Here is a 57,088-nt window from a genome sequence, read left to right as displayed (position 1 = left end):
CTCGGACCCGTCGGGCTGGTAGACGTCGTCTCCCCATCCGTCGGCGCTGTTCACGGATACCTCCAGGTGGTGGGGCCGGGCCCGTGGCCACCGCGGCCGTCCGCGGTGCGGGCACAGGCTGCGTCCGGCGCGAAACGCGTGGTTTCCGGACGTTCCCCGAACCGGTGCCGCTCTCCAGCCTTCCACCCCTTTTCACCCCGGCGCAACGGCACGGAGCGCGGACGGGCCGCGATGCACGGGGACCGGGTCACATCGCGCCTGGTCGGTGACGGGCCCGGGGCGCCGGGACGGGCCACGCCTGACCAGGTCGGCAAAGGGTCCGAAGCCCGGGGACGCAGCGCTGCCCCGCACCGGAGCGGCGCACGGACTCCGGACCGAGAGGACGGCAACTCGGTCACCGGATCGGCCGCGCACCTCGCACCGCCCGGGCCGCGCCCCACCCCGTCGGCGGACGGCGACGAGAGGGCGTACCCGCGCACCGAACGGCCAGGGAGCCGCCGCACCGGAGTGCGACGGCTCCCGGGACCGGCCGGGCGGCGGTGTCAGCCGTGCCACGACCTCCACAGCGACGCGTACGCCCCGTCCGCCGCCACCAGCTCGTCATGGCTGCCCAGCTCGCTGATGCGGCCGTTCTCCACGACCGCGATGACATCCGCGTCGTGGGCGGTGTGCAGACGGTGGGCGATGGCGACGACCGTGCGGCCGTCGAGGACCCGGGCCAGGGACCGTTCCAGGTGCCGGGCCGCGCGCGGGTCCAGCAGGGACGTCGCCTCGTCGAGGACCAGCGTGTGCGGGTCGGCCAGCACCAGACGGGCCAGCGCGATCTGCTGCGCCTGGGCCGGGGTGAGGGCCAGGCCGCCCGAGCCGACCTCCGTGTCCAGCCCCTCGTCCAGGGCCCGCGCCCAGCCGTCCGCGTCGACCGCGCCCAGCGCCGCCCACAGTTCGGCCTCGACGGCGGAGGTGCGGGCCAGGAGCAGGTTGTCGCGGAGCGAGCCCACGAAGACGTGGTGTTCCTGGTTCACCAGGGCCACGTGCGAGCGGACCCGCTCGGCCGGCATCCGGGACAGTTCCGCACCGCCCAGGGTGATCCGGCCGTCCCGGGGCGCGTAGATCCCCGCGAGCAGCCTGCCCAGGGTGGACTTGCCCGCCCCGGACGGGCCGACCAGCGCGAGACGGGTGCCGGGGGCGACCTCCAGGGACACCTTGCGCAGCACGTCCACGCCCTCGAGGTAGCCGAAGTGCACCCGGTCCGCGTGCACCTCGCGCCCGTCGGGACTCACCGAGTCGTCGCCGGCGTCCGGCTCGACGTCCCGGACGCCGACCAGCCGGGCCAGCGACACCTGGGCCACCTGGAGCTCGTCGTACCAGCGCAGGATCAGCCCGACCGGGTCTACGAGCATCTGCGCGATCAGCGCACCGGTCGTGAGCTGACCGACGTCGATCCAGCCCTGCAGGACGAACACACCGCCGACCATCAGAACCGAGGAGAGGATCAACACGTGGGTGACGTTGATGAACGGGAAGAGCACCGACCGCAGATAGAGCGTGTAGCGCTCCCAGGCCGTCCACTCCTTGATCCGCTGCTCCGACAGTTCGACGCGGCGCGCGCCGAGGCGATGTGCCTCGACGGTGTGCCCGGCGTCCACGGTCTCGGCGAGCGCGGCGGCGACGGCCGCGTACCCGGCGGCCTCCGAGCGGTAGGCGGACGGCGCCCGCTTGAAGTACCAGCGGCACCCGACCACCAGCACCGGCAGGGCGAGCAGCACGGCGGCGGCCAGCGGCGGCGCGGTGACGACGAGCCCGCCGAGCAGCAGGAAGACCCACACCACACCGATCGACAGCTGGGGCACGGCCTCGCGCATCGCATTGGCCAGCCGGTCGATGTCGGTCGTGATCCGGGACAGCAGATCACCCGTGCCGGCCCGTTCCAGGACACCAGGCGGCAGCCCGACCGACCGTACGAGGAAGTCCTCGCGCAGGTCGGCCAGCATCCGCTCGCCGAGCATCGCGCCGCGCAGCCGTACCTGCCGTACGAACACGGCCTGGACGACGAGCGCGAGCACGAACAGCCCGGCGGTCAGCTCCAGATGAAGTTCCCTAGCCTCTTCCGAGACCCGCTCCACGAGCCCGCCGAGGAGCCACGGCCCCACCATCGACGCCAGCACGGACACCGTGTTGACGGCGATCAGGACCAGGAAGGCACGTCGGTGCCGGCGGAACAGTTCGGTCACGTACGCGCGCACGGTCGCGGCGCCCCCGACGGGCAGGGTGTTCGCCGTCGTCGGGGCCGCCGGGTCGTACGCCGGTGGCGCCACGCCGATCATGCCGTCTCCTCGATCTCTTCCAGAACGCCCGTCCGGGCGTCGTCGTCGGTGGATTCGGTCTCGCGGGTCACGACCGCGCGGTACCGGGGTTCCTTGTGCACCAGTTCGCGGTGCACGCCCACGGCCACGACCTCGCCCTCGTGCACCAGCACGACCCGGTCCGCACGGTCCAGGAGCAGCGGCGACGAGGTGAAGACCACGGTCGTACGGCCGGAGCGCAGGTTCCGGACGCCCTCGGCGATCCGGGCCTCGGTGTGCGAGTCGACGGCGGAGGTCGGCTCGTCCAGGACCAGCACCTCCGGGTCGGTGATCAGCGACCGGGCCAGGGCGAGCCGCTGGCGCTGGCCGCCCGACAGGGAGCGCCCGCGTTCGGTGATCCGGGCGTCCATCGGGTCCTCGGCGCCGAGCGAGCCCTGGACGAGCGCGGCCAGGACGTCGTCGCACTGCGCCGCCGTCAGCGCCTGCCTCGGGTCGATGTCACCCGAGGCGGGTACGTCGAGCAGCTCGCGCAGGGTGCCGGACAGCAGGACCGGGTCCTTGTCCTGGACGAGGACGGCGGTCCGCGCGACCGAGAGCGGCAGCTCGTCCAGCGGCACCCCGCCCAGCAGCACGGACGTCGCCTCTTCGGCGGGGTGGCCGCCAAGACGCTCCGCCAGCTGTCCCGCCGCGTCCGGGTCGCCGCACACCACGGCGGTGAGCCGGCCGGCCGGCGCGAGCACACCGGTCGCCGGGTCGTACAGATCACCGGAGGGCGTGTCACCGGCCAGCGAACCCTCCTCGGACGTGGCGCGCTCCAGCGACAGCACCCGTGCGGCCCGGCGGGCCGACGGACGCGAGAAGGAGTACGCCATGGCGATCTCCTCGAAGTGCCGCAGCGGATAGGTGAGGATCATGACCGAGCTGTAGGTGGCGACGAGTTCGCCGATGGTGATCCGGCCCTCGCGGGCCAGCCCGACGCCGTGCCAGACGACCGCGATCAGCAGCAGCCCCGGCAGCAGCACCTGGATCGCGGAGATCAGGGACCACATGCGGGCGCTGCGCACGGCGGCATGGCGCACCTCCTGCGAGGCGCTGCGGTAGCGGTCGAGGAAGAGCTCCTCGCCGCCGATGCCACGCAGCACCCGCAGTCCGGCGACCGTGTCCGAGGCCAGCTCGGTGGCACGGCCCGCCTTCTCCCGCTGGAAGTCGGCACGCCGGGTGGCGCGGGGCAGCAGCGGCAGTACGGCGACCGCCAGCACCGGCAGACCCACGGCGACCACGACGCCGAGCGCCGGCTGGTAGACCACCAGGCCCACGCAGACGATCACGATGGTGAGCGCCGCGGCGGTGAACCGGGAGACGGCCTCCACGAACCAGCCGATCTTCTCGATGTCACCCGTGGAGACGGCCACGACCTCACCGGCCGAGACCCGTCGGGTGAGCCCCGAGCCCAGCGAGGAGGCCTTGCGGGCCAGCAGCTGCTGGACGCGGGCGGCGGCGGTGATCCAGTTGGTGATGGCGGCGCGGTGCAGGAAGGTGTCGCCGATCGCGCTGCCGGCGCAGGCCAGTGCCAGCAGCCCGCCCGCGAGGGCGAGCCGGCTGCCGGATCGGTCGACGACGGCCTGTACGGCGAGGCCCACACAGAACGGCAGGGCGGAGACGGACACGAAGTGCACCAGTCCCCAGGCCAGGGATCTGAGTTGTCCGCCCAGCTGATTCCGGAAGAGCCACCACAGGAATCGGGGGCCCGAGCGCGCGTCCGGCACACCCGGGTCGGGATACGGAAGGTCGTGAATCTGCATGACGGATGACGTCCCAGTGGCTCGTGTCAGGGGGGTGGAAGGGCCGCGGACGGCGGTAGCAAACCGTGAAAGGTTCGCGTCATCGCAGGGTCGGAGGCAAACGGTTTTCCGGTCGACGGATGCGACCATGGCGGGGTGGCGAGCGATGTACGACGTGCGGTGGCCTGCGGGATCCTCCTGGCGGCCCTGGCCGCCTGCGCGAGCCCCCGGACCGAACCGGCGAAACCCGCGGCGAGGCCCACGACCACCGCTCCCGCCGCCGCCCCCATCGGCGTCCCGGACATCGGCGACCGCCTCCGGCGCCGCATCCCCGACGACTCCCGCCAGGTCGTCGCGGTCTACGGCGACGGCAGGAACTCGCCCGATTCCACGGTCGTTCTCTACACGAGGCACGGCTCCGCCTGGGAGCGCACCCGCAGTTGGCCCGCGCACAACGGCAAGAAGGGCTGGACCACCGACCATCGCGAGGGCGACAAGCGCAGCCCTGTCGGCGTGTTCACCCTCACCGACGCGGGCGGGGTCCTCGCCGACCCCGGCTCCAGGCTCCCGTACACCCGGTCCGCCGCCTTCGCGGCACCGCGCTGGTGGGCCGAGTCCCACTGGCACGACTTCGACTTCGTCATCGCCATCGACTACAACCGGGTCAGGGGCACCCCGCCGAACGACCCCACCCGGCCCGGCGGCGAGGCCAAGGGCGGCGGTATCTGGCTGCACATGGACCACGGCAGCGGTACGTCCGCCTGCGTCAGCCTGTCCAGATCGGCCATGCGGTACCTGCTGCGCACGCTCGACCCGGACCGGCATCCTGTGGTGGTGATGGGGGACGGGGACGGCCTGGCGAGCTAGCACTCGCGGGGGAGGCCTCATTGCGGAGGGCGCCCAACTCGCCGTAGAACACCGGCCATGAAGAGACGGATCATCATGTCCATGTTCGCCGGAGCGACCCTCCTGGCGAGCACCCTCCTCGGGGCGACCCCAGCCCGATCGACCGACGCGCTCGTCCAGTCAAGCGGCGCGCCCGCTCAATCCGCCGCCGTCCCCGCCGAGTTCGGCTCCGACTGGCACGATCCCATCACCGCCGCCCCGCCCGTCACCAAACCCTCCGGCAGGTCCTGCGAAGTCACGCTCGCCGAGGCGCAGTTCCGTGACTTCACGCCGTACAAGGGCACTTACACCCCGCCCGACGGCTGCGGCGACCGCTGGAGCAAGGTCGTGCTGCGGATGGACGGCAAGGTGAAGGGGCGTCAGTACGACCGGCTCGGCTATCTGCACGTCGGCGGGATCGAGATCTTCCGTACGTCGACCCCGCAGCCCTCGCCCGACGGCATCGAGTGGTCGGTCGAGAAGGACGTCACGCGCTACAGCGACGCCTTCCGCGCCGGCCACGACGTCGAGATGCTCATCGGGAACGTCGTCGACGACACGTACACCGGCATCATCGACGTCAAGGTCACCCTGACGTTCTACGCCGGCCGCCCCGCCACGACCCCCGACCGGATCCTGACCCCGACCGACGGCACCGTCACCACCCCGCGCAACAGCGAACGCATCGTCGCCGAGGTGTACGCCACCGGATCCGGCGGCGGCTGCGAGGAGTACTGGTATCTGACGGTGCCCGACGAGGCGCCGTACTCCTGCAAGGCGACGGGCGGCCCCTACCGCGAGGTGCAGATCAAGGTCGACGGCCGGCTCGCCGGGATCGCCGCGCCGTTCCCGCACGTGTGGACCGGCGGCTGGTCCAACCCCTTCCTCTGGTACGTCGTTCCGGGACCGCGCGCCTTCGACGTCAAGCCGATCGAATACGACCTGACGCCGTTCGCCGGGATTCTCAACGACGGCCGTCCCCACCGCGTAGAGGTCGACGTCGTCGGCGTCCCCGAGGGACAGAGCGGCTGGAGCGCCCCCGTGAACGTCCTCGTCTGGCAGGACGCGAAGAGCGAGCGGGTCACCGGCAAGCTCACCACGCACACGGTCGGAGACCTCGCCAACTCCTCGACGTACACCCCCGGTTCGGAGCACCGCCTGGACACCGAGGGCGCGCACCGGCTCGCCGTCGCCGGATACGTCGACACCTCCCACGGCCGTGTGACCACCACCGTCCGGCGCGCGCTCACCAACACCTCCGCACACCGCTGGACCGACGGCGAGAACTTCGACGCGCTCCAGGCCACCTGGGGGGACGACGAGTCGGTCACCGTCGACGGACGGGGCCCCGCCCGCACGACGCGCACGCATCGGACGTACACCATGGACGGCACCACCACGCTCGGTACGGACGACCGGCTGCGGACCGTGCTGACGCTCGGCGACCGGGCCGCAGCCACCGTCACGCGCGATGACCGCCGAACAGCGTGGTCGCGGCTCGACGACACCTACACCGGCGATGCCACCTGGACCGTCAACGTCCCGCGCGATCAACGGCACGCGGTCGGCACGACGAGCGAGCGCTACCGGCTGTACGGATCGGACGGCTGCCACGATCGCTCCCTGACCATTGTTCAGGGGGTGCTCACCGAGGATCGCCGAGGCTGCTGAGAGGAGTTGTGTGCGATGCGTCACTCGGGGCGTGATTTACGTGGCTGAAACGCGGCGGTCTTGCGGGAGATCAACGGCGCCTTCAAAGTGATCGCCACGGAAGCCGCTTTCCGTATCGCAGAAGTCCCCGACGTCCCCTCGGGGCCTCTGCGTTCCGACGTCCCTCACAAGGAGTGCCCGTGCCGCCGTCCGTCCCGTCCCTGCCGCGACGCGTCGCACGCATACTGCGTACCTCACTCTTCGCCCAGGTCGCCGTCGCGCTGGTCCTCGGCATCGTTGTCGGAAAGCTCTGGCCCGACTTCGCCTCCGACCTCCAGCCGCTCGGCGACGGCTTCACCCGGCTCATCAAGACGATCATCTCGCCGCTCGTGTTCTGCGTGGTCGTCGTCGGTATCGCCAAGGCCGGTGACCTCAAGGCCTTCGGCCGGATCGGGCTCAAGGCCCTGATCTGGTTCGAGGTCGCGAGCACGCTGGCCCTGATCATCGGTCTCCTCGCGGCCAACCTCGTCCAGCCGGGCTCGGGGATGAATGTCGACCCGTCCACGCTGAACAGCGCGGCGGTCGACGCGAAGACCGGCGGCGGCTCGCTGCCCTCGACGACCGAGTTCATCGTCAACGCGATCCCCACCAGCTTCATCGGCGCCTTCGCCGAGAACCAACTCCTCCAGGTGCTCATCCTGGCCTGTCTGGTGGGTGCCGCGCTGCTCCACCTCGGCCACACCAAGGTGCCGAAGGTGCTGCCCGCCATCGAGCAGGCCCAGGAGATCATCTTCGCGGTCGTCGGCTTCATCATGCGCCTCGCCCCGATCGCGGTGTTCGGCGCGATGGCCGTCCTGATCGGCCAGTACGGCCTCGGTGTCATCGAGACCTACGCCAAGCTGATCATCCTGTGCTACGCGGCCGCCGCGCTCTTCATCGCACTGCTCGCCGTCGCCCTCAAGACGGTCACCGGGCTCAGCCTCTGGAAGTTCCTGCGCTACATCCGCGAGGAGATGCTGCTCGCCCTCGGCACCGCGTCCACCGAGTCCGTCATGCCGCGCGTGATGCAGAAGCTGCGCAAGGCCGGCGCCCGCGACGACGCCGTGGGCCTGGTGCTGCCGACCGGCTACTCCTTCAACCTCGACGGCGCCTCGCTCTACCTCTCCATCGGCACGCTGTTCATCGCCCAGGCCGTGGGCGTCGACCTCAGCCTCGGCCAGCAGATCACCGTGGTGCTGGTGCTGATGCTGACCAGCAAGGGCATGGCGGGCATCCCGGGCTCGGCCTTCCTCGCCCTGTCCGCGACCGCCTCCTCGCTGGGCGCGATCCCGGCCGGTGCCGTCGCCCTGCTGCTCGGCGTGGACCGCATCATGGACTCGATGCGCGTCGTGACGAACCTGCTCGGCAACTGTGTCGCCGTCTTCGCGGTGTCCCGCTGGGAGGGCGCGCTGGACCTGGACAAGGCGAAGAGGGTGCTGGACCAGGGGAAGGCCGACCCCGACCCCGAGCCGGTAGAGGTCGAGGAGCCGACCGCCGCCATACCCGCCCAGAAGGCCAAGGAGACGGCCTCCGAGGCCAGTTGACGGCAACTGCACGAAAAAAGAGGGCCGCGGCGACCAGCCGCGGCCCTTCTTTCATGCCCTCAACAACGCTTCCCCGGCTCGGGCACGGCGCCGTCCACCAACGTGTCCAGCAACCCGCCCAGCACCTCGCGCTGTTCCTCCGTCAGCGGCGCCAGGATCTCGGCTGCCGCCGACCTCCGAGCCCCCCGCAGCTCGCGCAGCGCCTTGCGCCCGTCGTCCGTGAGCTCGATCCGGATGACCCGCCGGTTCGTCGGATCCGGCACCCGCCGCACCTTGCCGCTCGTCTCGAGACCGTCGACCAACGACGTCACCGCGCGCGGCACGACCTCCAGGCGCTCGGCCAGATCGGCCATGCGCGGCGGCGAGCCGTAGTGCGCGAGAGTGCGCAGCAACCGCGACTGGGCAGGAGTGACGCCCAGGCCGCTCTGCTCGATGTGCCGCTTCTGGATGCGGTGCACACGCCGCGTGAACCGCAGCAGCTGCTCGGCGAGCGGGCCGTCGGAATCGGGGGTGGTCATACGGGAACAATAACAGGACCATGTTCATTGTGAGTATAGGTAACAATGAGCTAAGGTCCGTAAGTCCCTCATGACGAGTCTCCCGAAGGAGCCCATGCACCCCGACAACGAACCCGCCCGGCCATCGCCCGGCGACTTCGAGGAGCAGCCCCGGCAGGTGCGCCGCATCCTGAAGCTGTTCCGCCCCTACCGCAGCCGGCTCGCCGTGGTCGGCCTCCTGGTCGGCGCCGCGTCGCTGGTCTCGGTCGCCACTCCTTTCATGCTGAAGGAGACGCTGGACGTCGCGATCCCCGAGGGCCGCACCGGCCTGCTCAGCCTGCTCGCGCTCGGCATGATCCTCAGTGCCGTGCTGACCAGCGTCTTCGGCGTCCTGCAGACCCTGATCTCCACGACGGTCGGCCAGCGCGTCATGCACGACCTGCGCACCGCCGTCTACGACCGCCTCCAGCGCATGTCGCTCGCGTTCTTCACGCGCACCCGCACCGGCGAGGTCCAGTCCCGCATCGCCAACGACATCGGCGGCATGCAGGCGACCGTCACCTCCACCGCCACCTCGCTGGTCTCCAACGTCACGAGCGTGGTCGCCACGATCGTCGCGATGATCGCCCTCGACTGGCGCCTGACCGTCGTCTCCCTGCTTCTGCTGCCGATCTTCGTGTGGATCAGCCGCCGCGTCGGCAACGAACGCAAGAAGATCACCACCCAGCGCCAGAAGCAGATGGCCGCGATGGCCGCCACGGTCACCGAGTCCCTCTCGGTCAGCGGCATCCTCCTCGGCCGCACCATGGGCCGCTCCGACTCGCTCACGCAGTCCTTCTCGGACGAGTCCGAGCGCCTGGTCGACCTCGAAGTCCGCGCGAACATGGCCGGCCGCTGGCGCATGGCCGTCATCACGATCGTCATGGCCGCGATGCCCGCCGTCATCTACTGGACCGCGGGCCTCGCCCTCCAGATGGGCGGCCCTGACGTCTCGATCGGCACGATCGTCGCCTTCGTCTCGCTCCAGCAGGGCCTGTTCCGCCCGGCGGTCAGCCTGCTCGGCACCGGCGTCCAGATCCAGGCCTCGCTCGCGCTCTTCCAGCGCATCTTCGAGTACCTCGACCTGCCGATGGACATCACCGAGCGGGAGCGCCCGGTGCACCTCGACACCATCAAGGGCGAGGTCCGCTTCGAGGACGTCGAGTTCGGATACGACAGCAACGACGGCAAGAGGAGCCCCATCCTCGACGGCATCGACATCACCGTCCCCGCGGGCGGCAGCCTCGCGGTCGTCGGCCCGACCGGCGCCGGAAAGTCGACGCTCGGTCACCTGGTCCCGAGGCTGTACGACGTGACGGGCGGCCGCGTCACCCTCGACGGGATCGACGTGCGCGACCTCGACTTCGACACCCTCGCCCGCGCGGTCGGCGTCGTCTCCCAGGAGACGTACCTCTTCCACGCCACCGTCGCCGACAACCTGCGCTTCGCCAAGCCCGACGCCACCGACGAGGAGCTGCACGCGGCGGCGAAGGCGGCCCAGATCCACGAGCACATCGCCGGTCTGCCCGACGGCTACGACACGGTCGTCGGCGAGCGCGGCCACCGCTTCTCCGGTGGCGAGAAACAGCGCCTGGCCATCGCCCGTACGATCCTGCGCGACCCACCGGTCCTGATCCTGGACGAGGCGACCAGCGCCCTGGACACCCGCACCGAAGCGGCCGTCCAGGACGCCATCGACGCCCTGTCCGCCAACCGCACCACGCTCACCATCGCGCACCGGCTGTCCACCGTCCGCGGCGCCGACCAGATCGTGGTCCTGGACTCCGGGAGCGTGGCCGAGCGCGGCACGCACGAGGAACTGCTGGAGAAGGACGGACGGTACGCGGCCCTCGTACGCCGGGATGCTCAACTGGAACCGACAAGCTGAAGATATGCCGGGTTTGTAACGATATGAGGGTTACCGTGCCCGCATGTACCAGAACACTCCGTCACGCTCGATTCGACTGACCCGCCGGGGCCGCCTCGCCCTCATCGCGACCGGGGCCGTCGTGGCCGGCACCGCCGTGGCGGTGCCGCTGCTGGGCCTGGACAGCGACAAGGACGCCAAGCCCACTTCGCTGGTGATCCCGGAGGGCTGGCGCGCGAGCCAGATCTACGACGCCGTCGACAAGGTCCTCGCCCGCCCGGCCGGCACCACCAAGAAGGCCCTCGCCAAGGCGAACCTGAAGTTGCCGACCGACGCCGAGGGCAATCCGGAGGGCTACCTCTTCCCGGCGACTTATCCGCTGGACGACAAGACCACGCCCGAGGCGCTGCTGACGTTCATGGCCGACACGGCCCACCAGAAGTTCAACGGCGCCCCGATCGCCGCCGGCGCCCAGCGCAACGCCATGAACGTCTACCAGGCCGTCACCATCGCGAGCATCGTCCAGGCCGAGGCCGCCACCAAGGCCGACATGGGCAAGGTGGCCCGGGTCATCTTCAACCGCCTCGAGCGCGGGATGCCCCTGCAGATGGACTCCACCATCAACTACGCGCTGGGCCGTTCCACGCTCAGGACGAGCGACGCGGACACTCGCATCGACAGCCCTTACAACTCGTACCAGCGCATGGGCCTGCCCCCGACCCCGATCGACAACCCGGGCGAGGAGGCCGTGCGTGCGGCGATCACCCCGACGCCGGGTGACTGGCTGTACTTCGTCACGGTCAAGCCGGGCGACACCCGCTTCACGGCCAACTACGAGGAGCACCTGCGTAACGTGGCCGAGTTCAACGCCCGGCAGAAAAGCGGCAGTTCATCCGCTTCGCAGCAGCCGCCGAAGTGACCCGGCGGGGCGTCAGGCGGCGACCGGTTCCCCTTCCAGCAGCCGCCTGATGTCCTGTACGGCCGCACGGCCCGCGCGGTTGGCGCCGATGGTGCTGGCCGACGGGCCGTAACCGACGAGGTGGATACGGGGGTCGGCGACCGCACGGGTCCCCTCGACGCGGATCCCGCCACCCGGCTCGCGCAGCTTCAGCGGTGCCAGATGATCGACGGCGGCCCGGAAACCGGTCGCCCACAGGATGACGTCGACGTCCACACGCCGCCCGTCGTCCCACTCCACACCGTCCGGAGTGATCCGGTCGAACATGGGCTGCCGGTCCAGGACCCCGTCCTTCAGGCCCTGCCGGATCGCGTCGTTGAGCGGCAGCCCGGTCACCGACACCACACTCTTCGGCGGCAGGCCCTGGCGCACCCGCTCCTCGACGAGCGCCACGGCCGCCCGGCCCACGTCCTCGCTGAACGGACCCTCGCGGAAGACCGGCGGGCGCCGCGTGACCCATGTGGTGGAGGCCGCGTACGGGGCGATCTCCAGCAGGTGCTGGGTGCCCGACGCACCCCCGCCCACCACGACGACCCGCTGCCCCGCGAACTCCTCGGGCCCCGGGTACTGCGCGGTGTGCAACTGCCGCCCCCGGAACGTCTCCTGGCCGGGATAGCGCGGCCAGAAGGGCCGGTCCCAGGTGCCGGTCGCGTTGATCAGCGCCCGTGTCGCCCAGCTCCCGGCCGAGGTCTCCACGAGCAGGCGTCCGTCCGTACCCTCCCGCACCCCGCGCACATCGACGGGCCGCCGCACCCGCAGGTCGAAGTTGCGCTCGTAGGTGTCGAAGTACTCGGCGATCACCTCGGAGGACGCCCGCGAGGGATCGGCGCCGGTGAGCTCCATGCCCGGCAGGGCGTGCATCCCGTGCACCTTGCCGTACGTCAGCGAGGGCCACCGGAACTGCCAGGCACCCCCCGGGCCGGGGGAGTGGTCCAGGACGACGAAGTCGCGCTCGGGCTCTAAACCGGTCCGGCGCAGGTGATAGGCGCTGGACAGACCGGCCTGACCAGCGCCTATGACGACGACCTCAATGTTGTTCACGCTTCTACCAACTGTGCCGGGGGCGCAGATCTTCCCGGCTGTCGGCCTACGACTTCTCGCCGCGCGCGGGGGTCGTGGACGGCGGCAGATCCGCGTTGAAGCGCGTGTCCACGAAGTCCGCGAAGTCGACCTTGCCCGGGATCAGCTTCAGCTCGGTGAAGGCGTCCGCGATCTCCTGCTCGGAGGCGACGAGCGGCTTGTCGACCGCGACCGAGATCCGGCTGGCGTTGGAGCGCCGCACCGACGCCAGCGCCACCTCGTACGGCAGGCCGGTGTCCTTCGCCCACACCTCGGCCCACTCCTCCTGATGGTCGTACACCCACGCGGTGGCCCGGCGCAGCCGCTCCAGGTAGTCCTTGATCGCGGCGGCCTTCGTCTTGTCCTGGAGTGCGCTCGGCGCCGCCACCTGGAAGGTCAGGCCGTTGGTGACGCCGTCGCCGGTGGTGAGGACGCGGCCCTGCTTGCCCTGGAGGATCTGGGAGGTGTACGGGTCCCAGACCGCCCAGGCGTCGACCTTGCCGGAGGTGAACGCGGCCAGCGCGTCGGCCGGCTGGAGGTACTTGACCTTGACGTCGCTCAGGCTCAGGCCGGCCTCCTTGAGAGAGGCGACCAACTGGTAGTCGGCGGAGGAACCCTGAGCCACGGCGACCGACCTGCCCTTGAGCTGCTCGGGCTTCGTCAGCTTCGAGTCGTTCGGTACGAGGATGGCGTCACCCTTGGACGTGCCGTGAAAGGCGGCCACGACCTTGATCTTGGAGCCGGCGCCGGCGGCGAACACCGGCGGGGTGTTGCCGACGCCGCCGATGTCGACGGCCTTGGCGTTGACGGCTTCCAGCAGGGGCGGGCCGGAGGTGAACGTCGACCACTTGATCTTGTAGTCGAGGCTCTTGAGTTCGCCCGCGGCACGCAGGATCGCCTCCGAACCGCCCTTCTGGTCACCGACATCGAGGGTGAGGGACCCCTGGCCGTCGGTGTCGCTCCCGGTACCGGCGGACGCGTTCCCGCCGCAGGCGGTGAGCAGGAGGGCGAGGGGGAGGAGCAGTGCGGCGGGGGCGAGGCGTCGTCGCATGGGGGTTCCGTTCTGTGTGTCGCTGTTGCTGTGGGGAGTTCAGGCGGCTTCGGCGGCGGTGTCGACGCCCAGACGTTCCAGGAGGCCGGCGCGCAGCTCCGCGAAACGGGGGTCGGTGATGTCGCGTGGGCGGTCGAGGTCGATCCGCTGCTCGTGGGCGATGACCCCGTCGTCCATCACCAGGACACGGTCGGCGAGCAGGACGGCCTCCTCGACGTCGTGTGTGACGAGCAGCACGGCGCAGCCGCGGCGCTGCCACAACTCGCCCACCAGACGCTGGGCCTTGATACGGGTGAGTGCGTCGAGCGCGCCGAACGGCTCGTCGAGCAGCAGGAGATCGGGCTCACGCACCAACGCCCGTGCCAGTGAGGCGCGTTGGGCCTCACCGCCGGAGAGGGTCTTGGGCCAGGCGTCCGAGCGGTGGCTCAGTCCGACCTCTTCCAGGGCCTTGTCGGCGACGGTCCGCGCGGGCTTGCCCGGCAGGCCGAGCAGGACGTTGCGCCACACCTTCTTCCATGGCATCAGCCGGGGTGCCTGGAAGGCGACGGCCTTGCGGCGCGGCACCAGGACGGTGCCCTCGATGTCCCGGTCGAGGCCGGCGAGGATGCGCAGCAGGGTGGACTTGCCGCAGCCGCTGCGGCCGAGGAGGGCCACGAACTCGCCCGGCCGGACGTCGAGTTCGAGGTGGTCGATGACGGCACGGCCGTCGAAGGAGCGGGTCAGCCCGTCGACGCGGACCGCGTGCGGGGCACGGGGAGCCGGGGGCGTGTCCGACCGCTTGGTGATCACCGCCCGGTGAATGTCGGTCGCCATTGCAGCAGCAGCCTTTCGAGGGAGCGGACGATGAAGTCGGCGAGCAGGCCGAGGAAGGCGTAGACGATCAGGCAGACCACGATCACGTCGGTCCGTAGGAAGTCCCGTGCCTGGACCATGAGGAATCCGATCCCGGAGTCCGCGTTGACCTGCTCGGCAAAGAGGAGCGCCAGCCAGGCGATGCCGAGGGAGTAGCGCAGACCGGTCAGGGCGCCGGGCAGTGCCCCCGGCAGGACGACGTGCCGCACCAGCCCCCATCGCGAGAGGCCGAGGGACTCGCCCGCCTCGATCAGCTGGGCGTCCACGCCGCGGATACCGGCGTAGACATTGAGGTAGAGCGGGAAGGTCACGCCGAGCGTGATGATCGCGACCTTGGGTGTCTCGCCGATGCCGAACCAGATGATGAACAGCGGGATGAGACCGACGAACGGCACGGTCCGCAGCATCTGGACCGGGGCGTCCACGAGGTCCTCGCCGATCCGGAACAGACCCGAGACAAGGGCGAGTCCGGTGCCGACGAGGGTGCCGAGGAGCAGACCGGCGGCGACGCGCTGGAGCGAGATGGTCATGGCGGAGGCCAGCGAGCCGTCGGAGATCAGATCGCTCGCGACCTGCGCGATCCGGCCCGGTGAGGCCAGTACGTCGGAGGCCAACACGCCTGTGGCGCTGAGGAGTTGCCAGAGCACCAGCAGGAGGACCGGGCCGGTGGTGCGGCGCAGCCAGCGGGGGACGCGGGTGCGTCGGGAGGAGGCGGGGACGATGGGTTCGAGGTCGAGAGGGGCATCCGACTCGGACTTGACCGAAATGTCGGGTTCATGGGGGTGTGGCGGGGCGTGGCTGATGCTCATGAGTGCTCCACGGAGGGGAGAGCGGCCGATGAGGGGGAGTTGGGGGGCGACCGCGCGCCGTCGTCTCGGGCATGCACCGGGGTGAGGGGGTGCGCGCGGATCAGACGTGCGGGCAGAGCGGAGCGCAGGCGCGAGGGGGTGAGGCGAAAAAGGGCGTCAGCAGCCGCGGCGACACGCGGCGGAGGCCACCCGCAGCAGGTCGATGTGACCGCGCGTGGTGAGCAGAGCTGAACGCAACATGCCGCCGAAAGTAGCCAGATGGCGTGGCCATGGTCAATGGCGTCTCGCGTAGTGGACCTGCCGTATCAACGGTCGGGCGGCCGGTCACGCGCGACACCGGGCCGATGGGTGAGGATGGGCGTATGTCAGATGCGTTCACCACCCGGGTTCTGAACATCACTTCCGGTGCGACGGAGCGGGTCGTCGACCTCACCGCCGACTGTGAGGGGTTCCTGCGGGAGGCGGCCGACGACCGCGACGGCCTCCTCAACATCTTCGTCCCGCATGCCACCGCGGGCATCGCGATCATCGAGACGGGCGCCGGCAGCGACAACGACCTCCTCGCCGCCCTGCACACCCTCCTCCCCTCCGACGACCGCTGGCAGCACCGCCACGGCAGCCCCGGCCATGGCCGCGACCATGTCCTCCCCGCGTTCGTACCGCCGCACGCGACGCTGCCGGTGGTGGGCGGGCGGCTGGAGTTGGGGACGTGGCAGTCGGTGTGCCTGGTGGATACAAATCGGGATAACTTTGAGCGAAAGGTGCGTATCACCTTCCTTGCGGGTTCCTGAAACTCAAGAGCGGCGCGTCCCACGCCGCTCTACGTGTGCATCGCGGTGGTGAAGTACCACAGCAGGTAGGCCGCCATGACGAGCACGACCGGCACGCCGACGAGGAGGCGGATCAGCAGGATCAGGGTCCGGACCCACGGTTGTCCCGGCCCCATGGCGAAGTCGGGTCTGGCCGGGTCGTACGAGATCCTCTTGTCGGGCGCCGACGAGTGGCCCGCGCGCTCGAAGGTGTGAGGTATGCCGCTGGTGTCGGTGAACGAGTACAGGACGGTGCCGGCGTCGGTGGGGTCCGGCGCGGGGTGGTAGCCGACGGATGTGGCGACGGTCGTCACGCCGTAGCGGTGCAGCAGCCACCAGGTCACCGTGGCACGCCACGTGCCGCGGGCGGCGAGGCAGCCAGACGCGAGCGCAGGGAAGACCGCGGCCCACAACTGGGCGAGGCGCCCGTCGCCCGTCGACACGGGGAGCAGCAGGCCGAGGACGAAAAGGCAGGTGAGCGTGGACCAGGCCCACCACTCGCCCGTGGACAGGAACGCTCCGTGCCGTGGCCTGGGCGTGAGAGGGCGCTTCTCCGCCCTCACGAAGGCCGCGCCGGCGATGTGTTTTTCGGCCCCGTCGCCTTCTGGGAGCGCCGCGTTGACGGCATACGCGAAGGCCTCCACCTCCTCGGTGCAGCGGGAGCTGATCGCGCAGACCGTCGTCGGCTCGGCTTCGGTGGCCGCCGAGTTCAGTCGGATCTCGGCAGTCGAGCGCCTGCCCCTGGCGACATGGACGGTCTCGATCGCGTCGAGGGGAACGACCAGCCGGATCCCTGCCCGGTCCAGTACGACGGTCTCGCACTCCAGGCGTGCGGTTCCGCCTCTGCCGCGCAACGTCGTTCCGGCTGCGGGCTCCGCGTCCGTGACAGTCATGACCGGGTCCTCTCCATGGTCAATTGACTTGATTTTCAACGGAGTCGGGTTCACCGGATCGGCCACAGCCGCACCGTGCGGTCGAGGCCGGCAGAGGCCAGGGTCCGGCCGTCCGGGCTGAACGCCACTGATGTCACCTTGTCGGTGTGGCCGGTGAGGGTGCCGACGGGGACGATGTCGAGTGTGCGCGTGTCCCACAGCCGCACGGTTCTGTCCTCGCTGCCGGCGGCCAGGGTGTTTCCGTCCGGGCTGAACGCGACCGTCGTCACAGCGGCGGTGTGCCCGGTGAGCGTGGCGTCGACGGTGCCTGTCGCCGAGTTCCACACGCGTACGACGCTGTCGGCGCTGCCGGTGGCCAGGGTCGTGCCGTCCGGGCTGAACGCCACGGGCTTGAAGCCGTGCCAGAGCGGGGCGTCGAGAGTGGCGCGGACGGTGTCGGTGCGCAGGTCCCACAGCCGGACCGGGCTTGCGGTGAGGTCCGCGCTGCCGGTGGCCAGGGTCCTGCCGTCCGGGCTGAACGCCACCGCGTTGACCACGGCCGTGCCCCGCGTCGTCAGCGTGGTGGTGACGGTGCGGGTCGGCAGGTCCCACAGCCAGGCGGCACCGTAGCGGCCGCCGGTGGCCAGGGTCCTGCCGTCCGGGGCGAACGCCAGGTCCAGGGGGAGCTGGGGATGGGGCAGGGCGATGCCGGTGCGATCCGCCAGGTTCCACAGGGACACGTCCAGGGCGCCGGTCGTGGCCAGGGTTCTGCCGTCCGGGCTGAAGGCCATCTTTGTCACGTCTTCGAGCTGGTCGGGCCAGGGAGTGCTCACGGTGCCCTCGGCCACGTCCCACAAGCGCAGCGTGCTGGCTGTGCCCTGAAGCGCGGACAGTCCGGCGGCCAGCGTCTTTCCGCTCGGGCTGAAGGCCACGCAGGTGGCGTAGCCGTCGGGGAGGGTGAACACGACCTTGCGGGGCGCGGCGTCCTGGGCTCTCGACTCGATCACCGCGAGCGGGACGGCGACGGCGGACACGCCGAGCGCGGCGAGCAGCAGGGTGCGGCGCCGCAGCCTGGCGGGGGGTTTCACCGACGGCCCGCCGGATTGCGGTTGCGGTCGCGTCCCACCGGCCGCCGCGCTGGGAGTGTCGATCTCTTCGGGTTCGACGGAGTCCATCGGCGCACACCCGGTCCTTGAGGAGGAAGAAGAGGAAACGGAGGGAGACAGGGGCTCATGCCGGCCTGACGGCCCCTGTGACAAGGGCTGTTGCGGCGTCCGCGCAGCCCCAGGCCAAGGTGACTCCGGCGCCTCCGTGGCCGTAGTTGTGCACCAGCCGCCGCACCCGGCCGTGCGGGCGGGGGTCGGTCTCCAGGCGGACGCCCCCGTCTCGATGGGGCCGCAGGCCCACCTGGTGGCCGAGGACCGGGGCGCCTGCCAGTTCCGGTAGCAGTTCGGTGCAGCGGCGCAGGATGGCGGAGGCGGTGGCCGGTGACGGGGTGGTGTCCCACTCGCCGACCTCGAAGGTGCCGCCGAGGACGATGTCGGTGCTGCGGGGGTGGATGTAGGTGCAGCCGTCGACGTTGTCCTCGTCGCGGACGGACGTGTGCAGCCCGGGGTTGGCGACGAGGACCAACTGTCCTCGTACCGGCCGCACTTCGGTGTCCCCGCACAGGGCGCGGGCGCCCAGGCCGGAGGCGTTCACCACTGCGGGAGCCCATACGCCCGCCTGTTCCAGGGCGTCGATGCGGCGATGGATCAGCGTGCCGCCCGCCGCGCAGAAGGTCTGCTGGAGCCAGGGCAGGTAGCGGGACATCTCCACGGTCGGAACGGTGAACGCCCAGCCGCCGCTGAACGGGGCCCGTACCTCGCCGCTGCGCAGGGCGCGCAGGTCGGGAAGGGCCGAGGCCCACCAGGGGACGCCGGGGGCTTCGCCGCGCAGCAGCATCCGGGTGGGGCGCATGACCACGCCGGGGACCCCGTTCGCCGCCTGGCGGGCGAACTCGTCGTGGGTGCGGGTGGCCCAGTCCATGACACGAGGTTCGAACCGGGTGCGGGTCGGGTACCAGACGGCCGCGGCCACAAAGGACGTGGTCGCGGCCGACGGCTCGGCCGTGACCACGGCGACGCGGGCACCGGCCTGCTGCAGGCGCAGTGCGGTGGTGAGCCCGATGGCCCCGGCGCCGACGACGACCGCGTCGAACCTGTCGCCCATGTCTCCCCCTTGATCGCGAAGCCGTGTGACTCTCACTGTCGGTGGGGAGTTGACGACCTGTCCAAGACCAGTCGTGTTCAATGTCATAAGCCGCGCTTATAGTTGGCGGATGGACTTGCGGCGGCTGCGGTACTTCCTCGTGCTGGCCGAGGAGTTGAACTTCACGCGGGCCGCGCACCGGCTGCACATCGCCCAGCCCGCTCTGAGCCAGCAGATCAGGGCGCTGGAAAGGGAGATCGGCGCCCAACTGCTCGAACGCGGCAGCCGGAGCTGCCGGTTGACCGTCGTCGGCGAGGTCGTGGCCCGCGAGGCCGGCGAACTGCTGGCCCATGCGGCCGCGTCGCAGGAACGGATCCGTGCTGCCGTCGGCGGACGGCAGGGGCAGCTGCGCCTGGCCCTGACCAGATCCGCCCGCGGCGGCCCTGTCGACGCCCTCCTCGCCGCGTTCCGTACCCTCCATCCGGACGTGGATCTCGTCGTACGAACCGGGTGGACCGCGCACAACGTCACCGAGCTGCTGGCCGGCAGGCTGGACGCCGCCTTCGTACGGCCCCCGCTGGACGGCGAGGGCCTGGAGTGCCGGCACATCGCCCGCGAGGAACTCCTCGTGGCCGTCCCCGCCGATCATCCCCTCGCCCGTGAACGCAGGGTCACCCGCGGACGCATCGCCGCCGAACCCGTGATTCTCTGGCCGCGCGAGAACGCCCCCGGAATGCACGACCTGATCACCCGGCAGCTGTGGCCCGACGGCGGGCCGCGCATCGTGCGGGAGGAACCCGACGACGAGCAACTCCTCCTCAGCGTCGCCGCGGGCACCGGCATCGCCCCGGTGCCCGAGGGGCGTGCTCGCGCGCTGCGCATACCCGGGGTGCGGCTCAAGCATGTGACCGCGCCCATGCCCACCGTGGACCTCGCCCTGGCCCACCGGCCGGCGAGCGCCGCGCCGGCACTGCGAGGACTCCTCGGCCTCATCGACACCTTGCCCGGCCCGACGGCCGACTGACGTCGGCTGCCACGGATGCCTTGGGAATCCGCTGTGGGGTGGACGTGGAGGTGAGCCACCCCGGCCCGGCTCAGCGGATGTGCTTCGCCGGCTTGGTGGCGGCGTTGAGCAGGTACTCCAGGGGGCCGCGGCGGAAGAAGTGGGACCAGATCGCGGCGAACACGATCGCCCCGAGGACGAACATGATCAGCGTCACCCAGGACTCCTCGTCGTGGGTCGCGCCGAACCAGGGCAGCCAGCCCTGTATGACGAAGTGACCGACGTAGGCGGTCAGGGACATGGTGCCCACGGCGACGACCGGGTCGGCCAGGCGGCGCAGCCGAGGGAGGCGGTCCATCGCCACCGTCGCACCCACGATCATGAGGATCGCGACTCCCACGCTGCCGACGATGTCGAACGTGGTGCCACTGTGCGGCCCGGCGGTCAAGAGCGACGACGCGTGGGACTGGAGCGACCCGCTGTCGAGGGGCATCGACCCGGAGCCGCCGGACGACGGCCCGTCTTCCGCCGTGCTCCGCAACGCGTCCTTACCGGCCAGCAGCAAGGACATGCCGTACGCGGCCACGGTGAGGGCGGCGCCGAGCGCGGCCAGGCGCCACAGGACGGCGGTCGCGGACAGGTCGAGGCGGGCCAGAGCCATACCGGCGATCACGAACGGAATCCACGTGATCGTCGGGTAGAAGCCGGTGAACAGCAGATCGAGCACTCCCACGTCACTGAGCCGGTGGAGCGGGTCGTAGGCGTCGACGCTCTGCCGGACCGGCTCGGTCAGCAGCGAGTTCAGTGCGAACGACAGCTGTGGTGTGACGAGAGCGAGGGCGGCAGCGATGATCGCGAGCGTCCTGGCACGCAGTCGCACCAGGGGCAGGGCGAGCAGGAAGTAGACGCCGTAGAAGGCGAGGATGACCACTTCACCGTATTCCATCGCCATCACGGTGCCCAGCGCCAGCAGGACCACGGCGCGGATCGCGATCCTGGCCCTCGCCTGCCGGCCGGCCAGGCCGGTCTTCGGCTCCCGGCGGCCGGCGATCAGCATCAGTGAGAACCCGGCGAGGGTGGCGAACAGGACCGACGAGTGACCGTCCGCCATGTACCGGAGCCGGCTGGCGACGCCGTCCGTGGCCGACAGCGGGGGGCCGATGTGCACGACGTACATGCCGAACACCGCCAGCGCGCGGGCCAGGTCCACCCCGACGAGGCGTCCCGTCGAAGGACCGGGCGAGGCCGGCACGGCGGACTCGGGGGATGTCCGGGGCTGCGGAGGCGAGTTCTCCCGCGGGGCTGACGTCCCCTGCAGCGGTTGCGAATGTGTCATACGGAGAATCTCGCGTGGACATCCGGAGACGGACCATCCGGCAGGCTTCGGTGACGGCCCCGCCGGTCGGCGGGTACCACCCTGCCGACCGGCGGAGTCAGGCCCGACCGGCCCGGCGCGGCCGGACGGAGGTCTTCTCCAGCCACTCGGCGGGGGCGGACCCGACGGTTGCAGCGCATCGCCATCGCCCGCGCACTGCTGCGAAAGCCCAGGCTGCTGCTGTTGGAGGAGGCGACCTCGCAGCTCGACGCCGTCAACGAACGGGCGCTGCGGGACCTCATCGCGGACGTGGCCCGGGAGACCACCGTGCTGGTGGTGGCCCACCGCCTGTCGACGGTGACACGCGCCGACCGGATCATCGTCATGGACGCCGGACGAGTACGGGCCGTGGGCACTCGCGAGGAACTGGTGGCTCAGGACCGGCTGTACTCGCACTGGCGGCCACCCAGTTTCTGGCCCCCACGCGATGACCCATCGCATCCCAGGTCTCGCGAGCCGGTGCAAGCCGCGACGGGACGGTCCGAGGCCCCGGTCGGTCAGTCCGCAGTCAGCGGGATCCGCAGCCGCACCCGGTAGCCGCCCTCCACCGTCGGCCCCGCCTCCAGGGTGCCGTGCAGGACGTCGGCCCGTTCCCGCAGACCGACCAGGCCCTGCTGTGAACCGGGCAGGGACAGAGAGGGACGTGTGGGCGCGGTGTTGGCGACGGTGACTCCGACATGTTCGCCGTCCTGCCACAGCTCGACGCGGGCCGTGGCGCCGGGGGCGTGCTTGCGGACGTTGGTCAACGCCTCCTGGACCGTGCGGTAGAGGGCCCGTTGGGCCGGTGTGCCCACGGCGGGCGGAAGCTCACCCGACAACTCCGTGTGAGTGCCGCTCGACTCCACCAGTTTGCGCAGGTCGGCCAGGGTGGGCTGAGGCGTCAGCTCCGTGGCGTGGCCGCCGGAGGCGCGCAGCAGCGTGACCATGGTGCGCAGTTCGTCGAGTGTGGTGACGCTCAGCGAACGGATCGTGCGGGCGGCCTCCTTGGCGTCCGCGTCCTTGGTGGCGACCTGCAGGGCTCCGGCCCGTACGGCGATCAGGCTGACCTGGTGGGAGACCACGTCGTGCATCTCGCGGGCCAGCTGGGCGCGTTCGCGGGCGAGCACGGCCTGGGCGTGCAGGGCCCGCTCGTGCTCCCTGGCCTCCTCGATCTCGGCCAGCCGCCGCGCCAGGTCCCGTTGCGCCTGGAGAAGCTGGCCGAAGAGGACGGGGGCCGCGGCGGTCGCGAAGCTGTAGACGAAGTTGACCAGCGTCATGGTCCGGTCGACGTCGGCCAGGGGCCACGGAGTGCTGCCTGCGATGGCGGTCAGGGCGATGCACGCCACCAGGAGACGGCGGTTGCGGGAGCGTTCGGCCACGGTGAACAGCGCCACGAGCACCGCGACGGCGATGTCCTGCATCAGCGCGATGGGCAGGGTGAGCAGGAGGACCGCGAGCGGGAACCTGCGCCGGAAGGCCAACGCGGCGCAGCCGAGCGCGGCCGGCGCAACACCGAGGCGCGTGTGCTCCCACATGTTCAGCCATACGTCCACGGCCGCCACCGTCACCAGGACGAGGTCGACGACCGGAGCGGGTAGCCGCTGCCAGGGGACGCGTGCGCGGTTCATCGTCCGGTCCCGGGCCGTGGGCGCTCGTCCAACAGTCCGGCCCGCTGCGCCAGTAGCGCGGCTTGCACCCGGCTGGTCACCCGCAGCTTCGTGAGGATCGCACTGACGTGGTCCTTGACCGTGCCGGTACCCAGGTGGATGCGCGCCCCGATGTCGGCGTTCGACAGCCCCTCCGCCACCAGGACGAGAACGTCGCGCTCGCGGGCGGAGAGCAGCCGAACACGGGCCGCCTCCTCGTCGACGACGGCCTCGGTGCCGGGGTGGCTGTGCAGCAGGGTGCGTGACGCCTTGGGGGACAGCACCACACCACCCGCGTCCAGGGTGCGCACCAGGTGGGCGAGCTGCTCCGGTTCGGTGTCCTTGAGCAGGAAACCGGCCGCGCCGCAGTGCAGCGCGGTCAGGATGTACTCGTCGGCGTCGAACGTCGTCAGCATCGCCACCACCGGAGCGTCCGGCATCGTCCGCAGCTCGCGCAGCACGGTGAGCCCGTCGACGTCCGGCATCCGGATGTCCAGCAGGACCACGTCGGGCCGCTCCCGGCGGACGGTGGCCACGGCGTCGCCCCCGCTCGCGGTCGCGACGACCTCGATGTCCTGCGAGGCGCCCAGAATGAGTTCGAAGCCCGAGCGGACCAGTGCCTCGTCGTCCACCACCACTACCCGGATCACGCGCGCTCCGCCTCACCTTCATCCATGCCGTCCGACCCATGCCGACTCGACCCTAAAGCCCCACAGAGGCCCCGCGGCCCGACGAGCGGCTGGTCCAGCCACACGGCGGGGTGTCACCGGCCGGTCGGCAGGGGCACCGCAGCCTTCTGCCGGATACTCCATGATCGGCCCGGCGTCCAGCCTGAGCGGCATGACACCTCCCACGGACTCCCCGCTGCCCACGACCGACGCGGCGTCCCCTGTACGCGAGCGTGGTGAGCCCTCGACCGGCGCGCCCGGCGTGGGGCGACTGATCGGGCTGGACCTGGCCCGCGGCCTGGCCGTCTTCGGTATGTACGCGGTCCATGTGGGGCCCGCCCCGGGCCAAGGCGGTGTGATCGGCTTCCTGATGGAGCTGGCGCAAGGCCGCTCCTCGGCCCTGTTCGCCGTCCTGGCCGGCTTCGCGGTCGCCCTCATCACCGGGCGCCGCACACCGAAGACCGGGCCCGCCGGCCGCCAGGCCGTCGCCAAGGTGATCATCCGGGCCGTGATCCTGATGGCCCTGGGCACCGCCCTGACCTTGACCGGCACCCCGGTCGTGCCGATCCTCGCCTTCTACGGACTGTTCTTCCTGCTCGTGCTGCCGCTGTACCGGCTGGGCACCAAGCCGCTGGCGCTGATCGCGGTGGGCTGGGCCCTGGTGGGTCCGCAGCTGCTCTACGCGCTGAAGCCGGTGTTCGGCGGCCGCGTATTCCTCTCCTACGGCCAGGCCGACGGCCCCGTCTCGCTGTTCTTCACCGGCGGCTATCCGGCCCTGACCTGGGTCCCGTTCGTCATCGCCGGTATGGCGGTCGCCCGCTGCGACCTGGCCGCCACGGCTGTCCGGATACGCCTGGCCCTCACCGGCGTCGCCCTCGCCGTCACCGGCTACGGCGGCTCCTGGCTGGCGCTGCGTCTCGTACCCGGTGCCGCCGAAGCCGTCCGGAAAGCCGAAGAGGGGCCGGGCATGTCGTCCGTATCGCCCGACAGCATCGGCATCTTCGGCGACACCCCCGCCGGGATGCTGGCCTCCGCCCCGCACAGCGAGGCGACCCTGTCCATCGTGGCCGCCACCGGTGTGGCGGTCCTGGTGATCACCGCGTGCCTGGCCGCCATGGACGCCTTCCCCCGGCTGCGCCGCCTGGCCAGGCCCGTCATCGCGGTCGGCTCGATGTCGTTGACGGCGTACGTCTACCACATCGTCGCCATCTGGCTGCTGGACACCGAGGAAGCGACCGTCCAGCCCCTGTACGTCCTGCTCGGCTTCATCGCGTCCGTCACCGTCCTCGCCACCGTCTGGTCCCGCTTCTTCCGGCGGGGGCCGCTCGAATGGCTGATGGGCAGGGCGACCCGGATCGCCCGGCGCATTCGATGAGACGCACCCGACGATCGCGGTGGGAACGGCGATCACCAGAAACCGCACCCGGCGACGCGGGACCTGAGTGAACTCCCTCCCGACGACCCTGGTCTCAGTTGGGCGCGCCCGGCGGCAGTCGCGGGGGCGGGTCGAGGCGGGCGGAGTCCGGGTCGGCCAGGTACGCGGTGAGGAATTCGGCGCCCTCGTGGTGGTGGTCGCCGTCCTTCTGCCGTAGGTCCGCGGCGAGTTCACGCAGTGTGGACCGGAGCTCGGACCGGACCGGGGCGTGCAGGGTGTCGGTGCCGAGGGTGCGCAGAGCCTGGTGGAGGAGGGTCCAGTCGGCGGTGTGCTGGACCGCTGTGCCCGCCGGGACGTCGGCGGGGACCGGGTCGTCCCGGCGCCGGGTGGCGGCCAGGAGCTCGGTGAGCAGGTCCGCGACGCCGGGCACGGCCGGATCGGTGGCGTGCTGCCGGGCCAGACGGTTGAGGCGGGCGGGGTCCAGCAAGGACTCCGTCACCAAGGTGGCCGCGGCCCGGACCGCGGCGAAGGGGTCGAAGACACGGCCCGCCCCGGTGTCGAAGTACTGGTCGGTCCGTCCGTAGCGGATCGCGGGCGGCGTGAGGGCGTCCAACACCGCTGTGGGCAAGGCGAGTTGTCCGGCCCGCAGCAGTGCGCAGAGCCGGGTCAGTGCCCGCCGCTGGGTGACGGCGTCGACGGGCACGGTGCCGGTCCCGGCGTCGCCCGCCAGTGCGTACGCGTACCGCACACCGCCGATCAGCCGGGCAACTGCCGTCACCTCGTGGCGGTGCAGCAGATGCAGCAGCACGGCCCGCTCCTCCAGCTCGCCGGTCTGCCGGTCGGGCGGCAGCACACCGCGGGAGAAGCCGGACAGGGCGATCCGGCGTACCCGCAGGATCGTCTCCAGCGTCTGGAGGACGCAGCCCGCGGTGACCCACGGGACGCCGTCGGCGTGGGCGGCTTCGGGGCCGTGGCCGTCCTCGTCCGTGACGTAGACCAGCCCTGCCTCGGCGGCCGCACGGCGAAGGGCGGCGAGCTCGCGTTCCTCGTCCGGGAACCGGCCGTAGGCGTGGGCGACCAGGAAGTGGTCCCAGGGGCCGAGTCCCGTGGCGTACGCGCCGGAGAGGTCCAGGCGCCCGTCCTCGGTGACCGCGATCCGCGCGTGCGGGTAGTCCATCACCGACGGCTCGGAGTGCTGTGTGCCGGCGTAGTTGTGCATGAATCCGAGTGCGTGGCCGATCTCGTGCGCGGCGAGCTGGCGCAACCGGGCGAGCACCACTGACCTGGGTACCGGTCCGTCCGATGAGACCGCGGTCCGCGTAGCCGATGCCGTAACCGCCCGACGCGGGGTGGTAGCGGCGGAGGGCATGGGCCGTTCGGGCAGCCGGAGGAGGGTCAGTTGCTGGACGAGGTGAGGGCGCGCGGGTCGGCGGCGACCGCCCGGACCGCCGCGCCTCGGCCGGGGCCGCGGAAGGTCAGCAGCGCCGGGAGCCGCGTTGCGCGGGGGCCGGTGCGGCTGTCGGCGACGAGCGGCAGGCCGGCCGACGGATCGATCCGGTACCAGCTCGGTCGCGTCGACGATCACCAGGCCGTCCTCCTCCCGCAGTACCGGCCCGCTCCAGAGAACGGACAGGGCGGAAGGACTCGTCACCGGCCCGTACGGTGGCGGGGTCGCCCAGGGTCAGGAAGTGCTTGTTCCGTACGACGAAGAGCACCCGGTCGCCGACCCGGCGGAACTCCGCGAGCCGGGCCTTGCCCACCCGTCCCCGGTCGAGCCACAGGTCGCTGGAGCCGAGGCCCTGGGAGAGGGACACGGTGAGCAGGAACGGCTCGCCGAAGTGGCGGATGCCCAGCAGCAGGCGGTCCTGCGCGGCGGGGTCGGGTATGAGGTCGAGGAAACCGGGCGGGCTGGTCTCTTCGGTGGGCATGGCGGGCTTCTCTCGACGAGGGCGGGCGAGGGCGTCGGGGGCGTGCGAGCCATTGTCACCGCGCTGATCCCCCCTGCCCTCGCCGGCCGCGTCACGGTCAGTAGACCGACAGCCCGTAGGCGCTGAGCGCTTCCTGGATGGGCTGGTAGAACGTGGTCCCGCCCGCGGTGCAGTTGCCGGAGCCGCCGGAGAGGATGCCGATGACCTTGTCGCCGGCGTAGAGCGGGCCGCCGCTGTCGCCGGGCTCGGCGCAGATGTTGGTCTGGATCAGGCCGTAGACGACGTCTCCGCTCCCGTAGTTGACGGTCGCGTTCAGCGCGGTGACCCTGCCGCAGCGGACGCCGGTGGTCGCTCCCCGACGGCAGACGCTCTGGCCGACATAGGCGGTCGCGGTCCCCGTGACGTCGACGGATCCGATGGTGCCGGGGTGCGGTACGGCCGGGTTGGAGTACCGGACGACACCGAAGTCGTTGCCGGGGAAACTGGTGGCGGTGGTGGAACCGATCGTCGTGGTCTGGGCGGAGCTGGTGTACCAGGTGGTCGCGCCCTCGGTGCAGTGGCCCGCGGTGACGAAGTAGTACGTGGATCCGCTCTGCACGTTGACCCCGGCCGAGCAGCGCCAAGCGGCCGTGTAGATGCCGTCGCCGCCCGAGAGGAAGGTGCGGAGCGGGCCGTCGAGCCGTTCGAGGCTCGCGGCACCCGGGAAACGCCCGGTGGCGCGGCGGAGTTGTGCCAGATCGGTCTCCGCGACCGTGGAGTCGGCGAGCACCCGCAGCGTCCCGGTGCGCTCGTCGACGGCCCAGCTCGTCCCCGCGATTCCCAGGGAACCGACGGCCGAGGCCGCGTCGGACACCGAGGCGGCGGATGGCGCGGCGCCGGCGGTGGGCTCCGCGGCCGCGGAGGCGTCGGACACCGCGAGAGCGGTCACGACGAGCAGGCTCAACACCGAGGCGATCAGCCGTGGACGTCTGGTGGTGGTACGGCGTGCTCTGATCACCGAAGTCTCCCCGAGGTCGGTAGGTCGGGTTCGCGGCAGGCCCGAATGGTCATCGGGCCTGCTGTACTTCCGTGCCGTGGTGGTGTTACGCGGCCTCAGTGTGCCCGGCCGCGCCCGGCGGGGGTAGGCGGTCGTCGGCCGACCTGGATCCGGGGTGCCCGGCGGCGGTGCGGAGGTGTTCGAGCAGAAGCCGGTTCAGCGGCTCGGGTGCCTCTTCGGGAATCCAGTGGCTGACACCGAGGAGGGTCTCGAACGGGTGCGGGTGCCGTACGTAGGCAATGGCTTCCCCCGGACCAGGCTGACGTGGCGGCATCAGATCGCGGCGCCGGCTGCGCACGGCTACCGCGTGGTGACGCCCGAGTCGGCCACGACGGGGGTGGACGGCGGCCTGATGGACCGCCGACGTCCACCACACGAACGGATCACGGGACCTCGACCCGGTCGAGCGGCATGCCTCGCTCGACGGGGAACGCACCCGTCTCCCCGAACCACAACGGCAGGAAGCGCGCGGCCATGCGGGCATACCCGGCCGCGTTCGGATGCAGGCCGTCGGGGAGATCGGCGATGTCCTCGGGCCCGAACAACGCCGGTCCGTCGATGATGCGGAGTCGGTCGTCGCCGTCCTTGCGGCGCTGCTCCACGTGCTGGGCGAGCAGCTCGCGGATACGGGTGAGGGTGAGCGCCCCCATGGCGAGTTCGGCGGGGCGGTGGACGGTGTGCACGCGCAGGTCGGGGCCCGCGAGGGTGGGGCCGGGCCGGCTCTCGGCGGCCGGGCAGACGATGGGGGTGATGATCAGGATCGGGGTGTCCTGGTGCCCGTCACGGATCGTGTCGAGGAATCCGTGGAAGGCCGGGACGAAGGCGCGCTCGCGCATGCTGTCGGCGTTCAGGACGTTGATGCCGAGTTCGAGACTGATCGTGTCCGCGGGCAGGTCCCGGACGGCACGGGCCATGAACGGGTCGAGATGGCACTGCCCGCCCAGGCCGAGGTTGAGCAGGGACAGACCCGCGGAGCGGGCGACGATCGCCGGCCAGGTGCCGGTCGGCCGGTCCGCCTCCGCGCACTGGCTGATCGAGCTGCCGTGATGCACCCACAGCGGGCCGCTCGCGGGAGCCGGACGCAGCGACGCCCCGTTCGGCACACGGACGTCGAGCAGTTCGAGCGTCGAGGCGACAGGGAGCCAGATCTCGACATGGCGCTCACGGGAATCGGGGCCCAGAGGGAAGCGAACGGTGGCGGGACCGGCCGGCCGGGTCTCCAGGTCCCCGGAGACGGGGTCGAGGAAGATCAGGGACTGTCGCGTGGTCACCACCGGTTCACGCAGTTCGCCGTCGACCACCAGGTCGAAGACCGTGCCGCCGGCCGGCATGTCCGGCGGCAGGACCACGGTCAGTCGGACATCGAGCTCGATGTCGGTGGCATCGGTGAGCAGGTCGAACCGGACACCTGAGGGCACGGCACTGTTGAATTCGAAGGCGCTGTCGGCCAGTTGGGCACGCCCCGCATCCGGTGACCGGTGCAGGGTCACTCCGGACGGGCCGGTGGTCCTCCCGAGGGCGCCGACGACACACTCGAGCGCGGGACCGAGGACGGATTGCACAGTTGAGCCCTTCGGTCGTGGTCCTCGATCCGCCGGGTCACCCTCGGGACGCCGGCGTCCTCGCCGGGCGGCACGGTGACCTTGGTGATCTCATCGGCCACCGTGTTCCCCGAGACGCCGCGGACAATCGTGCATCCTCACCGACCTGTGCCGGTCGGGCGCGGGGGAGCCGTCGAGGCGCGGACGACGAGGTCGACCGGCGGGGCGCTCGCCGGCAGGGGGTCGGTGTCCGGGTTCTCGATGGCGTGCACCAGACGCTTGAGCCCCTCGTGGGCCACGGCGTCGAAGGGCTGCCGCACCGTGGTCAGGGGTGGAGTGACGTAGGCGGCGACCGGAATGTCGTCGAAGCCCACCACGCTGACGTCGTCGGGCACGCGCCGCCCGGCCTCCGTCAGGGCGCGGACCAGGCCGATCGCCATGTCGTCGTTGGCGGCGAACACGGCGGTGACCTCGGGGTCCTGAGCGAACTCGCGGCCCGCCGCATACCCGGACGCGGCCGACCAGTCGCCCTCGACGACGGCGGGCACGTCCCTCCCGTGCGAGATCAGCGTGGTCCGCCACCCCTCCAGCCGGTCCTGGGCGGCGAACCACCGCTGCGGACCCGCCAGATGATGGACCGTCACATGGCCCAGCCCCAGCAGGTGTTCGGTGGCGGCACCGGCCATCAGGTCGGCACCCCCGCCCGCGGTCAGCAACGCCGGGGAGGTGAGCGGCGGCGGCGGAGCGCCGATGACGAGGACCGGGACGTCGACGCGGAGGGGCCCGGCCTCGCCGCCGGGCTCGTCGATCGGCTCGGAGATGACGATGCCGTCCACGCCCTGGTCCAGGAGCGAGTCCACGGCACCGGCGAGCCCGGCCGGGTCGCCCTCCATCGTGTTGACCACGCGCAGCGCGTACCCCGTGTCCCGGACGACCCGCTCGACGCCCATGAGGAGGGACGCGGGCCCGTACAGGGCGGTGCCGAGCGTGATGACACCGATCGAGCGCGTCCGTCCCGACGCCAGGGCCCGGGCGGCGTTGTTGCGCCGGTAACCGAGCTGGTCCGCGGCTTCGAGGACGCGTCTGCGTGCCTCGGCGGAGACATAGGGCTCTTCGTTGAAGACCCTCGACACCGTCTTCTGGGAGACTCCGGCGAGACGCGCCACATCCACACTGTTCGGCGCCGCGGAGCTGCCGCTCCGTCCTGTGCCTCGCTTCACGGTGTCTCCCGATGACCACACGATCGAGCCGCAATGATGTCAGACGCCACCGCCCGACCGCGGAGACGTCGTACCGTCGCAGGACCCGGCGGCCCGGAAGGCAGGAGACCGGCCAGGTGCCCCGCAGCGTGAGGGCGTTCACGGGCTTCACGGCGTCCCGGTCGACAAGCGTGCGAACCCTATGCTCGGGTCCCCACCCCCAAGGGAAGTTGACGTCATGAACGACAAGCTCACCGTGAGTGTCCTGGGCACCGGAATCATGGGCGCCGCGATGGCCCGCAACCTCGCCCGCGCCGGGCACACCGTCCGCGCCTGGAACCGCAGCCGCGCCAAGGCCGAACCGCTCGCCGCCGACGGCATCGCCGTCGCCGGCAGCCCCGCCGAGGCCGTCGAGGGCGCCGACGTCGTCCTGACCATGCTCTACGACGGTCCCGCCGCCCTCGATGTCATGCGGCAGGCCGCCTCCGCGCTGCGCCCCGGCACCGCGTGGGTGCAGTCCACCACCGCCGGTATCGAGGGCGTCGCCGACCTGGCCGCCTTCGCTCGCGAGCAGGACCTGGTCTTCTACGACGCCCCCGTGCTCGGCACCCGCCAGCCCGCCGAGGCCGGACAGCTCCTCGTCCTTGCCGCAGGGCCGGTGGACGGACGCCAGAAGGTGACGCCCGTCCTGGACGCCGTCGGCGCCCGCACGGTGTGGACAGGCGAGGACGGAGCCGAAGGCAGCGCCACCCGGCTGAAGCTGGTCGCCAACAGCTGGGTCATCGCGACCACCAACGCGATGGGCGAGGTTCTGGCCCTGTCGAAGGCGCTCGACGTCGACCCGCAGAACTTCTTCGACGCCATCGCCGGCGGCCCGCTGGACATGGGCTACCTGCGCGCCAAGTCCGCGCTGATCCTCGACGAGCGGCTGTCCCCGCCCCAGTTCGCCGTGTCGACCGCCGCCAAGGACGCCCGGCTGATCGTCGAGGCCGGCGAACGAGGCGGGGTCCGGCTCGACGTGGCCGTCGCGAGCGCGGAGCGCCTGGAGCGTGCCGCCGCGCAGGGCCACGGCGACGAGGACATGGCCGCCGCGTACTTCGCCAGCTTCGACGAGGGTCACTTCCAGTCGTAGGCGTACGCGGCGACCCAGGTGATGTCGAGTTGGGCACTGCTGCCCGGAGCCGCGCCGGGACCTTGCAGGGCACTCTCGTTCTGGAGCACCCAGGACAGGGGCTGTTGGGGAACCTCGCGGGTGTCGTGCCCCACCTGCCGTCCGTCCACGAAGAAGCGCACATGGCCGGGCGTCCACTCGGTCGAGACCGTGTGCCACCGCGTCCAGTCGTCGCTCCCCGGGAAGTAGCCCTGTTCGCCCCCGCCGCACGGATGGTGGAAGGCCGTGAGGTCCCCGGTCCACTCGCCCTCGGGGTGATCCATCTCGCAGCCCCCGCCGTAGTGCAGCCAGGCCGACTTGTAGCCCGGGGCGAGCTTGGTCACCTTGATACGGGCGCTGTACTTGCCGTACTTCATCTGCATGACGGCACGGGGTACCACTGCCGCAGCGTGCACGGGACCCCCGTCGGCGGGTCGCCACATACGGATGAACATCCGTCCGTCGCCGTTCTCGGCGGGACCCACGCTCACGGTGTCCTCCGGGTGGTAGACACCCACGACCTGCCGGCCGCGGTCATTGGCCGTGTCACGCCAACCGGTCGGATAGGCCCACCAGTTGTCACGGTACGCACCGCGCAGGCCCCCGCAGTACGCGGCGGAGGTGTCGACATGGTGGTCGCAGTCGCCGAACCCGCCCAACGGCACCCGGTCACCGTTGAAGTCCTCGGCGAGGACCTGCCAGAACGGCCCGCAGTCGCCGCGGGGCAGTTCGGTGCCGGTGGTGCGGCAGGCGTCGGCCGCACCGGCTTCTCCCGCCGCTCCGTCGGCACGGGGGATGCCGAGGACGGCGGCCAGGAGCACGAGCCCCATGGACACCAGCAGAGCGCGCCTACGGCCGTTCGGTGCTGCGTGTGATCCCATCGGGAGGCCCTCCGGTCCTCGGTGCGCCGATGTCGTACGACGGGAAGTGCCGCGCGAGGGAGCATCCTCGCCGCGGGCCGGTGCGAACGCCATCCCCGTAACGGCCGGAGTACCGGAGCGTCGGCTTCCAGTCGCGTTGCTTCGGGGCGGTCCGCTCGTTGATCTCTCCACGCGGTGAGCGATGATCGGAGAGCCCTGTGCGCATGACCGACCTCCAGCGGTGCGAGATCCGGCCCGGAAAGCTCGTGGAGTGGACCCTGCATCCGGCGTCGGTGGGCGCGGCGCGGGCGTTGCCGGACGACGCGAGGCCACCGGCGTACGTCCAGGAGTCCCACATCCGCACGGCACGGACGGTGCGGGAGGACGGACTGTTCGTGCCGACCTGGCTCGGTACCGCCTTCGACATCCCCGGGCAGGTCCGACTCGACGTACTCCAGGGTGCGTTGGAGGCCTGGATGCTGCGGCACGAGACGCTGCGCAGCGGGTTCAGATGGGTGGGCGACGAGATGCGGCGGTTCACACTCGACTCCGAGGCCGTCGCCCTGCACCGCGAGGACATCGGCGAGTTCGCGGACACCGTGACGCTGACCCGGTACCTGCAGGACCGTTTCGACGTCGCCGCCGACGCGCTCACCTGGCCCAACTTCCTGTTCACGGCCGTCGTACGGGACGACGGAGCGAGTGTGTACATGGCGTTCGACCACAGCAACGTGGACGCGTACTCGATCCACCGCATCACCGCCGAGATCCACGAGCTGTACGCGGCCGGCCTCGACGGGCGGGTCGTCGCGCCCGAACCGGTCGCCAGCTACGTCGACTTCTGCGCCGACGAACGCTCGGACGCCGACCGGATCGACGACACCCACCAAGTCGTCGGCCGTTGGCGGGAGTTCATCGCGCGCTGCGACGGCAGGCTGCCGAACTTCCCCGTCGACCTCGGTCTGGAACCCGAAGGCCCGCTGCCCGAGCAGAGGTTCGTCCAGGAGATGCTCGTGGACGCCGCGGACGCGGCGGCCTTCGAGGCGTACTGCCGTCCCTACGGCGGCAGTCTGGTCGGCGTCGTCGCGGCCGTCGCGCTCGCCGCCCGCGAGATCAGCGGCCTGGGCGTGTACCGCACCGTCGTGCCCTTCCACACCCGGGTCAAGTCCCGCTGGGCCGACTCGGTCGGATGGTACGTGGGCGGGGCGCCCGTCGAGATCCCGGTGGAGCGGGCCGTGGACTTCGACGCAGCCCTGGAACTGGTCCGCGCCGCGCTGCGCGACACCCGGGCGCTGTCCCGGATGCCCCTGGCCCGCGTCCTGCGCCTCCTGGGCGCGGACTTCCGGCCCACCTCACCGGACCTGTACTCGATCGTCTCGTACGTCGACTCGCGCGGCATCCCCGGTGCCGAGCGCTGGCAGGAGCTGAAGGCGTACGGGCTGATCAGGGTGTCGTACGGCGACCAGGTGTGCGCGTGGGTCACACGGGTCCCCGAGGGTCTGCAGTTCGCCTGCCGACTGCCGGACACGCCGGTCGCCGACAAGAACATGCGGCGCTGTGCGGAGCTTCTGCGGGCGCGGATCGTCGCGGTGGCGCGCGAGACCGGGACCGTGGGCGCGGGGGCGGCGGCCCGCCGGGGGTAGCGCCTTCGGCGGGCCCGGGTCAGCGGGGTGTCGAGGCGGTGAGGGTGGCGAGGGCGCCGCGGAGCGCGTCGTCGGCGGGTGGGCCGTCCTGCCAGCGGGCGGCGATGTGACCGTCGGGGCGGACGAGCAGGCCTCCGTGGCGGCCGACGGCGCAGCGGTCGGTGTGTGCGTCGGGGAGAGGCTCGATGCGCAGCGGCCATGAGGCGGTGCGCTGTCCTTCCCAGCGGGCGGGGTCCGGTGTGAGCAGGGTGAACCATTCGCCGACGGTGTCGAGCGTGGAGCGCCCGGGGTCCAGCCAGAGGTGGGGCATGCGGTGCCCGGGTGCCGTGGTCGGGACGTAGTCCGTGCCCGCATCGGACGACTCGGACGACTCGGACGGCCCGGTCGGCCCGGTCGGGGCGTCGCCGTCGGCGAGGACCGCGGTGGAGCGGTAGGCGACGCCGAGCACCAGGCCGAGCTGGGCGAAGTACCGGTCCGACCAGGGCAGTTCGATTCGGTCCGACGCCGCCTCACCGGTCCGGAGCTGCTCCCGGCGTCGGCCCTGCGCCTGGAACATGAGCTGAGTGTTGGCCACCGCCTGGCGGAGTGTCCGGTGGGCGACGGGCAGCCGCTCCGGCTCGTAGGTGTCCAGCAGGCCCGGTCCGGCCCACCCGTGGACGACGCCCGCGAGTTTCCAGCACAGGTTGTGCACAGCCGAGAGGCCGACGTTCATACCCATGCCGCCGGACGGCGGGACCGTGTGCGCGGCGTCGCCGGCCAGCAGGATCCGGCCGTGTCGGAAGCGGTCGGCGACGAACGCCCGCACCGTCCAGTGCTGGACCCGCAGCACGTCCGGGCATACGTCGGCGCCGGGGCCAAGGGCGTGGGAGACGAGGCCCGCCCAGTCGGCGGACTCGGTGTCCTCGGGGGTGGGGTCGGTCCAGGCCCAGCCGCCTTCGGGGTAGAGCGGGAGGAAGCCACCGTGCGCGGTGACATAGAACCCGGCGGGCTGCTCGGCGCACCAGCCCTTGAGGTCGGCGTCGAACACGACCGTCGTGACCTCCGCGAGCGCTCCGGGACCGGTGGTGGTGATGCCGAGCCGCTCCCGGACGGTGGAGTTCGCGCCGTCGGCGGCGAGGACGTATCGAGCGCGGACCCGGGTTCGCGTACCGCGTCCGTGGTCGACGAGCGAGGCCACCACCGAGTCGCTCTCCTCTGTCAGGTCGACGAGCTCGTCCCCGAACCGGGTCTCCGCGTCCGCCGCGGCGAGCAGTGTGGGTTCCAGCCGGTCCTGAGAGGTGACCACGCCGAGCACGGGGCTCTCGGGGATGGGCGCGTCGATCCCGACCATCGCCGCCGTGGCGAAGTCGTCGTCGTGCAGGGTGTCGCGGAAGCGGATCCGGCCGAACTCCGGCGCGAACGCCCCGGCCGTGATCCGGCCGGCCAGTCCGAGCTGGCGGAAGATCTCCATCGAGCGCGTGTTGACCAGCCGGGACCGTGGGAAGGGTGACAGCTCGCCGTGCTTCTCGACGAGCAGGGACCGCACCCCCCAGCGCTCCAGCAGCGCCCGGGCGGTGAGCCCGACCGGCCCGCCACCGACGATCAGTACATCCACCTCGGTGTCGCCTCGAAGCGTCATGAGATCAATCATCCGTACGCGGCGATCGAGCGCAAAGCGAGCGCGGGCGGCGCACGGAAGCGTGATCCACGCGTTGGCCGTGGGCGGTGCCACGTCGTACGTTCGGGTGCGTGAACATCGACAGCCGAGAACGAGGACAGCGTTTCGTCGAGTTGCATCGAGAGGGGTGTTTCCTGCTCCCCAACGCCTGGGACGTGGGAAGTGCCCGGATCCTGGAGTCGGCCGGCTTCCCCGCCGTGGCCACCACGAGCGCGGGTGTCGCCTTCTCGCTCGGACGCCCGGACCACGACTTCCACGACGAGAAGGCGTCGAACGGGCGGATCGACCGCGACACCACGATCCGCCGGGTCCGTGAGATCGCGGACGAGCTCCGGGTGCCGCTGAGCGCGGACCTGGAGGACGGGTTCGGTGAGGCGCCCGAGACCGTGGCGGAGACCATCGTGATGACCCGTGCGGCAGGGGCCGCTGGGGGCAACATCGAGGACTTCACCGGCGACCGCGTCCGGCCCCTGTACGAGGAGTCGCTCGCGGTGGACCGTGTCCGCGCCGCCCGCGCCGCCGTGGACGCCGCCGACGATCCGTTCGTCCTGGTCGGCCGGACGGATGTGCTGCTGGTCGGCGGCTCGCTCGACGAGGCCGTACGGCGGGCCAACGCCTATCTGGCGGCCGGCGCGGACTGCGCGTTCGTGCCGGGCGCCGCCGACGCCGAGACCATCGGCACCCTGGTGCGGGAACTCGACGGCCCGCTCAATGTCGTCATGGGACTGACGGGGAACGCGCTGTCCCTGGACGACCTGCGGGAGCTCGGCGTACGCAGGGTGACCGTCGGCGGCAGCATCGCCCGCGCGATGTACCGCCACCTGCTGGTCGCGGCCCGGGAGTTGGCCGAACTCGGTACCTTCTCCTACGCCGCGGACCAGCTCTCCCAGGCCGACCTCAACGACCTGTTCCGACAGGATTGACGGCCTTCAGGAGGTCCCGGGCCGGTGGTCCCGGATCCGCGGGCCGTCTGCGGGGTGGGCAAGATCGTAGGGCCGCAGGTACGGCGTCGGACGGTAGGTGACGTAGCGGGCCGCAGTCGTGGAATCGGCCGCCTTCGCACGGGAGTTGAGGGAAGTGGCGTCGGTTCCCCGCCACTTGCCGGTGCCGAGGCGGTCCTCCAGGGTGTGCAGGGCGGCGAGCTGCTCGGCGGAGCTGAAGGTGCAGTGGCCGGCGTTGTCGACGTACGCCTGCCGCAGCAGGGCTCCCGAACCGGCAGCGGTGACAGCCCGCTTGAGGGCGCTCTCGGTCTGCACCGGCACCAGGGCGTCGCCGATGGTGTGGACGGAGAGCTGTGGCTTGGCGAGCTCGCCGGTGAAGGAGCTGGTGCGGCTCATCCAGTCGACGGCGTTCGGGTCGGCGCTGATACGGGGGGCCCGGTTGAGGGTGGCGAGGTCCTTGCCGAGGGAGAGCCCGGCCTTCTTGTACAGCTCGGTGACCTCCTTGCCTACCGAGGACCGACCGAGCAGCGCGGCGTAGTCGACGCCGGTGTTCCAGGACATGTTGCCGCCCGCCCGGACCTCGGCCTCCTGCCGCCGGTTGAACGCGGCGATCTTCAACAGGCCCTTGACGGCGTCGTATTGATTGGCCTGCTGCGTGTCCCAGTCGGTCTCGGCGGGTCGGGTCTGGGTCACCTGGTTCCAGACCGGGATGTTGTGCAGGGCCGCCGCGAGTGCGATGCGGGCCCGGCCGGCGGCTGTCGTCTGCGCCGAATCCACCACCGTCGTCAGGGCGTTGGCCGCGCTGTTGGCCTCCGCCTGGTCCGCGATGTTCACCAGGGGGACATCGGAGTCGGGTGCGAGGAGCGTCTTGATGGCGAAGACCGGGTCGAGCGTGTTGTTCCAGTTGGCGACGCCGCCGTGGACCAGACCGCACAACGAGAGTGAGCCGTCGATGCGCTCCGGGGCCCGCTCGGCTATCGCGGTGGTGACGAGGCCGCCGTACGACCGGCCCCAGGCGATGGTCCGCTCGGACGCCCCGAACCGGTCGGTGAAGACGGACAGAGTGGCGAGCTGATCGGGCACCGCGTCCGTCACCGCCCAGCCCGTGGTGGCGTACGAGGAACCGATGAGCGCGTATCCCTTCGCCAGCAGGAGCGCCTTGGTGGCGTCGTCCGAGGCGTCCACGGCGGGGTTGGCCGGTCCGGCGTTGTAGCCGTGGCTGAAGAGAAGGACGGTGCCGTTCCAGTCGGTGGGAACGTCCATCATGTACGTGGCGCCGGACGGGAGTCGGCCTTCCAGGTGGCTGGTGTCCGCCGCGGCCGCCGTCGCCGACGTGGGGAGCGCGGCGACGGCGAGCAGCAGGGCCACCGCGGAGGCGGTGCGGGTACCGGTTTTCATGCGGAGATCTCTTCCGTGTGGGGGACGGAGGGGCGGGCGGTGGAGTCGTCGAGGGTGCTGCGGTTGGTCTCGCGGACGAAGCAGACCGTCACCGCGGTGATGGCGGCGCCGCCGCAGAGCAGCAGGGCGACGGGGGTGCTGTTGCCGCTTCCGGCCACCAGGCTTGTGGCGATCATGGGGGAGAAGCCGGCGCCGACGAGGGTGGCGCCCTGGTAGCCGAGGGAGGCGCCGGTGTAGCGGACCTTGGTGCCGAACATCTCGGTGAGCAGTGCGCCCAGCGGGCCGTACATCGTGGACTGGGCGATGCCGTGGCCGAGGACGACGGCGAGGATCAGCAGTCCGGGCGACCCGGAGTCGACCAGTGCCAGGACGGGGAAGGCGAGCGCGGCCGAGGCGATGGCTCCGGCGAGGACGACCGGGCGGCGGCCGATCCTGTCGGAGAGCGCGGAGGCGCAGGGCAGCACGACGAGCGCGACGCACGCGGAGACGGTGAGGGCGCTGAGCACCTGCGGCCGGGCGTACCCGATGCCGGTGGCGTACGCGATCATGTAGCTGGTCAGCAGCGACTGAGCGGTGAAGGCGCCGATGCCGACACCGCAGGCCAGCAGTACGGGGCGCGGGTTGCGCAGGACGTCGAGGATGGGCAGCCGGGACTCGGCGCGCTCCTTCTTCACCTCGGCGAAGAGCGGGCTCTCCACGACCTTGAGCCGGACGAAGAGGCCGACGCCGAGCAGGGCGACGCTGAACAGGAACGGCACCCGCCAGCCCCACGCCGCGAAGTCGTCCTTGGGGAGGGTGACGACGTACGCGACGACGGCGGTGGACAGCAGGGAGCCGAGCGGGGCTCCCATCTGCGTGAAGCTGGACCACAGGCCGCGGCGCCGCTCTCCGGCGTGCTCGACGACCATCAGGGTCGCGCCGCCCCACTCGCCGCCGATGGCGATGCCCTGGACGACGCGCAGGGCGATCAGCAGGACCGGAGCCCACACACCGATCGTGTCGTACGTGGGCAGCAGGCCGATGAGGAAGCTGGCGCCGCCCATCAGACCCATGGTGAGGAGCAGCATCGACTTGCGGCCGAGCCGGTCGCCGAAGTGGCCGAAGAGGATGCCGCCGAGCGGGCGGGCGACATAACCGGCGGCGAAGGTGCCGAACGCGGCGATCGTGCCGACGGCCGGATCGGCGCCGGGGAAGAACAGTTCGCCGAAGACGAGCGCGGCGACCGTACCGTAGACGAGGAAGTCGTAGAACTCCACGGCGGTACCGAGCAGTCCGGAGGCGGCGACCAGGCGCAGTTGCCGGGTTCGCTCGGCGGTCGTGGACGGTGGTGCGACGGGGGACGGGGGCATCGCGCTCTCCCTTGAGCGGGGGAAGGACACCGCGAAAGTAGGCTCTCAGCTGACTGCCGTCAAGAAAGTGCACAACATTGACAGCAGTCCGGCAGGTTCGCGCCGACGGCTCCGGCGCGCGTGGGCAGTGCCCCGCGTCTGAACACCCACCGCATCGCACCCGTACCTCCTGGCGTACGTCCGGCCGACGTCCCGAAACGGAGAGGTACGTGTCCCAGCGCGCCCGCAGTCCGCTCACCGCCCGCCTGCCACTGGCGGGCGGGCTGGCCCTGCTCACCCTGGTCACGGGGTGCGGCGCAGGGTCGGACGAGTCCAAGGTGAGCAGCAGCACGCAGGTGACGGCCGCTCCTTCCGCCGGTGTCGTGGCTCCCGCGAAGGTGGAGGTCATCGCCGGGCTGGTCGGCTGCAAGGTCAAGATCCGCACGGATGCCGACGAGTTGAGGGAAGGCGTGTGCCACGGGAAGGACGGTGACTTTCTCATCACCACGTTCCCCGAGGAGCGGTTCAAGCTCACCTGGCTGGACGCTGCCTCCGTCTACGGCGGCAAGTACCTGGTCGGCACCCGCTGGGTGGTCAGCGCCCCGGAGGCGCTGCTGAAGATGTTCCGCCCCGAACTCGGCGGGAACATCCAGCAGTTGTAGGGCTAGCCGACGGCCGGTTCGTAGTCGGTGATGTCGTAGCGGACCTCGTCGTCGACGGCGTCCTTCTCCCAGTCGAGCTCGATGCGGGTCGGATGCCCGTCCGCCGCGTACCGGGCCTCGGCCGTGTCCGCGTCGTCGCTGCGTGCCTGCTCCAGTTCCTCCAACAGTGCGCCCAGGGTGGGTACTTGGTCGGGCAGCTGCCGTACGACCCGGCGTGCGCTGTCGTCGAGGCCGACCGCCTTCGTGACCTCGCCGCCCCGGACCGTGATCCGGAAGGTGCCGATGAGGGCCCGTTCGCCCTCGCTCGACGTCAGCGTGTACGTGTACGAGGCGGGCTCCTCCCAGGCGGGCGCGGCCGGCTCCGCCTCGTCACCGCAGGCGGCCATGCCGCCCACCAGCACGGCCACAGAGAAGAGCGAGCGTACGACGGTCATGGCGACCCCTTCGAAGACGGTTACTGCTACGACGCCGGCCGGCCCCAGGACGTTCGGGGCCGTGCCGGCGACACAGTCGGCGACACAGGGGGCGATCTCGCCGTCGCCCGGAGGATGGGGTTGACTTCGAGCCCCGGCCCGGAACCACGACAGGAGCCCTTCGTGACGTACGACATCACCGCCCTCCGCTCCCAGTTCCCTGCCCTGACCGCCAAAACGGCCCACTTCGACGGCCCGGGCGGCACCCAGATGCCCCGGCCCGTGATCGACGCCATCGCCGACGCGCTGGCACACCCGCTGTCCAACCGGGGCAGCGTGACGCTGGGGGAGCGCAACGCGGAAAGTCTCGTCACCGAGGCCCGCCGGGCGATGGCCGACCTGCTGGGCGCGGACCCGAGGGGGATCGTCTTCGGCCGCAGCGCCACACAGCTCACCTACGACTTCTCCCGCACCCTCGCCGACAGCTGGACGCCCGGCGACGAGGTCGTCGTCACCCGCCTCGACCACGACGCCAACATCCGCCCCTGGGTCCAGGCCGCCGAGCGGGTCGGTGCCACCGTGCGCTGGGCCGACTTCGACCCGGCCACCGGCGAGTTGACCCCTGACGACATCGGCGCCGTGCTGTCCGACCGCACCCGCCTGGTCGCCGTCACCGCCGCCTCCAACCTGATCGGCACCCGTCCCGACATCGCGGCGATCTCCCGACTCGTGCACGAGGCAGGCGCGTTCGTGTACGTCGACGGTGTCCATCACACCGCTCACAGCCTGGTCGACCTGGGTTCGTTCGGCGCGGACTTCTACGTCTGCTCCCCGTACAAGTTCCTGGGCCCCCACCACGGAGTCCTCGCGGCCGCTCCGGAGTTGCTGGAGACCCTTCGTCCCGACAAGCTGCTGCCTTCCACCGACGCGGTCCCCGAGCGGTTCGAACTGGGCACCCTGCCCTATGAGTTCCTCGCCGGGACCAGGGCGGCGGTCGACTTCGTGGCCGGCCTCGACGCCACGGCGACCGGCACTCGGCGCGAGCGTCTGGCCGCGGCCTTCGCGGAACTCGAAGCGCACGAGCACACCCTGCGCACCCAGCTCGACAAAGGGCTGGCCGCGCTCCCCGGCATCACGATCCACTCCCGGGCGGCCGACCGCACCCCCACCCTGCTGCTGACCTTCCAGCACCACGCCACGACCGACGCCTACGGCTTCCTCGCCGAGCGCGGCATCCAGGCGCCCTCCGGCTCCTTCTACGCCATCGAGGCCTCCCGTCACCTGGGCCTCGGCGACACCGGCGGCCTCCGCATCGGCCTCGCGCCGTACAACGACTCGGAGGACGTCGACCGGCTCCTGGCGGGGCTGGGAGAGTTCCTGGCACGCTGACCTCGGGCAGGCTCGTCCTCCGCGTTCCCCTCCGTCAGGGCTGTGGTCAGGGCTGTCCGCCCCGCTCCAACGGGATCCGCTCGCCCGCCTCGACCGCGACCGGCAGCCGGTTCTCCGTCGGCGGCAGCGGGCAGGTGGCCAGGTCGGTGTAGGCGCAGGGCAGATTCCCGGCGCGGTTGAAGTCGAGCGTGACCCTGCCCTCGGCGTCGGGAGCGGCGATCTGCACCGAGCGGTTCGCCGCATACGTCGTCACGCCCGAGGTCCTGTCCGTGAACAGCACCATCAGCGCACCGGGCCCCCTGCCGTTGAACGCCGTGAGGCGGTGCCGCACACCGTCCAGCTCGAACTCGACCTGGCCGGGGGAGTCGTACACGTGCTCAAGGCCCTCGACGGCGGCACCCACGGTCACCGGGCGCGGCTCGGGGAAGGGCAGGAAACGGCCGGAGACCACCCAGCGCGGGTCGGGGGCGTAGGCAGGCGTCCGGGTGAAGGACGTACGCAAGGGGTTGTCGGGGTGGCGCGGGCGCACGATGTCGTGTCCGCCGCGCCTGGCGACCTCGATGACCGCGTCGCCCGAGCCCACATACACGCTGTCCCGTTCCGCGACGACACCGAAGTCGTACCGGCCGCGCACCGGCTCACCGCCGACGGTCAGCTCCTCGCCCTCGTCCAGCTCGACCACCACCCCTTCGGCGGTGCTGGACCAGGCTCCGGGCGCGTCCTCGAAACGCTCGGGCTCCGCGCCCAGCCAGTGGAGGCCGGTGATCGCGAGGAAGCCGTGCGGACCGGAGAGCACCGCCTCCTTCTGCCGGTGCCACTCCTGCCATTCCTGTGCGAAGCTCACTCGGTCGACGTCCTGGACGGTCATGTCCGCTCCCTCGCGCTGCGGTGGTGGTGCTCCGTGCAACCGCCGCACCGTCGCAGATCATCCCCAAACGGCAATCGGCGCGTGACCCGGCTCTCATGGCACGACGGGGACATTGCCGAGACGATGGGGGGCGTCACCGGCAGGCCGAAGGGATCCGGAATGCTCCGCAAGGTACTGGTAGCCAACCGTGGTGAGATCGCGATTCGCGCGTTCCGAGCCGGTTATGAGCTGGGCGCGAGGACGGTCGCCGTCTTCCCCCACGAGGACCGCAACTCGCTGCATCGGCTCAAGGCCGACGAGGCGTACGAGATCGGCGAACCGGGACACCCGGTGCGGGCCTATCTCTCCGTCGAGGAGATCATCCGAGCCGCCCATCAGGCGGGCGCCGACGCCGTCTACCCGGGCTACGGGTTCCTGTCCGAGAACCCCGAGCTCGCCCGGGCCTGCGAGCAAGCCGGCATCACCTTCGTCGGGCCGAGCGCGGAGATCCTGGAGCTGACGGGCAACAAGGCCCGCGCCGTGGCCGCCGCCCGCGCGGCCGGCGTACCCGTGCTGGGCTCATCCGAGCCCTCCAGCGACGTGGACGAGCTGGTGCGGGCCGCCGAGGACATCGGGTTCCCGGTGTTCGTCAAGGCCGTCGCCGGCGGTGGCGGGCGCGGTATGCGCAGGGTCGAGGACCGCGCCCAGCTGCGGGAGTCCATCGAAGCGGCGGCCCGTGAGGCGGCCTCCGCGTTCGGCGACCCGACGGTGTTCCTGGAGAAGGCCGTCGTGGACCCCCGCCACATCGAGGTGCAGATCCTCGCCGACGGCCAGGGCAATGTCATCCACCTCTACGAGCGCGACTGTTCCCTCCAGCGCCGCCACCAGAAGGTCATCGAGCTGGCCCCCGCGCCGAACCTCGCCCCGGAGCTGCGCGACCGCATCTGCGCCGACGCCGTGCGCTTCGCCCGCGAGATCGGCTACCGCAACGCCGGCACCGTCGAGTTCCTGCTCGACCCGGCCGGCAACCACGTCTTCATCGAGATGAACCCGCGCATCCAGGTCGAGCACACGGTCACCGAAGAGGTCACCGACGTCGACCTCGTCCAGTCCCAGCTCCGCATCGCCGCCGGCGAGACCCTGGCCGACCTCGGGCTGTCCCAGGAGACGGTCGTCCTGCACGGCGCCGCACTCCAGTGCCGTATCACCACCGAGGACCCCGCCAACGGCTTCCGCCCCGACACCGGCCGCATCAGCGCCTACCGGTCGCCCGGCGGCTCCGGCATCCGTCTCGACGGCGGAACCACCCACGCCGGTACGGAGATCAGCGCGCACTTCGACTCGATGCTGGTCAAGCTCACCTGCCGGGGCCGGGACTTCGGCACCGCGGTCAAGCGCGCCCGACGTGCCGTCGCCGAGTTCCGGATCCGCGGTGTGGCCACCAACATCCCGTTCCTGCAGGCCGTCCTCGACGACCCGGACTTCCAGGCGGGCCGTGTCACCACGTCGTTCATCGAGCAGCGCCCGCACCTGCTGACCTCCCGCACCTCGGCCGACCGCGGCACGAAGCTGCTCACCTACCTCGCCGACGTCACGGTGAACAAGCCGCACGGCGACCGCCCCGAGCTGATCGAGCCCACGACCAAGCTCCCGGGTCAGACCGCCGAGGTACCCCCGGCCGGCTCGAAGCAGCGGCTCACCGAGCTCGGCCCCGAGGGCTTCGCCCGATCGCTGCGCGAGTCTGCGACCATCGGCGTCACCGACACCACGTTCCGCGACGCCCACCAGTCGCTGCTCGCCACCCGCGTCCGCACCAAGGACCTCCTCGCGGTCGCCCCGGTCGTCGCGCGCACCCTGCCCGAGCTGCTGTCCCTGGAGTGCTGGGGCGGCGCCACCTACGACGTCGCCCTGCGCTTCCTCGCCGAGGACCCGTGGGAGCGGCTCGCCGCGCTGCGCGAGGCCGTCCCCAACATCTGCCTCCAGATGCTGCTGCGCGGCCGCAACACCGTCGGCTACACGCCGTACCCGACCGAGGTGACCGACGCCTTCGTGCAGGAGGCCGCCGCCACCGGTATCGACATCTTCCGCATCTTCGACGCCCTCAACGACGTCGGCCAGATGCGTCCGGCGATCGAGGCCGTACGCGAGACGGGCACCGCGATCGCCGAGGTCGCCCTCTGCTACACCTCCGACCTGTCGAACCCCAACGAGCGGCTCTACACCCTCGACTACTACCTGCGGCTGGCCGAGCAGATCGTCGAGGCGGGCGCCCACGTCCTGGCCGTCAAGGACATGGCCGGACTGCTCAGGGCCCCGGCCGCGGCGACCCTCGTCTCCGCCCTGCGCCGGGAGTTCGACCTCCCCGTCCACATCCACACCCACGACACCGCGGGTGGCCAGCTCGCCACCTACCTGGCCGCGATCCAGGCCGGTGCCGACGCCGTCGACGGAGCCGTGGCCTCCATGGCGGGCACCACCTCGCAGCCCTCCCTGTCGGCGATCGTCGCCGCGACCGACCACTCCGCCCGCCCCACCGGCCTCGACCTGCGGGCCGTCGGCGACCTGGAGCCGTACTGGGAGAGCGTCCGCCGGATCTACGCCCCCTTCGAGGCGGGCCTCGCCTCCCCGACCGGTCGCGTCTACGACCACGAGATCCCCGGCGGCCAGCTCTCCAACCTGCGCACCCAGGCCGTGGCCCTGGGCCTCGGCGACCGGTTCGAGGACATCGAGGAGATGTACGCCGCCGCCGACCGCATCCTCGGTCACCTGGTGAAGGTCACCCCGTCCTCGAAGGTGGTCGGCGACCTCGCCCTGCACCTCGTCGGCGCCGGGGTCTCCCCGCAGGACTTCGAGGCGACGCCGGACCGGTTCGACATCCCCGACTCCGTGATCGGCTTCCTCCGGGGCGAGCTGGGCACCCCGCCCGGTGGCTGGCCGGAGCCCTTCCGCAGCAAGGCGCTCGAGGGCCGGGCCGACGCCAAGCCCGCACCGCAGCTGACCACGGAGGAGCGCGACGGACTGGAGAAGGACCGGCGCGCCACCCTCAACCGCCTGCTCTTCCCCGGCCCGACGCGCGACTTCGACACGCACCGCCAGTCCTTCGGCGACACCAGTGTCCTGGACAGCAAGGACTTCTTCTACGGCCTGCGCCCGGGCAAGGAGTACGCCGTCGACCTCGAACCCGGCGTCCGTCTTCTGCTGGGCCTGGAGGCCATCGGCGAGGCCGACGAGCGCGGTATGCGCACGGTGATGTCCACCCTGAACGGCCAGCTCAGGCCCATCCAGGTGCGCGATGCGGCCGCCGCGTCGGATATTCCGGTCACCGAGAAGGCCGACCGCTCCAACCCCGGCCATGTGGCCGCTCCGTTCGCCGGAGTCGTGACGCTCGCGGTGACGGAGGGCGACGAGGTCGCGGCCGGCGGCACGATCGCCACCATCGAGGCGATGAAGATGGAGGCCGCGATCACCGCCCCCAAGACGGGCAAGGTCTCCCGGCTCGCCATCAACCGGATCCAGCAGGTGGAGGGCGGCGATCTGCTCTTCGTGATCGGCTAGGTCGTGGTCAGACCCTGAGTGCTCCCGCGGGATGGCCGTGCTCACGGCCGCACGCGGTGAGGGCGAGGACTCCGGAACCCGTGATCCGGGTCCTCGCCCCGAGCGCTCCGGGGTTGACGGAGAGCTGGGCCGCGATGTCCGTGGCGTAGCAGGTGTCGGGTATCCCGAGTTCCCTTCTCGCCTGCTCGTAGCGGGCGTAGAACGCCTCGATCTCCAGCGGGCCCGCCCCGCTCGGCAGTTCGCCGACAGCGTCCAGGGCCGCTGTGGTGTCCACGATCTCGTGCGGCAGGAGCCGGCCCGACTCGGCCGGATGCCGAGTGCCCACGATCCCCTTCTCCTCGGCCTCGAACGCGTCGTCGAAGCGCACCACTTCGCCGCCCTCGGCGATGCACCAGGCCGTCCAGCCGTCCCCGCAGCTCATGCCGTACCAGTGCGCGGCCCCGAACCGGCGGCTCAGGCCGGCGCACCGCTCGCGTGCCACTTCGGCGCGGGCCGCCTCCTGGTCGTCCGTGTCCGCGGTGCGGTGCGTGTCCTGGGACGCATTGCCGAAGACCAGCGTCCAGGCTTCCATGGCCGGACCGACGAAAACGCGGGCGCAGCGCTCGTGCGGGTGCTTGCCGCGCCAGTTGTGCTTGTCGTGGTTCCAGGCCGACGCCCCGGTGCGCAGCGTGACCGGCTCCGGGTCGCTCAGGTCGAACGCCGCCGGCACCGCCGACCGGTCGACGCTCGGGACCGCGTACCAGGACCCGCACAGATGCAGGCTCTCGGGTGTCTCGGTGAGCTGCTTGATCCTCGTCAGCCGGCGCCACGCGGCCAGGTCCCGGTCGCTGAGCGCGCTCGGTCCGCCGATCGCCGCCAACGCCTCCAGCGCCGTGACCCGGACCCTGGGACCGGTCGCGGGTTCCTGACGCAGGCGCCGCAGCACGGGGACCGCAGCGCCACCCATCTCCTGGAACGTCCGGACCGCTCGCTGCCGGACGTCGGCTTCCGGGTCCCCCAGCAAGGGGATCAACCGGTCGGCATACCCGATCGCGGCCTCGCCCAGGGACTTGAAGGGGGAGAGCGCGGTGCTGCGGACCTCGGCGTGCGGATGCCGCAACAACGGTACGCAGATCTCGGGATCCGCCCCTTCGAGGCGGGCCAGTGCCCACATGGCCCGCCGTGCGACCTCGGGCGATTCCGCCGACGCGAGCACCTCGGCCAGCGGGAGCAGAGCGGGCTCGCCGATCCTGACCACCACGTCCGCCGACACACTCCAGTCCACGGGTGATCCCTCGTCGCACAACATGTCCAGCGCCGAGGAGAGTTCGGTGGTCAACACCCTCCTGTCCATGCGGGAACCCTGGAGGGCGGCACTGACAACGCCCCGTGAGGCCGCCGAGGCCCTGGTGATGAAGCCGAACAACGTCAGCGCCCTGGTCTCGCAGCTCACCCAGCAGGGAGTATGATGCTTTAAGTCTCAAACACCTAGCGTGTCCCTCCGGATCGAGGTCCCCCATGCACGTCGTCATCAGCGGTTCCTCGGGATTGATCGGCGGCGCCCTGGCCGCGTCGCTGCTGGACGACGGGCACCGGGTGACCCGACTGGTCCGCCGGGAGCCGCGGTCCCGCGACGACGGCAGCGCGGAGGCGCGGTGGGATCCGCAGGCGGGCCTGCTGGATCCCACCGCGCTCGAAGGCGCGGACGCGGTGGTCGGGCTGGCCGGGGCCGGCGTGGGGGACCACCGCTGGACACAGACGTACAAGAAGCGGATCCGCGACAGCCGCGTCCTCGGCACCACCGCCCTGGCGACGGCGATCACGGCCTGCGAGAAGCCGCCACCGGTGTTCGTGTCCGGTTCGGCCGTCGGCTACTACGGCGAGACCGGCACGGCCGAGGTCGACGAGTCGGGCGCGCCCGGCCGGGACTTCCTGGCCGGCGTCTGCCAGGAGTGGGAGTCGGCCGCACAGGGCGCCGGCGCGGTCGGCACGCGCGTCGTGAACACACGCTTCGGCATCGTCGTGTCGCCCCGCGGCGGGGCGATGGGACGCCTGCTGCCGCTCGCCCGCGCGGGCCTCGGCGGGCGCCTCGGCAGTGGCGACCAGTACTGGAGTCACATCTCCCTGACCGACGCGGTCCGCGCCCTGCGCCACATCGTCGCCACGGACGGCATCACCGGACCCGTCAACATGACGTCCCCGTACCCCGCCACCAACCGCGACGTCACCGCCGCCGTCGGCAGGGTCCTGCACCGGCCGACCGTTTTCGCGGTGCCGGGATTCGCCCTGCGGCTCGTGCTGGGCGAGTTCGCCGACGGCATCCTGATGAGCCAGCGCGTGGTGCCGGGTGCCCTGCCGGCCTCCGGCTTCACCTTCGAGCACCCGACCATCGACGCGGCGCTCGCCGCCGCGGTCGGTCAAGTGGGAGTCGGCTGATCGAGTGGTGACGTTCTTGAGGCAGGCGTACGGTCGAACAGTGGGCGCCACCGTTCACTGAAAGCGCGATACCTCATGACCAGTAACCCGCAGCCGACTTCCGCAGCTCAGGCCACCACCGGGAACGCCGGCGGTGGCGGAAACGGCATGGCACTGCTGGTCATCGCCTCATGTCAGCTGATGGTGGTCCTCGACATCACCATCGTGAACATCGCGCTGCCGGACATCCAGCGCTCCCTGGACTTCTCCACCACCAGCCTGGCCTGGGTGGTCAACGCCTACACCCTCACCTTCGGCGGTCTGCTGCTTCTCGGCGGCCGCGCCGGTGACATCCTCGGCAGACGACGGGTCTTCATCTGCGGTGTCCTGCTCTTCGTCCTGGCGTCCCTGCTCGGCGGGTTCGCGCAGAACGAGGCCCAACTCCTGTCCGCACGCGCCCTCCAGGGCGTGGGCGGCGCCATCGCCTCCCCGACCTCTCTCGCCCTGATCAGTACGACCTTCCGCGAAGGCCCGGAACGCAACCGGGCGTTCGGGGTGTTCGCCGCGGTCTCGGCGGGCGGCGGAGCGATCGGACTGCTCGCCGGCGGCATCCTCGTCGAGTATCTGAACTGGCGATGGGTGCTCTTCGTCAACGTGCCCATCGGACTGCTCATCGCCCTCGCCACGCCCCGCTGGATCAAGGAGTCCGAACGCCACCCGGGCCACTTCGACATCACCGGCGCACTGACCTCCACCGTCGGCATGGTGCTGCTGGTCTACGGGTTCATCAGAGCCGCCCAGGAAGGCTGGCGGGACACGCTCACGCTGGCCTCGTTCGGCGCGGCCGTCGTCTTCCTCGCGCTGTTCATCATGGTCGAACGGCGTTCCCGGCAACCGATCACCCCGCTGCACATGTTCGCCGACCGCAACCGCGCGGGCACCTACGGCATCATGCTGTGCCTCGCCGCCGCGATCTTCGGCATGTTCTTCTTCCTCACGCTCTTCGTGCAGAACGTCCTGAACTTCAGCCCGTTGGCCACCGGGTTCGCCTTCCTGCCGGTCAGCGCGGTCATCGCGGTCGGCGCCGGGCTGGCCTCGCGGTTCCTGCCCGTCTACGGGCCCAAGCCGTTCATGGTGGTGGGCGCGATCCTGGCCGCGACGGGACTGGCCTGGCTGACCCTGACCGATGTCCACTCCACCTACGCGGGCAGCGTCCTCGGCCCGATCCTCGTCTTCAGCCTGGGCATGGGCATGGAGTTCGTCTCGCTCACGCTGATGGCGCTCTCCGACGTGCCCGTCCAGGAGACCGGCGCGGCCTCCGGACTCCTCAACGCCACGCAGCAGGTGGGCGGTTCGCTGGGACTGTCCATCCTGGTCACGATGTACGGCACGGCCAGCACCAACGAGGCGGAGAAGCAGGTCCCGCGCTTCCTGGACCAGGCCACCCCGGCCGAACTCCTGCAGTTCAAGCGCACCGGGCAACTCCCCGGCCACTGGGGCGACGAGGTCCTGACCGCCGGAGTCTCGGCCGCCTTCGTCGTGGCGGCGATCTTCGCCGCCCTCGCCGCGCTCATCGCGGTCCTCGCCATCCAGGTCCGCCCGTCCGACCTGGAACGCCTCAAGGGCGACGGCGTGCCCTCACCCCCGTGAGGCCGGCGTGGGCACAAGACCCAGCCGCTGGGCGCGCAACACCGTCCCGAGCCGGTCATGGGTGCCGAGCTTGCGGTAGACGTTCGCGACGTGCTTGTGCACCGTCCGCTCGGATATGCCGAGGCGACGGCCCATGGCGGCGGCCGTCAGCGCGTCGCCCAGCAGGAGCAGCACGGTCGACTCCCGCGGCGTCAGCCCCACGTCGTCGCCACTCGGCACGACCACCCGCTGAAGGAGCTGCCGTTGCTGCTCTATCCCCGCCAGCAGCGGCTGAAGCCGCCCGGCGACCACGACTTCCTCGTCGGTGAAGTCCCGCCCGGAGCGGTAGACGATGCAGCCGGTGATCGGCGCCCTCGACTGCGGCAGCGGAATCCCCAACGCGTGGTCCACGTCCATGATGTCGTCGAGCAGCCGCGCGGTCGGGCTCGCGGACCACTCCCGCCCGGCCGCCCGACGTGCCGTCACCGGCGCCCGGTCCGGGCTCGCCTCGTAGTGCCGCGCGAAGGGATACCCGGCCCGCAGCAGCCCCACGGCCTCGTCCCCGAGCCCGTCGAACTCCGGCGCCGCACCGGGCGACAGACCGAGCGTGCCGCCGCTCTCGCTCCAGTCGTCCAGTTTGTAGATCAGGACCTCGGCCCCGATGAGATCCGGCAGCGCACCCGCCACCAACGGCCACAACTGCCCCGGATCCCGCTCGTGGAGTGCGGCGACGGCCACCGCCAGCATGCGTTCATAGGCTCCGCCCAGCCCCTGTGCCACGTTCGTGCTCCACTCGTTCGCCTACGCAGTTGTACCCATACCCGCGCGACGTCTTGCCCCTCCAGAATGCAACAGAGCAACAGCGACGTTCTCGTGTACTCCAGCACATCGGCGCTCCGGCGACCGCAGGCAGGGGAGAACAGGCTCGGAGGGGATGCCTGGATCTCACCCTCTCTCCGTGCGGACCGCCGGCACGGGGGACCGGCGGTCCGCACGGAGCTCTCCCTCTTTCGGGCAACCTACTGCCCCGGCACGTCCAGCCCCGGCTCGTAGGCGGGCTCGGGGTTGAACACCGGGTGATAACTCTCGGGCGGAGCAAGGTAACTGACGGGCAGCCCGCCGGTGTCGACGACGATCTGGTCCACGGCGATCGCCGCGTCCACCATGAAGATCCGCAGCATGTGCTCGCCGGCTTCGGTGACGCTCACGTTCGCCGTCAGCTTCTCGACGCCGTCCTCGACCTGACGCGCCCACGCGTCGCCCCGGTTGCCGGTGGCGACCGACTGCCCGGTGAGAACGGTGGCCGGTTGGTCGTCGAGCGCGACGGCCACCCGGCGTTGGCCGCGCTCGTCGAGGGAGGGCAGCCGGAACACGGTGACGGGGAAGGTGCCCGTGCTCGCGAACCGCACCCGGTATCTCAACTCCGGTGCCCGGTGGGCGAAGTCCTCGGTGACCGAGGCGGCCGTCGACGGGATCGCCTCCATCGCGCCCGTACGACGCCCGAGCCCCCGTACGACCCGCCAGCGCGCCCCGCCCCGCGCCACCCGCTGCGCGAAGTGCGCGGCGTCGATCGACACGAACCCGTTGGCCTCGACGAACCCCCGGGCTCGCCGCAGGGCCCGCTCCCCGTCGTTGACCACCCGCACCGGCACCACGGCACTCTGTCCGGCCCCGGCGAAGGTGAGCGTCGTGTCGAGCGTGCCCTCGGGTGCCCGCGCCCAGTCGATCTCGACCCACACGCGGGTCTGTTCGGTGAGGGATCCGCCCGTCGAGCTCAGCCGGAGCCAGGAGGCGCCGGGCTCGGCCGTCCAGTCCAGGGCGAGGAAACCGGTGTTGAAGAGGTCCACGAACCGACGGTCGCGGGTGGCGCAGGAGAAGGACAGCGGCCGGGCCGCCCCGCTCTCGTTCCCCTCGGCCGCCACTCCCAGCCCCGAGGTCTCGCGGCGGGCGACCCTGGTGACGCTCGGCCGCCCGGGTGCCTTGGGGATCTGCGAGGGGTACGGATTCACGATCCCGTCCCACTTCCCGCCCGCCACCTCGGTGTTGTACCGCTTGGTGAGCGCCACCTCCTGGGCGTGCGCGGCCTCGGCCAGGTCCGCGAACCGGTTCGTCCCCGCACCGCGCCCCTGCGTCACCGCCAGCCCGTTCCGGTCCGCCCAGTAGTACTTGAGGTTCATCAGGTAGGCACCGTGGACCGGGTATTCGACCAGCTCGTAGAACGCGTCCCGGTACGCCTCGGGCAACTCGCCGCCCACCGCCCGCGCCCGCCCCAGCAGCCGGTCGTAGGCGCCCAGCCGGCGCCCCGCCTCATCGCCGTGGTGGATCACGGACAGGATGCCGCGAGCGATGAACTCCGGCCGCAGCTCCGCCGCCAGCCGGTAGTACTCGGTGCGGATCGCCGCGATCTCCCGCCGGTGCAGACGCCCGAACTGCCGCCCCGCCCACTCGGCGAGGAAGTCCTCCACGTCCTCGGCGTCCCACCGGTCCACGTCCCAGGCCATGTCCATGGAGAAGGACAGCCCGGTCTCGATCGACTTGAGGTCACCCACGTTGAAGATCCACATGCGGTCGACGCCGTGCTCGTACACACGACGCAACTCCTGCCAGACCTTGGCCAGTTGAGTGGTGTCCAGCCACAGATAGCTCTTCGGGCGGCCCCAGTAGGAGAGGTGGTAGTAGATGCCGTTGCCGCCCGGGCGGGCGCGCTCCGTGCCGTTCGGCAGCTGGCGCATGTTGCCGTGGTTGTCGTCCGGCCAGATCAGTGTCACGTCCCCGGGGACCTGGACGCCCGCGTTGTAGAGATCCAGAACCTCCTTGTACGGGATGAAGATCTGCGGCTCGGCCGCCGGACCGACCTCCTCGGTCAGGGTCCGGCGCTGGTCGGCGATGATGTCGTTCATCACCACGACCTTCTCGGGGATCGTCGTCGCGTACTTCGTCTCCAGCGCGCTGTCGTGCAGCCCGCGCATACCGAGCGTCCAGCTGCTCTCGTACGCCGCGTTCTGTCTCGCCCGGGCTCTCCAGTAGTCGGAGATGACCGCGGGGTTCACGGTGTAGTCGTACACCGGCGGGGAGCCGTCCGCGTTCGGGTGCTCGGCGGCCCACGGCTCCCATTCGTGGACGCCGTTGCGCAGCAGTGCCTCGGGGTGGCTGGAGCCGACGACGATGCCGTAGCGGTCGGCCAGTTCGGGGTTCTCGCGGTGCTTGTTGAAGAAGTCGGAGTAGGGGTGCATGGCCGGCCACAGGTAGTTGGCCTTGAGCCGGAGCAGGAGCTCGAAGACGCGCTTGTACGTCTCGGGGCCGATGTTCTTGTCGGTCTCCTGGGTGCGGTGCGACCAAGTGGTCAGGTTCTGCTCGTCGTTGATGAAGATGCCGCGGTAACGGACGGACGGCTCACGCCGTTTGAAGGTGTCTGCCGGGACCGTCACGGTGTCACGGCGCTCGACCGGCACGTCGGCCCACCAGTACCAGGGCGAGACCCCGATGCGCTCCGAGGTGTCGTAGACGCCGTAGACGGTGCCCCGCCGGTCGCTGCCCGCGATGACCAGGGCGCGCCGCACACCGGGCACCGGGCGTTCCACCACCTGGGTCACGGAGGCCTCCCAGCGCCCCCGGACCCCGGAGACGTCGAGCCGCCCGGCCGCGACGAGGCGGTCGATGACCGGACTCGAGCCGATCGTGCCCACCAGGACCAACCGGTCCGTGTCCGTGGGCAGTTCGTGCAGCAGCCCCGGCCGTACTCCGCCGACCCGCTCGATGTCCGCCTGCAGATCGCCTGCGGCGCGGATCACGGCGGGGTCGTCGACGGCGTCCACGAACACGTCGACGGCGGCGCCCTCACCCACCAGGAGGAAGTCGGGCCGGCCCGAGTCCGCGGCCCGGGCGGTCGCGGCGGGCAGCAGCCCGGGAAGCAGGGGAGCCGCTCCTGCTGCGGCCATTCCCCGCAGGAAGGACTTACGGGTCCAGGACGTTGACTGGCCGTTCGGTTCGTGGTGCGGCACGGAACGCTACCTTTCCGCGCCGGTCCGCGTCGGCTCGCGCACGGAACTGTCGGCGGAGCTCGGCGCATGACGGACTGGCTGGCTGGTTAGAAAGCGCTTGCTGCGCAGCCTAGGCCAGGGTTCCCGGGGCGTCCAGAGTGGTGCGTGGGGTGACTTGGGAGGGGCGGCCACTGTCGCGGAGGCGTGGCGGAGAATGCGGCGGCGGCCCTCCGGGACACGGAGGGCCGCCGCCGGGTGGCTGTGCCGGAGATCAGGGGCAGCTGATGCGGATGTCGCCCGTGTCGGTCGTGCACGTGTCCGTGTTGAAGCCGCCGTTGGCGGTGTCGTTGCCGGAGACGCTGTCGACCGTGTTGAGGTTGTCGGTGCCGTAGTCGCCGAGCAGGTTGTCGTTGCCGGGGCCGCCGTTGAGCGTGTCGTTGCCGAACTGGCCGTCGAGGCGGTCGTTGCCGTATCCGCCGTGGACGGTGTCGTTGCCGTAGCTCGCGTTGACGGTGTCGTCGCCGCCGAGGGCGCAGATCACGTCGTTGTTGTAGGTGCCGGTGAGGGTGTCGTTGCCGCTGGTGCCGATACGGGTGCAGCCGCGGGCGTTGTTGACGGTGGTGGTCTTGGTGGCCGTGTTGTTGGCGGCCGGGTCGGTCGTGGTGGCGGTGACCGTGGCACGGTCGGTGAGGGTGCCGGTGGCGCGGGGTTCCACGACGATCGTCACCGTGGCGCCGGGGCCGGCGGCGGAGATGCTGCCGAGCGCGCAGGTGGCACCGGTGGCGGTGATGGTGCAGCTGCCCTGGGTGGTGGTGGCGGAGACGACCGAGGCGGCGAGTCCGCTGAGCGTGTCGGTGAGGGTGACGCCGGTCGCCGTGGTGCCCGCGGTGGTGTTGGTGACCGCCACGGTGTACGTGGCGCGGTCACCGATACTCACCGTGCCGGTGCCGCTCTTCGCGACCGAGAGGTCCGTGCCGCTCGGAGGCGGTGGCGTGCTGCCGCCGCCCTGGAAGCGGGCCAGCGCGAAGTCGCTGTTCGGACCGCCCGAGCCGGCGGCGACGATTCGGCCGGCGGAGTCGAGCTTCACGCCGCGCGCCACGTCGACGCCGCCGAAGTCCGCGGTCGCCTGACCCGCGGTGCCGAAGCCGCCGTCCAGGCTGCCGTTGGCGTTGTAGCGCAGGACCGAGAAGTCGCTGCCCCCGGTGCCGGCGGCGACGATCCGCCCGTCCGGCTGGAGGACCATGTCGGCGGCACCGGCCGCGGGCGTGAGGACCCGGCCGTCGCCGTCGAAGCTCGTGTCGAGGCTGCCGTTGGCGTTGTAGCGGGCCAGCGCGGCCCGGCTGTCGCTGCCGCCCGCCGCGACGATCTTGCCGTCGGGCTGGACCGCCAGTGCCTCCACTGCGTCGTAGCCGCCGAAGTCGGTGCGGACGATGCCGTCGCCGTCGAAGCTCGTGTCCACGCTGCCGTCGGTGTTGAAGCGCATCAGTGCGAAGTCGAAGCGGGTGGAGCCGACCTCGCCCCCGACGACGATCTTCCCGTCGGCCTGCAGGACCAGGGCGCGGCCGTCCCCGCCCTCCTGGAGGACCGGCCCCGCCGGATTGGCGGTCACCGTGCCGTCGCCGCCGAACGTGCTGTCCGGAGTGCCGTCGCCGGTGAGGCGGAGCACGGCCATGTGGCCCCCGGTGTAGCCGGCCGCGACGATCCTGCCGCTGGAGTCGATCGCCACGTCGAGAGCCTCGGTCGGGCCGGCGATGTCGGCGAAGACCCGGCCGTCGCCGCTGAAGGTGTCGTCCAGGGTGCCGTCGGCGTTGTAGCGGACCACCACGAACCAGCAGCAGTTCTCGTACTCCCGCCAGCTGCTGCCCACCACGACGATCTTGCCGTCGGCCTGGAGCACCACGGCGTGGGCGTCGCTCCACTGGAAGTTGGTGTCCATGGTGTTGACGGCGGTCGTGACCGTGCCGGCGCTGTCGCCGTCGTCGCCGCCGAAGCCGGTGTCCAGGGAGCCGTCGGCATTGTGGCGGGTCAGCGCGAAGCGGCTCTCCAGCACCGACTCGTCGGTGGAGGTGCCGACCGAGACGATCTTGCCGTCGGACTGCACCGCCACGTCATTGGCGTGATCGTCGTCGGCGAAGCCGGTGAGGACCTTGCCGTCGCCGCTGAAGCCGGGGTCCAGGTCGCCCGGGGCCGCGAGGGCGGTGCCCGGAAGGGTCAGGACGAGTGCCAGGACGGTGGCCGCGACGGTCCCGGCCCGGGCCAGGAGGGACCGGCGGCGACGTCCGTCGGG

46 protein-coding genes and 2 pseudogenes (2 of these 48 running past the window's edge) are annotated in these 57,088 nt (G+C 71.3%); 18 read left to right on the top strand and 30 right to left on the bottom strand.

Annotation, left to right across the window (positions count from 1 at the left end; all coding sequences use genetic code 11):
* The 3 genes from TN53_RS05550 to TN53_RS05540 form a co-directional block, all read right to left on the bottom strand.
* Positions 1 to 54, bottom strand: the start of a protein-coding gene (locus TN53_RS05550) for a DUF5709 domain-containing protein (RefSeq protein WP_046257222.1). The gene continues 408 nt to the left of window position 1, outside the view; the window shows 54 of its 462 coding nt (coding positions 1-54); its start codon is at positions 52 to 54; its stop codon lies beyond the left edge, outside the window.
* A 488-nt stretch (positions 55 to 542) separates the two neighbouring features.
* Positions 543 to 2,324, bottom strand: a complete 1,782-nt coding sequence (locus tag TN53_RS05545; protein ID WP_046257221.1) for an ABC transporter ATP-binding protein — start codon at positions 2,322 to 2,324, stop codon at positions 543 to 545.
* Positions 2,321 to 4,105: an ABC transporter ATP-binding protein gene (locus tag TN53_RS05540; protein ID WP_046257220.1), complete on the bottom strand. Its 1,785-nt coding sequence runs from the start codon at positions 4,103 to 4,105 to the stop codon at positions 2,321 to 2,323. Before TN53_RS05540 ends, TN53_RS05545 begins: the two co-directional genes overlap by 4 nt.
* A gap of 135 nt (positions 4,106 to 4,240) precedes the next feature.
* Here TN53_RS05540 and TN53_RS05535 point away from each other — a divergent pair, with 135 nt between their 5' ends.
* The 3 genes from TN53_RS05535 to TN53_RS05525 all read left to right on the top strand — a co-directional run bounded on the left by TN53_RS05535 (position 4,241) and on the right by TN53_RS05525 (position 8,202).
* A complete protein-coding gene (locus TN53_RS05535; protein WP_095046309.1) occupies positions 4,241 to 4,951 on the top strand; it encodes a L,D-transpeptidase family protein in 711 nt (236 codons plus the stop codon).
* A 57-nt stretch (positions 4,952 to 5,008) separates the two neighbouring features.
* Positions 5,009 to 6,640 (top strand): peptide-N4-asparagine amidase, encoded by a 1,632-nt coding sequence (locus TN53_RS05530; RefSeq protein ID WP_234441516.1) that lies wholly within the window; start codon positions 5,009 to 5,011, stop codon positions 6,638 to 6,640.
* A gap of 179 nt (positions 6,641 to 6,819) precedes the next feature.
* Positions 6,820 to 8,202, top strand: coding sequence for a cation:dicarboxylate symporter family transporter (locus TN53_RS05525; protein WP_046257218.1), 1,383 nt, complete (start codon positions 6,820 to 6,822; stop codon positions 8,200 to 8,202).
* Between the two features lie 59 nt (positions 8,203 to 8,261).
* On the opposite strand, the gene TN53_RS05520 is transcribed toward TN53_RS05525, so the two are convergent.
* Positions 8,262 to 8,720 (bottom strand): MarR family winged helix-turn-helix transcriptional regulator, encoded by a 459-nt coding sequence (locus TN53_RS05520; RefSeq protein WP_046257217.1) that lies wholly within the window; start codon positions 8,718 to 8,720, stop codon positions 8,262 to 8,264.
* A gap of 94 nt (positions 8,721 to 8,814) precedes the next feature.
* Between TN53_RS05520 and TN53_RS05515 the strand changes: the two genes are divergently transcribed.
* Together TN53_RS05515 and mltG are read left to right on the top strand one after the other, a co-directional pair.
* The gene (locus tag TN53_RS05515) at positions 8,815 to 10,626 is read left to right on the top strand and encodes an ABC transporter ATP-binding protein (RefSeq protein WP_046257216.1); all 1,812 of its coding nucleotides are present in this window, start codon (positions 8,815 to 8,817) and stop codon (positions 10,624 to 10,626) included.
* A 43-nt stretch (positions 10,627 to 10,669) separates the two neighbouring features.
* Positions 10,670 to 11,524: an endolytic transglycosylase MltG gene (gene mltG, locus TN53_RS05510; RefSeq protein WP_046257215.1), complete on the top strand. Its 855-nt coding sequence runs from the start codon at positions 10,670 to 10,672 to the stop codon at positions 11,522 to 11,524.
* A gap of 12 nt (positions 11,525 to 11,536) precedes the next feature.
* On the opposite strand, the gene TN53_RS05505 is transcribed toward mltG, so the two are convergent.
* From TN53_RS05505 to TN53_RS49470, 5 genes are all read right to left on the bottom strand, one after another.
* Positions 11,537 to 12,604: an NAD(P)-binding domain-containing protein gene (locus tag TN53_RS05505; RefSeq protein ID WP_046257214.1), complete on the bottom strand. Its 1,068-nt coding sequence runs from the start codon at positions 12,602 to 12,604 to the stop codon at positions 11,537 to 11,539.
* 46 nt (positions 12,605 to 12,650) lie between these two features.
* On the bottom strand, positions 12,651 to 13,673 hold the full coding sequence (locus tag TN53_RS05500; RefSeq protein ID WP_046257213.1) for an ABC transporter substrate-binding protein: 1,023 nt from the start codon (positions 13,671 to 13,673) through the stop codon (positions 12,651 to 12,653).
* A 39-nt stretch (positions 13,674 to 13,712) separates the two neighbouring features.
* The gene (locus TN53_RS05495; protein WP_046257212.1) at positions 13,713 to 14,486 is read right to left on the bottom strand and encodes an ABC transporter ATP-binding protein; all 774 of its coding nucleotides are present in this window, start codon (positions 14,484 to 14,486) and stop codon (positions 13,713 to 13,715) included.
* Positions 14,459 to 15,334 carry an ABC transporter permease gene (locus tag TN53_RS05490; RefSeq protein ID WP_046257211.1) on the bottom strand — a complete coding sequence of 292 codons (876 nt, stop codon included), beginning with the start codon at positions 15,332 to 15,334 and terminating at the stop codon, positions 14,459 to 14,461. The genes TN53_RS05495 and TN53_RS05490 overlap by 28 nt, the downstream gene beginning before the upstream one ends.
* Before the next feature lie 156 nt (positions 15,335 to 15,490).
* Positions 15,491 to 15,574 carry a putative leader peptide gene (locus tag TN53_RS49470; RefSeq protein ID WP_349817350.1) on the bottom strand — a complete coding sequence of 28 codons (84 nt, stop codon included), beginning with the start codon at positions 15,572 to 15,574 and terminating at the stop codon, positions 15,491 to 15,493.
* A gap of 122 nt (positions 15,575 to 15,696) precedes the next feature.
* On the opposite strand from TN53_RS49470, the gene TN53_RS05485 reads away from it, so the two are divergent.
* Complete coding sequence (locus TN53_RS05485; protein ID WP_046257210.1) at positions 15,697 to 16,125, top strand: YjbQ family protein; 429 nt, start codon at positions 15,697 to 15,699, stop codon at positions 16,123 to 16,125.
* Positions 16,126 to 16,154: 29 nt separating this feature from the next.
* Here TN53_RS05485 and TN53_RS05480 read toward each other — a convergent pair whose 3' ends face one another.
* From TN53_RS05480 to TN53_RS05470, 3 genes are read right to left on the bottom strand one after another with little or no spacing between them, the layout of a single operon-like run.
* Positions 16,155 to 17,036 (bottom strand): hypothetical protein, encoded by an 882-nt coding sequence (locus tag TN53_RS05480; RefSeq protein WP_046257209.1) that lies wholly within the window; start codon positions 17,034 to 17,036, stop codon positions 16,155 to 16,157.
* 50 nt (positions 17,037 to 17,086) lie between these two features.
* Positions 17,087 to 18,190, bottom strand: coding sequence for a WD40 repeat domain-containing protein (locus TN53_RS05475; protein WP_052745141.1), 1,104 nt, complete (start codon positions 18,188 to 18,190; stop codon positions 17,087 to 17,089).
* A 55-nt stretch (positions 18,191 to 18,245) separates the two neighbouring features.
* Entirely contained in the window at positions 18,246 to 19,226 is a 981-nt protein-coding gene (locus TN53_RS05470; protein ID WP_046257208.1) for an FAD-dependent oxidoreductase, read from the bottom strand.
* Positions 19,227 to 19,335: 109 nt separating this feature from the next.
* On the opposite strand from TN53_RS05470, the gene TN53_RS05465 reads away from it, so the two are divergent.
* Positions 19,336 to 20,229, top strand: coding sequence for a LysR family transcriptional regulator (locus TN53_RS05465; RefSeq protein ID WP_046257207.1), 894 nt, complete (start codon positions 19,336 to 19,338; stop codon positions 20,227 to 20,229).
* 70 nt (positions 20,230 to 20,299) lie between these two features.
* Here the strand turns inward: TN53_RS05465 and TN53_RS05460 are convergent, their stop codons facing one another.
* Entirely contained in the window at positions 20,300 to 21,544 is a 1,245-nt protein-coding gene (locus TN53_RS05460) for a DUF418 domain-containing protein (protein WP_095046308.1), read from the bottom strand.
* Positions 21,545 to 21,715: 171 nt separating this feature from the next.
* On the opposite strand from TN53_RS05460, the pseudogene TN53_RS05455 reads away from it, so the two are divergent.
* Positions 21,716 to 22,014 (top strand): annotated as a pseudogene (locus TN53_RS05455) (ABC transporter ATP-binding protein); the annotation flags it as partial.
* A 66-nt stretch (positions 22,015 to 22,080) separates the two neighbouring features.
* On the opposite strand, the gene TN53_RS05450 reads toward TN53_RS05455, so the two are convergent.
* Entirely contained in the window at positions 22,081 to 23,190 is a 1,110-nt protein-coding gene (locus TN53_RS05450; RefSeq protein WP_046257205.1) for a sensor histidine kinase, read from the bottom strand.
* The gene (locus tag TN53_RS05445; RefSeq protein ID WP_199924517.1) at positions 23,187 to 23,858 is read right to left on the bottom strand and encodes a response regulator; all 672 of its coding nucleotides are present in this window, start codon (positions 23,856 to 23,858) and stop codon (positions 23,187 to 23,189) included. The genes TN53_RS05450 and TN53_RS05445 overlap by 4 nt, the downstream gene beginning before the upstream one ends.
* 190 nt (positions 23,859 to 24,048) lie before the next feature.
* On the opposite strand from TN53_RS05445, the gene TN53_RS05440 reads away from it, so the two are divergent.
* Complete coding sequence (locus TN53_RS05440; protein WP_046257303.1) at positions 24,049 to 25,251, top strand: DUF418 domain-containing protein; 1,203 nt, start codon at positions 24,049 to 24,051, stop codon at positions 25,249 to 25,251.
* Between the two features lie 94 nt (positions 25,252 to 25,345).
* On the opposite strand, the gene TN53_RS48175 is transcribed toward TN53_RS05440, so the two are convergent.
* The 5 genes from TN53_RS48175 to TN53_RS05420 form a co-directional block, all read right to left on the bottom strand.
* On the bottom strand, positions 25,346 to 26,527 hold the full coding sequence (locus TN53_RS48175; RefSeq protein ID WP_234441515.1) for a zinc-dependent metalloprotease: 1,182 nt from the start codon (positions 26,525 to 26,527) through the stop codon (positions 25,346 to 25,348).
* Positions 26,528 to 26,726: 199 nt separating this feature from the next.
* Positions 26,727 to 27,179: a hypothetical protein gene (locus tag TN53_RS48170; RefSeq protein ID WP_234441514.1), complete on the bottom strand. Its 453-nt coding sequence runs from the start codon at positions 27,177 to 27,179 to the stop codon at positions 26,727 to 26,729.
* A gap of 97 nt (positions 27,180 to 27,276) precedes the next feature.
* The gene (locus TN53_RS05430; RefSeq protein ID WP_420719083.1) at positions 27,277 to 28,173 is read right to left on the bottom strand and encodes a S1 family peptidase; all 897 of its coding nucleotides are present in this window, start codon (positions 28,171 to 28,173) and stop codon (positions 27,277 to 27,279) included.
* A gap of 425 nt (positions 28,174 to 28,598) precedes the next feature.
* Positions 28,599 to 29,777, bottom strand: a complete 1,179-nt coding sequence (locus TN53_RS05425) for an SGNH/GDSL hydrolase family protein (protein ID WP_046257202.1) — start codon at positions 29,775 to 29,777, stop codon at positions 28,599 to 28,601.
* 137 nt (positions 29,778 to 29,914) lie between these two features.
* Positions 29,915 to 30,928, bottom strand: coding sequence for a LacI family DNA-binding transcriptional regulator (locus tag TN53_RS05420; RefSeq protein WP_046257201.1), 1,014 nt, complete (start codon positions 30,926 to 30,928; stop codon positions 29,915 to 29,917).
* 265 nt (positions 30,929 to 31,193) lie between these two features.
* On the opposite strand from TN53_RS05420, the gene TN53_RS05415 reads away from it, so the two are divergent.
* Complete coding sequence (locus TN53_RS05415) at positions 31,194 to 32,087, top strand: NAD(P)-dependent oxidoreductase (RefSeq protein ID WP_046257200.1); 894 nt, start codon at positions 31,194 to 31,196, stop codon at positions 32,085 to 32,087.
* Here the strand turns inward: TN53_RS05415 and TN53_RS05410 are convergent.
* Positions 32,072 to 32,935, bottom strand: coding sequence for a glycoside hydrolase family 16 protein (locus TN53_RS05410; RefSeq protein ID WP_234441513.1), 864 nt, complete (start codon positions 32,933 to 32,935; stop codon positions 32,072 to 32,074). The genes TN53_RS05415 and TN53_RS05410 overlap by 16 nt on opposite strands.
* Positions 32,936 to 33,189: 254 nt before the next feature.
* On the opposite strand from TN53_RS05410, the gene TN53_RS05405 reads away from it, so the two are divergent.
* Positions 33,190 to 34,608 (top strand): condensation domain-containing protein, encoded by a 1,419-nt coding sequence (locus tag TN53_RS05405; protein WP_046257198.1) that lies wholly within the window; start codon positions 33,190 to 33,192, stop codon positions 34,606 to 34,608.
* 19 nt (positions 34,609 to 34,627) lie between these two features.
* Here TN53_RS05405 and TN53_RS05400 read toward each other — a convergent pair whose 3' ends face one another.
* Complete coding sequence (locus TN53_RS05400; RefSeq protein ID WP_046257197.1) at positions 34,628 to 36,226, bottom strand: FAD-dependent monooxygenase; 1,599 nt, start codon at positions 36,224 to 36,226, stop codon at positions 34,628 to 34,630.
* Positions 36,227 to 36,336: 110 nt separating this feature from the next.
* On the opposite strand from TN53_RS05400, the gene TN53_RS05395 reads away from it, so the two are divergent.
* Positions 36,337 to 37,188 carry an isocitrate lyase/PEP mutase family protein gene (locus TN53_RS05395; RefSeq protein WP_199924515.1) on the top strand — a complete coding sequence of 284 codons (852 nt, stop codon included), beginning with the start codon at positions 36,337 to 36,339 and terminating at the stop codon, positions 37,186 to 37,188.
* A 6-nt stretch (positions 37,189 to 37,194) separates the two neighbouring features.
* On the opposite strand, the gene TN53_RS05390 is transcribed toward TN53_RS05395, so the two are convergent.
* Positions 37,195 to 38,604 carry an alpha/beta hydrolase family protein gene (locus TN53_RS05390; RefSeq protein ID WP_046257196.1) on the bottom strand — a complete coding sequence of 470 codons (1,410 nt, stop codon included), beginning with the start codon at positions 38,602 to 38,604 and terminating at the stop codon, positions 37,195 to 37,197.
* Complete coding sequence (locus TN53_RS05385) at positions 38,601 to 39,953, bottom strand: MFS transporter (protein WP_046257195.1); 1,353 nt, start codon at positions 39,951 to 39,953, stop codon at positions 38,601 to 38,603. The genes TN53_RS05390 and TN53_RS05385 overlap by 4 nt, the downstream gene beginning before the upstream one ends.
* A 209-nt stretch (positions 39,954 to 40,162) precedes the next feature.
* Between TN53_RS05385 and TN53_RS05380 the strand changes: the two genes are divergently transcribed.
* The gene (locus tag TN53_RS05380; protein WP_046257194.1) at positions 40,163 to 40,594 is read left to right on the top strand and encodes a hypothetical protein; all 432 of its coding nucleotides are present in this window, start codon (positions 40,163 to 40,165) and stop codon (positions 40,592 to 40,594) included.
* A gap of 2 nt (positions 40,595 to 40,596) precedes the next feature.
* Here the strand turns inward: TN53_RS05380 and TN53_RS05375 are convergent, their stop codons facing one another.
* Positions 40,597 to 41,028: a DUF6174 domain-containing protein gene (locus TN53_RS05375; RefSeq protein WP_046257193.1), complete on the bottom strand. Its 432-nt coding sequence runs from the start codon at positions 41,026 to 41,028 to the stop codon at positions 40,597 to 40,599.
* Positions 41,029 to 41,190: 162 nt separating this feature from the next.
* On the opposite strand from TN53_RS05375, the gene TN53_RS05370 reads away from it, so the two are divergent.
* Positions 41,191 to 42,396 carry a cysteine desulfurase-like protein gene (locus tag TN53_RS05370; RefSeq protein ID WP_046257192.1) on the top strand — a complete coding sequence of 402 codons (1,206 nt, stop codon included), beginning with the start codon at positions 41,191 to 41,193 and terminating at the stop codon, positions 42,394 to 42,396.
* A 46-nt stretch (positions 42,397 to 42,442) separates the two neighbouring features.
* Here the strand turns inward: TN53_RS05370 and TN53_RS05365 are convergent, their stop codons facing one another.
* Positions 42,443 to 43,264, bottom strand: a complete 822-nt coding sequence (locus TN53_RS05365) for a DUF1684 domain-containing protein (RefSeq protein WP_046257191.1) — start codon at positions 43,262 to 43,264, stop codon at positions 42,443 to 42,445.
* A gap of 159 nt (positions 43,265 to 43,423) precedes the next feature.
* On the opposite strand from TN53_RS05365, the gene TN53_RS05360 reads away from it, so the two are divergent.
* Complete coding sequence (locus TN53_RS05360; protein WP_046257190.1) at positions 43,424 to 46,798, top strand: pyruvate carboxylase; 3,375 nt, start codon at positions 43,424 to 43,426, stop codon at positions 46,796 to 46,798.
* A gap of 7 nt (positions 46,799 to 46,805) precedes the next feature.
* On the opposite strand, the gene TN53_RS05355 is transcribed toward TN53_RS05360, so the two are convergent.
* Complete coding sequence (locus tag TN53_RS05355; protein ID WP_052745140.1) at positions 46,806 to 48,116, bottom strand: HEAT repeat domain-containing protein; 1,311 nt, start codon at positions 48,114 to 48,116, stop codon at positions 46,806 to 46,808.
* Positions 48,117 to 48,159: 43 nt separating this feature from the next.
* On the opposite strand from TN53_RS05355, the pseudogene TN53_RS46730 reads away from it, so the two are divergent.
* The 3 genes and pseudogenes from TN53_RS46730 to TN53_RS05345 form a co-directional block, all read left to right on the top strand.
* Positions 48,160 to 48,243 (top strand): annotated as a pseudogene (locus tag TN53_RS46730) (MarR family transcriptional regulator); the annotation flags it as partial.
* A gap of 52 nt (positions 48,244 to 48,295) precedes the next feature.
* Positions 48,296 to 49,213 (top strand): TIGR01777 family oxidoreductase, encoded by a 918-nt coding sequence (locus TN53_RS05350; RefSeq protein WP_046257189.1) that lies wholly within the window; start codon positions 48,296 to 48,298, stop codon positions 49,211 to 49,213.
* Between the two features lie 147 nt (positions 49,214 to 49,360).
* Positions 49,361 to 50,842: an MFS transporter gene (locus TN53_RS05345; protein WP_046257188.1), complete on the top strand. Its 1,482-nt coding sequence runs from the start codon at positions 49,361 to 49,363 to the stop codon at positions 50,840 to 50,842.
* Here the strand turns inward: TN53_RS05345 and TN53_RS05340 are convergent.
* The 3 genes from TN53_RS05340 to TN53_RS05330 form a co-directional block, all read right to left on the bottom strand.
* Positions 50,831 to 51,601 carry a response regulator transcription factor gene (locus TN53_RS05340; RefSeq protein ID WP_420719081.1) on the bottom strand — a complete coding sequence of 257 codons (771 nt, stop codon included), beginning with the start codon at positions 51,599 to 51,601 and terminating at the stop codon, positions 50,831 to 50,833. The two genes, TN53_RS05345 and TN53_RS05340, sit on opposite strands and share 12 nt — an antisense overlap.
* Before the next feature lie 239 nt (positions 51,602 to 51,840).
* Entirely contained in the window at positions 51,841 to 54,759 is a 2,919-nt protein-coding gene (locus TN53_RS05335) for a glycosyl hydrolase 115 family protein (RefSeq protein WP_095046304.1), read from the bottom strand.
* A gap of 313 nt (positions 54,760 to 55,072) precedes the next feature.
* A protein-coding gene (locus tag TN53_RS05330; protein ID WP_046257185.1) for a DUF11 domain-containing protein crosses the window boundary here: on the bottom strand, positions 55,073 to 57,088 show its 3' portion. Its footprint extends 36 nt past the window's final position; only the last 2,016 of its 2,052 coding nucleotides appear in the window; its start codon lies off the right edge, out of view — the gene reads right to left on this strand; the stop codon is at positions 55,073 to 55,075.

Origin of the sequence: Streptomyces sp. WM6386 (assembly GCF_000972385.1) — a bacterium.
Classification (GTDB): Bacteria; Actinomycetota; Actinomycetes; order Streptomycetales; family Streptomycetaceae; genus Streptomyces.
Note: the sequence above shows the minus strand (reverse complement) of the source record. Positions and strands in the feature narration are given on the sequence as shown.

Excerpts from the sequence above, each read along its gene's own strand:
- TN53_RS05545 (WP_046257221.1), bottom strand. The coding sequence starts at position 2,324 with ATGATCGGCGTGGCGCCACCGGCGTACGACCCGGCGGCCCCGACGACG.
- TN53_RS05540 (WP_046257220.1), bottom strand. The coding sequence starts at position 4,105 with ATGCAGATTCACGACCTTCCGTATCCCGACCCGGGTGTGCCGGACGCG.
- TN53_RS05530 (WP_234441516.1), top strand. The coding sequence starts at position 5,009 with ATGAAGAGACGGATCATCATGTCCATGTTCGCCGGAGCGACCCTCCTG.
- TN53_RS05520 (WP_046257217.1), bottom strand. The coding sequence starts at position 8,720 with ATGACCACCCCCGATTCCGACGGCCCGCTCGCCGAGCAGCTGCTGCGG.
- TN53_RS05515 (WP_046257216.1), top strand. The coding sequence starts at position 8,815 with ATGCACCCCGACAACGAACCCGCCCGGCCATCGCCCGGCGACTTCGAG.
- mltG (WP_046257215.1), top strand. The coding sequence starts at position 10,670 with ATGTACCAGAACACTCCGTCACGCTCGATTCGACTGACCCGCCGGGGC.
- TN53_RS05500 (WP_046257213.1), bottom strand. The coding sequence starts at position 13,673 with ATGCGACGACGCCTCGCCCCCGCCGCACTGCTCCTCCCCCTCGCCCTC.
- TN53_RS05495 (WP_046257212.1), bottom strand. The coding sequence starts at position 14,486 with ATGGCGACCGACATTCACCGGGCGGTGATCACCAAGCGGTCGGACACG.
- TN53_RS05490 (WP_046257211.1), bottom strand. The coding sequence starts at position 15,334 with ATGAGCATCAGCCACGCCCCGCCACACCCCCATGAACCCGACATTTCG.
- TN53_RS49470 (WP_349817350.1), bottom strand. The coding sequence starts at position 15,574 with ATGTTGCGTTCAGCTCTGCTCACCACGCGCGGTCACATCGACCTGCTG.
- TN53_RS05485 (WP_046257210.1), top strand. The coding sequence starts at position 15,697 with ATGTCAGATGCGTTCACCACCCGGGTTCTGAACATCACTTCCGGTGCG.
- TN53_RS05480 (WP_046257209.1), bottom strand. The coding sequence starts at position 17,036 with ATGACTGTCACGGACGCGGAGCCCGCAGCCGGAACGACGTTGCGCGGC.
- TN53_RS05475 (WP_052745141.1), bottom strand. The coding sequence starts at position 18,190 with ATGGACTCCGTCGAACCCGAAGAGATCGACACTCCCAGCGCGGCGGCC.
- TN53_RS05470 (WP_046257208.1), bottom strand. The coding sequence starts at position 19,226 with ATGGGCGACAGGTTCGACGCGGTCGTCGTCGGCGCCGGGGCCATCGGG.
- TN53_RS05465 (WP_046257207.1), top strand. The coding sequence starts at position 19,336 with ATGGACTTGCGGCGGCTGCGGTACTTCCTCGTGCTGGCCGAGGAGTTG.
- TN53_RS05460 (WP_095046308.1), bottom strand. The coding sequence starts at position 21,544 with ATGACACATTCGCAACCGCTGCAGGGGACGTCAGCCCCGCGGGAGAAC.
- TN53_RS05450 (WP_046257205.1), bottom strand. The coding sequence starts at position 23,190 with ATGAACCGCGCACGCGTCCCCTGGCAGCGGCTACCCGCTCCGGTCGTC.
- TN53_RS05440 (WP_046257303.1), top strand. The coding sequence starts at position 24,049 with ATGACACCTCCCACGGACTCCCCGCTGCCCACGACCGACGCGGCGTCC.
- TN53_RS48170 (WP_234441514.1), bottom strand. The coding sequence starts at position 27,179 with ATGCCCACCGAAGAGACCAGCCCGCCCGGTTTCCTCGACCTCATACCC.
- TN53_RS05415 (WP_046257200.1), top strand. The coding sequence starts at position 31,194 with ATGAACGACAAGCTCACCGTGAGTGTCCTGGGCACCGGAATCATGGGC.
- TN53_RS05410 (WP_234441513.1), bottom strand. The coding sequence starts at position 32,935 with ATGGGGCTCGTGCTCCTGGCCGCCGTCCTCGGCATCCCCCGTGCCGAC.
- TN53_RS05405 (WP_046257198.1), top strand. The coding sequence starts at position 33,190 with ATGACCGACCTCCAGCGGTGCGAGATCCGGCCCGGAAAGCTCGTGGAG.
- TN53_RS05400 (WP_046257197.1), bottom strand. The coding sequence starts at position 36,226 with ATGACGCTTCGAGGCGACACCGAGGTGGATGTACTGATCGTCGGTGGC.
- TN53_RS05390 (WP_046257196.1), bottom strand. The coding sequence starts at position 38,604 with ATGAAAACCGGTACCCGCACCGCCTCCGCGGTGGCCCTGCTGCTCGCC.
- TN53_RS05385 (WP_046257195.1), bottom strand. The coding sequence starts at position 39,953 with ATGCCCCCGTCCCCCGTCGCACCACCGTCCACGACCGCCGAGCGAACC.
- TN53_RS05375 (WP_046257193.1), bottom strand. The coding sequence starts at position 41,028 with ATGACCGTCGTACGCTCGCTCTTCTCTGTGGCCGTGCTGGTGGGCGGC.
- TN53_RS05365 (WP_046257191.1), bottom strand. The coding sequence starts at position 43,264 with ATGACCGTCCAGGACGTCGACCGAGTGAGCTTCGCACAGGAATGGCAG.
- TN53_RS05360 (WP_046257190.1), top strand. The coding sequence starts at position 43,424 with ATGCTCCGCAAGGTACTGGTAGCCAACCGTGGTGAGATCGCGATTCGC.
- TN53_RS05350 (WP_046257189.1), top strand. The coding sequence starts at position 48,296 with ATGCACGTCGTCATCAGCGGTTCCTCGGGATTGATCGGCGGCGCCCTG.
- TN53_RS05345 (WP_046257188.1), top strand. The coding sequence starts at position 49,361 with ATGGCACTGCTGGTCATCGCCTCATGTCAGCTGATGGTGGTCCTCGAC.
- TN53_RS05335 (WP_095046304.1), bottom strand. The coding sequence starts at position 54,759 with ATGGCCGCAGCAGGAGCGGCTCCCCTGCTTCCCGGGCTGCTGCCCGCC.